Raw genomic sequence first — 57671 nt, forward strand, 5'->3', positions numbered from 1 at the left:
CCCGGACGAAGACCTGCTCGCGGACGGAGAGGACGCCGGCCCGGGTGATCCGGGCGAAGATCGGCGTGTAGACCACGCCGATGGCGACCATGGCGGTGAGCAGGCCGGGGCCCAGCACCGCCACGATGGCCACCGCGAGCAGCAGCACCGGGAACGCGAACAGCACGTCCATGCAGCGCATCAGCACGCTGTCCAGCCAGCCCCGGTAGTAGCCGGCGAACAACCCGAGCGTCACGCCGGCCACCAGCGCGATGCCGACGCTCACCGCGCCGACCTCGAGCGAGACGCGGGCCGCGACCAGCACCCGGCTGAGCACGTCCCGGCCCAACTCGTCGGTGCCGAACAGGTGCGATCCGCTCGGTGGTCGCAGCATCTGGTCCACGTCGACGTCGTTGACGCCGGCCGGGGCCAGCCACGGGCCGGCGACGCCCACCACGACCAGCAGCAGCAGGACGACCGTGCCGCCGACGGCGAGCGGGTCGCGGCGCAGCGCGTCCAGGACCCGGCGTCCGGTGCTCTCGGATGCGCCGCTCACTTGACCGTGATCCTCGGGTCGAGGCGGGCGTAGAGGATGTCCACCAACAGGTTGACGAGCAGGAACAGCGCGGCGACGAGCAGCACGGCCCCCTGCAGGACCGGATAGTCCCGGGACTGCACCGCGTCGAAGGTGAGCCGGCCGATGCCGGGCCAGGCGAACAGCACCTCGATCACGATCACGCCGCCGAGCAGGCTCGCCAGTTGCACCGCGACCACGGTGACGACCGGGATCAGCGCGTTGCGCAGCACGTGGCGCAGGATCACCACCCGGTTGCGCAGCCCCTTCGCCTCGGCGGTGCGCACGTAGTCGGCGGAGAGCACCTCCAGCACCGACGAGCGGATGAACCGGGTCAGGATCGACGCGGTGACCAGGCCGACGGTGACCGCCGGCAGGGCCACGTGCGAGGCCCACCGGCCCGGGTCCTCGGTGAGCGCCACGTAACCCGACGGCGGTAGCCAGCCCAGCACGCCGGCGAAGAGGATGATCCCCATGATGCCCATCCAGAAGTCGGGCACCGAGACACCGAACTGGCTGAACACGCGGGCCGCGTGGTCGACCGCCGAGCCGCTGCGCACCGCCGCCACGATGCCCAGCGGGAACGCGACGAGCAGGGCGAACACCACCGCGGTGACGGCGAGCGACAGCGTCGCCGGCAGCCGTTCCAGCACGATCCGGCTGACCGGCTGGCCGGTGCGGAAGCTGACCCCGAGGTCACCGGTGAGCGCGTGACCGAGATAGCTGACGTACTGCACCGGCAGCGGCTGGTCCAGGCCGGCGCGGGAGCGCAGCGCCTCGTACGTCTGCGGGTCGAAGCGGGTGCCGAGCGCCACCCGGACGGGGTCGCCCGGCACCAGCTGCAGCAGCAGGAAGACCACCAGGGTCACCCCGAGCAGCACGACGGCGGACTGTAGGAGCCGCCGCAGGACGAAGCGGGTCATCTCACTTGCCGAGGGCGACCGTGCGGAACCGGATCGCCCGGTCGCTGCGGACGTCGTAGCCGGAGACCTTCTTCGACCACGCCTGCACCACGTCCGGGTTGTAGAGGTAGAGGTAGCTGGCGTCGTCGACGATCTGCTTCGCCGCCTGGTCGTACGCCTGCTTGCGGGCGTCCTGGTCGGTCTCGGTGCGGGCCTGGTCCAGCAGCTTGTCCACGGCCGGATTGCTGTATTTGTGGAAGTTGAACGCGCCGCCGGTGTGGTGCTGGGCGTAGTAGAACTCGTCCGGGTCGACGTTGCCCAGCCAGCCCAGCATGAACCCGTCGAAGTTGCCCTTGGCCTGCTCGTCGAGCCACTGGGCGAAGTCCAGCGTCCGGATCTTCACGGTGATCCCGACGTCCTTGAGCTGCGCGGCGATGACCTGGGCGGCGGTGACCGTCTCCGGGTACTCGCTCGTGACCATCAGGTCCATGGTGAGGTTGCTGACGCCGGCCTGGCCGAGCATCTGCTTCGCCTTGCCCGGGTCGTGCGAGTAGGGCGCGTAGTCGTAGAAGAACGCGCTGTTCTTCGGGATGGCGGTCTGGTTGACCGTGGCGAGGCCGAACTTGGCCGCCTTGGTGATCGCCTCGCGGTCCAGGGCGTAGCCGATCGCGCGCCGGACCTCGGGGTTGTCGAACGGCTTGCGGGCCTCGTTGAGCGCCACGTACCAGTAGTCGGTGGAGGGCGCCGACTCGACCACCGGGTCGTCCCCGTCCTGCAACGACTTCACCTGCTGCGGCGGCAGGTTGTCGGTCCACTGGACCTGACCGCTGCGCAGGTTCTGCAACGCCACCGTGGGGTCCTTGACGAAGGTGAAGGTGACCCCGTCCAGCTTCGGCTTGTCTCCCCAGTAGGCGTCGTTGCGGACCAGCTTGATGCTGTCGCCGGAGGTGTAGCTCGCCACCTTGAACGGGCCACTGCCGACCGGGGCGGTCTTCGCCTTGCCGGACTCGACGTTCTCCTTCTCGACGATCGCCACGCCCTTGAACCCGCCGAGGTTGGCCAGCAGGTTCGGCGTGGGCGCCTTCAGCGTCACCACGACGGTCGCCGGGTCGGGCCCGGTCACCGACTTGACGGTGTCGAACTTGTAGGCGTTGTTGAGCTTCTCCTTGATGATCCGCTCATAGGAGTAGACGACGTCCTCCGAGGTCAGCGGCGAGCCGTCGGAGAACGTGACGCCGTCGCGGAGGGTGAACGTCCAGGTCAGCTGGTCCTCGCTGGTGGTCCACTTGGTGGCCAGCGCGGGCACCATCTTCAGGTCGGCGTCCGGCTCGACCAGGGTGTCGTAGACGTTCTCCAGAACCTGGAAGCTGTAGTAGGCCGAGGTCTTGTGCGGGTCGAGCTGGTCCGGTTCGCCGCCGATCGCGGCGTTGAGGACACCCCCGGCGCCGCCGGAGTTCCCCCCGTCGTCGCCGACGTCGACGCTCTCACCGCCGGTGCATCCGGACAGGACGCCGACCGCGAGGGTGAGCACGGCGCCGATCACGCCGATCTTGTTCCTGGACATTGGCCCCCCTGCCGCTTTCCGAACAAAAGAAAGTTTCGGCGAGTCTTCTCGCCGGGCGGGATGATGTCAAACGAATCGAGCCAAACTGACTGGTCCACGCGCGGTTGCCGGCCGGGATTGAACGGTGGTTCAATCCACCTTCCGCCACCGTGCGCCGGGAGTGTCACCGTGACCACACACGAGGTCGTCAACCAGGTCCCACCGCTCGTCTGGTACGACACCGCCGACGACCCGGCGCTGCTCGACGGGCTGGCCCGCGAGGGCGCCGACTGGGCCGCCGCCGGGCTGCACGACCTCGGCCGGCTGGCCGGCGACGAGCCGGCCGCCGAACACGGCCGGCTGGCCAACGAGCACCCGCCGGTGCTGCGCACCCACGACCGGTACGGCCACCGCGTCGACGAGGTGGAGTTCCACCCGTCCTGGCACGAGCTGATGCGCACCGCGGTCGGGCACGGCCTGCACGCGGCGCCGTGGGCCGACGACCGGCCGGGCGCGCACGTGGCCCGGGCCGCCGGCTTCTACGTGTGGCGGCCCGACGCCGGGCACGGCTGCCCGATCTCGATGACGTACGCGGCGATCCCGGCGCTGCGGCACAGCCCCGAGCTGGCGGCCCGCTACGAGCCGTTGCTCACCAGCACCGAGTACGACTTCGGGCTGCGCCCGCCGCTCGGTAAGCGCGGCCTGCTCGCCGGCATGTCGATGACCGAGAAACAGGGCGGCTCGGACGTCCGCGCCAACACCACCACCGCCCGACCCCAGCCGGACGGCAGCTACCGGCTGGTCGGGCACAAGTGGTTCACCTCGGCGCCGATGTGCGACCTGTTCCTCACCCTCGCCCAGGCGCCGGACGGGCTCACCTGCTTCCTGGTCCCCCGCGTGCTGCCCGACGGCAGCCGCAACCCGATGCGGCTGATGCGGCTGAAGGACAAGCTCGGCAACCGCTCCAACGCCTCCGCCGAGATCGAGTACGACCACGCGGTGGCGTGGCGGGTCGGCGACGAGGGTCGGGGCGTACGCACCATCATCGACATGGTCAACCTGACCCGGCTGGACTGCGTGATCGGCGCGGCGGCCGGGATGCGCCAGGGCGTCACCACGGCCGTGCACCACGCCACGCACCGGCGGGCGTTCGGCCGCTATCTGGCCGACCAGCCGCTGATGCGCAACGTCCTGGCCGACCTGACGGTGGAGTCGGAGGCCGCCACCGTGCTGATGATGCGGCTGGCCGGCGCGACGGACCGGTCGGTGCGGGGCGACGCCGGTGAGACCGCGTTCAAACGCCTGGCGCTCGCGGTCGGGAAGTACTGGGTGTGCAAACGGTGGCCGGGGCACGCCGCCGAGGCGCTGGAGTGCCTGGGCGGCAACGGCTACGTCGAGGAGTCCGGCATGCCGCGGCTGTTCCGCGAGTCGCCGCTGAACTCGATCTGGGAGGGCTCCGGCAACGTCGCCGCGCTGGACGTGCTGCGCGCGCTCACCCGCGAGCCGCAGGTGCTGGCCGCGTACGAGACGGAGGTGGCGGCGACGGCCGGCGCGGACGCGCGCCTGGACGCCGCGGTCCGCCGGGTGCGTGACGAGCTGTCCGACCGGACCGATCTGGAGTCACGGGCCCGCCGGGTGGTCGAACGGCTGGCGCTGGTGCTCCAGGGCGCGCTGCTGGTGCGCCACGGCCACCCGGCGGTCGCGGACGCGTTCTGCGCGTCCCGCCTGGACGGCGACCACGGCCAGGCGTACGGGACGCTGCCCGGCGGGCTCGACCTCGCCGGGATCATCGACCGGGCCACCCCGAAGGTCGGCTGAGGCGTGCGGCTCGTCTCGACGCACATCCACCCGGTGAAGTCGCTGGCCGGCGTCGACGTGGACCGGGCCACGGTCGAGCCGTGGGGGCTGCGCCACGACCGGCGCTGGATGCTGCTGCAACCCGACGGCGGGGTGCTGACCGCCCGCGCCGCGCCCCGCATGCTCGGCCTGACCGCCGTGCCCGGACCCGGTTCGGTCACGCTCACCGACTCCGGCGGCGCGTCGCTCACCGTCGCCGAGCCGGTGCACGGGCCGCCGGCCGCCACCTCCCTGTCCCGGCTGGACACGGTGCGGCTCGCGGCCGGCGAGGCGCACGACTGGCTCTCCGAGCGGCTGGACCGCCAGGTGCGGCTGGGCTGGCTGGACGACCCGCGCCGCCGGCCGGTCTCCACCGCGCACGGCGGCCGTCCCGGTGACCCGCTCAACCTCTCCGACGCGGGTCCGCTGCTCGTCGCCACGCTGCCGTCGCTGCGCCGGCTGCGCGACTGGATCGTCGAGGGCGCGCTGGAGCGGGGCGAGCCGGCGCCCGATCCGCTGCCGATGGCACGGTTCCGCCCCACGGTGGTGCTCGACGGGCCGGTCGAGCCGTTCGCCGAGGACGGCTGGACGCGGCTGCGGATCGGCACGGTCGACTTCCGGGTCGCCGACCGCTGCGACCGCTGCGAGCTGACGCTGATCGACCCGGTGACGTTCACCCGCGGCAAGGAGCCGATCCGGACGCTGGCGCGGCACCGCCGGCAGGACGGCAAGGTGTGGTTCGGCGTGTGGCTGATCCCGGTGACCACCGGCGAGATCCGGGTCGGCGACCCGGTCGTCGCCGGCTGACCCCCGGCTCAGCTCGGGCGCGACCGCCACTCGTCGGCCAGGACGGCGAAGACGAGCTGGTCGGCCCACCCGCCCCGGAACCGGTAGCTGCGCACGTGCCGGGCCTCCCGCCGCATGCCGAGCCGGGTGGCCAGGCGGGCGGACGGCTCGTTGCCGGCGTGGCACCGGGCCACCACCCGGTGCAGCCCGAACACGCCGAAACCCCAGTCGAGCAGCGCCCCGGCCGCCTCGGTGGCCAGGCCACGGCCGCCGTGGTCGGGGTGGAAGACCCAGCCGAGCTCGGCGGTGCGGTCCGCCGCGCTGCGCCAGACCAGCTCCACCGCCCCGACCACCCGGCCCCCGGCGACCGCGCCCAGGGTCAGGCAGTCACCCTCCGCGCGCAGCGCGTCCTCGCCGGCCATCGCGGCCACCGACGCGAGGGACCGCGCCCGGGTACGCGGCTCCGCGTCGCGCATCCAGCGGACCACGTCCGGGCGGCGCTGCCAGGCGTGCACGTCGTCGAGGTCATCCACGGTGACCGGGCGCAGCAGCAGCCGCGGGGTGTTCAGCGGGTACGTCGGGTGGGCCATCGGGCGATGGTAGGCAGAAGCCTAGGGTGGCCCCATGCGTGTTTCCGCCGACGACGGCAATCCGCTCGCCCGGCTCACGCTCGACCAGCTCCGGCAGCGCACAAGCGTCAAGTGGCGGCTGCACCCGCCGGACGTGCTGCCGCTGTGGGTGGCGGAGCAGGACGTGCCGCTGGCCCCGCCGGTGGCCGACGCGCTGCGCCGCGCGATCGACCTGGGCGACACCGGCTACGCGTACGGGACGGCGTTCGCGGAGGCGCTCGCCGGGTTCGCCGCGCAACGCTGGGGCTGGGCCGACTTCCCGGTCGGGCGCAGCGCGCTTGTGGCCGACGTGATGACGGGCGTGGTCGAGGTGTTGCGTCTGGTCACCGGGCGGGGTGACGCGGTGGTGGTCTGTCCCCCCGTCTATCCGCCGTTCTACGCGTTCGTCACGCACGCCGACCGGCGGGTGGTCGAGGCTCCGCTCGGGCCGGACCTGCGGCTGGACCTCACCGCGCTGGACGAGTCGTTCCGCCGGGCGCGGGCCCTCGGCGACCGGCCGGCGTTCCTGCTCTGCAACCCGCACAACCCGACCGGGGTGGTGCATCGCGCCGACGAGCTGGCGGCCGTCGCCGAGCTGGCCGCGCGGCACGGCGTGCGGGTGCTCTCCGACGAGATCCACGCGCCGCTGGCGCTTGCCGGCGCGCGGTTCACCCCGTACCTCATGGTTCCCGGCGCGGAGGACGCGTTCGCCCTGCTCTCGGCGTCGAAGGCGTGGAACCTCGCCGGCCTCAAGGCGGCGGTGGCGGTCGCCGGCCCGGCCGCCGCCGCCGACCTGGCCCGAATGCCGGAGGAGGTCAGCCACGGCCCCAGCCACCTCGGCGTGCTCGCGCACACCGCCGCGTTCCGCGCCGGCGGGCCCTGGCTGGACCTGCTGCTCGACGGCCTCGACGCCAACCGCGCGTTGCTCGGGACGTTGCTCGCCGAGCATCTGCCCGAGGTCACCTGGCACCGGCCCGAGGGCACGTTCCTCGCCTGGCTGGACTGCACCCGCCTCGGCGTGCCCACCGAGTCGCCGGGTGACGGGCCGGGGGTGGCAAGCGACCTGGCCGGCCCGGCGCGGATGTTCCTCGACGAGGCCCGGGTGGCGCTCAGCTCCGGGCACGTCTTCGGCGCCGGCGGCGCCGGCTTCGTGCGCCTCAACTTCGCCACCTCACCCGCCGTGCTGACCGAGGCGGTGACCCGGATGGGCCGGGCGGTGGGGCCGGCCGCCGCCTGACCGGCCCCCGCCGGGTTCAGCCGGCGCTCCGCCGGTCGAGCGTCTCGCGCAGGATCTCCGCGTGCCCGGTGTGCTGCCGGGTTTCGGCGATGACGTGCATCAGCACCTCGCGCACGCTCAGCACGGTGCCCGGCTCCTGCCAGGGCACGTCCGGCACCGGCTGCGTCGCGGACAGGTCGTCGACGGCGGCGATGATCTCCTCGGTGCGGGCGGCCACCCGGGCGTACCGGTCGAGGATGGCCGGCAGCGTGTCCTCGGGCAGCATCTGGAACGTCCGCTCCCGGTCGATCGCCCACGTCGGCAACTCGCGGGCCGTGCCGGCCATGAAGTCCGCCCAGGTCACGCCGTCAGGCAGGGTGAAGGCCATCACGTCCGGCCCTTCGGTGACGAACCGCAGCCAGTCCTCCTCGCCGGACGCGACGTGCTTGAGCACGCCGCCCAGGCAGAGCGCGCTGACGGTGGGACGCTCGCCGGCCTGCGCGTCGGTCAGGCCGCGCACGGTGGCGGTGAGCGCGGCGCGGGCGGCGGCGAGCGCGCGGAGCAGGTCGGCCCGCTCGGCGTCGAGCGCGGCAGGGGTCGTGGTCGGGACGGTCATGGTCATCGGTTCCTTCCGGTCCTGATCGGGTACGGGTCCCACCGTCCCAGCCGTAGCGGACAGGTTGTGTCCGCTACTGCCGGCAGAATGCGGACCATGTCGACGACCTCCGCCCGGCTGCTCTCCCTGCTGTCCCTGCTCCAGGCCCGCCGCGACTGGCCGGGGGCGGTGCTTGCCGAACGGCTCGGGGTCAGCCCGCGCACCGTGCGCCGGGACGTCGACCGGCTGCGCGAGCTGGGCTACCCCATCGCCGGCGCCAAGGGGCCGGACGGCGGCTACCGGCTGGGCGCCGGCTCGGCCCTGCCGCCGTTGCTCTTCGACGACGAGCAGGCCGTCGCGCTCACCGTGGCGTTGCAGACCGCCGCGACCACGGTCACCGGCATCGAGGAGGCCGCCGCGCGGGCGCTGACCACGGTCCGGCAGGTGATGCCGGCGCGGCTGCGCCACCGCGTCGACGCCCTGCGGGTCGTCGCCGTGGAGCGCGCCGGCGCGCCGGCGAAGCCCCGGGTCGAGCCGGCCCTGCTGATGACGCTCAGCGCCGCCGTGCACGCCCGGGAGGTGCTGCGCTTCGACTACCCGCCCGCGCCGACGGCCGACCCGACCGACGGCGCGCCGCTCCCCCGGCGGGTGCAGCCGCACCACCTGGTCACCTGGGGCGGGCGCTGGTACCTGGTCGCCTGGGACCTGGACCGCGACGACTGGCGCACGTTCCGCGTCGACCGGCTCCGTCCGCGTACTCCCACCGGCCCCCGGTTCACGCCCCGGGAGCTGCCCGGCGGGGACGTGGCCGCGTTCGTCGCCGGGCGGTTCCGTGGCGCCGGCGGCCCCGGCGACTGGCCGTGCCAGGGCGAGGTGATCCTCGACCTGCCCGCCCGGACGGTCTCCACGTGGACCCGCGACGGCCTGGTCGAGGAGATCGGCCCGGACCGTTGCCGGCTGGTGCTGGGCGCCTGGTCCTGGCCGGGCCTGGCGGCCGTGCTGGGCCGCTACGACGCCGACATCGAGGTGGTCGGGCCACCGGAGCTGCGGGCCGCCTTCGCCCACCTGGCCCGGCGTTACGCCGCCGCCGCGCGCCGCCCGGACGGCGGATAGGGCCGGTCAGTCGGCCGTCGACCGTTCGGCGACCACCACGGAGATGCCGTCGAGGACCCGCTGGAGACCGAACTCGAACGCGTGGTCCGGCCCGTACGCCGCGCCGTGGGCCATGCCGGCGGCGGTGCCGACCCGGGCGGCGAGCGGGAACGTGCCGGCGGTCATGAACTTCTCCAACCAGGGCGCGTGCGTCTGCCACCACTGGTCGTCAGTCATCCCGGTCTCGCGCTCCAGCTCGACCACGTCGAGGGCGGCGCGGGCCGCGCTCTTGGCGTGCCCGAGCACGAGGGTCAGCACGGCGTCCATCTCCACGTCGTCGAGCCCGATGTCGGCGACCGCCCGCAGCTCGTGATCGTATTTGGCCAGCACGTTGGGGCCGAGGACCGGCCGGGTGGTCTCGGCGCGCAGCAGCCACGGGTGGGCGCGGTAGAGCGCCAGATTGTCCCGGGCGATGCGCTCCAGCCGGCCACGCCAGCCGCCCGGCACGTCGGTCGGGCGGGGCAGGTCGCCGAGGACGGCGTCGACCATGACGTCGAGCAGCTCGGCCTTGCCCGGCACGTAGGTGTAGACGGACATGGTGCCGACGCCGAGCGCGTCGCTGACCCGGCGCATGGTGAGCGCGTCGATGCCCTCGGCGTCGGCGATCTCGACGGCCGTCCGCACGATCCGGTCGACGCTGAGGCCGGGCCCGGCGCCGCGGCTGGTCGGCTCCCGCGTACGCCAGAGAAGGGCCAGGCTGCGGGCGGGGTCGGCCTTGCGCCTGCGGTCGGTCGACATGGTGCCGTCATCCTACCGACCGCGGAATCCGCACGCGGCCGACGGGACAGGCGCAAAAAGAATGGCGGGATCTCCCGCCACTACCAACATATAGCGCACCCCCGGTCTTGCGGCAAGCCCCCGGTGACGGCGCAGAATTGCCGGCCGAAGCCCATTTCCCCGCACCTGAGAAAGCCGTGAAGAGCGGAGGCCCTCGCGTGCCCGCAGATCGGAGCCCACGCCCGTGAACCCGTCCACCACAAGCGTCTTCGATCTTCCCGACCGCCTCTCGGCGAAGGCCGATCCAGCCCTGGTCGCCGACGACGAACGGCACTTCGCGACCATCGCGGACAGCCTGCGCCGGTCGGTCGCGGAGCTGTCCGACCGGCTCGGCACCGCACGCCGGGCCGCCGGCGGCAAGGGCCGGCAGGCCGTCGACCGGGACCAGGAGATCCGCCGGCTGACCGCGCGCCTGCGTACCCTGCGCCGCTACGGCCTGGACCTGTGCCTGGGCCGGATGGTCGGCGCGGACGGCGCCGAACCGGTGTACGTGGGACGGCTGGGCCTCACCGACGGCGCGGGCGGGCGGCTGCTGCTGGACTGGCGCTCCCCCGCCGCCGAACCGTTCTTCGGCGCCACCCACGCCGACCCGATGGGGCTGGCCAGCCGCCGCCGCTACCGCTGGACCCTGGGCCGGATCACCGACTACTGGGACGAGGTGTTCACCGCCGACGGGCTCACCGGGCACGCCGCCCTCGACGACCAGTCCGCGTTCATCGCCAGCCTGGGCGACACCCGGTCGGCGCGGATGCGCGACGTGCTCGGCACCATCCAGGCCGATCAGGACGCCATCATCCGGGCCGGTTCCCGGGGTGCGCTCGTCGTCGACGGCGGGCCGGGCACCGGCAAGACCGTCGTCGCGTTGCACCGCACCGCGTACCTGCTGCACGCCGACCCACGGCTGGGCGAACGGCGCGGCGGGGTGCTCGTCGTCGGGCCGCACCAGCCGTACCTGAGCTACGTCTCGGACGTGCTGCCCAGCCTCGGCGAGGAGGACGTGCAGATCTGCACGCTGCGTGACCTGGTGCCCGAGGGCGCGGCGGCGGGCGCCGAGACGGACCCGGAGGTGGCCCGGCTGAAGTCGTCCGCGCGGCTGGTCGACGCGGTCGAGGAGGCGGTGCGGTTCTACGAGGAGCCGCCCACGACGTCGTTGACGGTCGTCGTCGAGGACGCCGAGCTGCGGTTGACCGCCGGCGACTGGGCGGAGGCGTTCGCGGCGGCCGGGCCCGGCGCGCCACACAACGAAGCCCGCGACGACGTGTGGGAGGAGCTGGTCACGATCCTGCTGGAGCGGTACGACGGCGACACGCCGGAGCAGGCGGTCCGCCGGTCGCTTGCCGGCAACCGCGAGCTGGTCACCGCGTTCGGCCGGGCGTGGCCGCTGCTCGACCCGGCCGACGTCGTCGCGGACCTGTGGTCGGTGCCGGCCTACCTGCGCCGGTGCGCTCCCGACCTGAGCGTGGACGAGATCCGTACGCTGCGGCGGGCCGACGCCCGGGCCTGGACGGTGGCCGACCTGCCGCTGCTGGACGCGGCGCGGCGGCGGGTCGGTGACCCGGAGGCGTCCCGGCGGCGGCGCCGCAACGACGCGGCCCTCCACGCGCAGCGGGAGCGGATGGACACGGTCGTCGACGCGCTGATCGCCTCGCACGCCTACGACGACGGCGAGGGGCTGATGACCATGCTGGCCGGCGCGGACATGCGGACCAGCCTGGTCGACGACAGCGTGCTGGCCGTCGCCGACCCGGACCTGTTGGCCGGGCCGTTCGCGCACGTGGTGGTGGACGAGGCGCAGGAGCTGACCGACGCCGAGTGGCAGATGCTGCTGGCGCGCTGCCCGTCGCGCAGCTTCACCGTGGTCGGCGACCGGGCCCAGGCCCGGCACGGGTTCACCGAGTCGTGGCGGGAACGGCTGGAACGGGTCGGTCTCGACCGGATCGAGCTGGCCTCACTCACCGTCAACTACCGCACCCCGGCACAGGTGATGGCGGAGGCCGAACCGGTCATCCGGGCGGTGCTGCCGGACGCCAACGTGCCGACGTCCGTCCGTACCGGCGACGTGCCGGTGCGGCACGGCGCCCGCGCGGACCTGCACGCGGTGGTGGCGGCGTGGCTCGCCGCCCACGCCGAGGGGATCGCCTGCGTGATCGGCGACCCGGAGTTCCCGGCGTCGGACCGGGTCCGGTCGCTGACCCCGGAGCTGGCCAAGGGCCTGGAGTTCGACCTGGTCGTGCTGGTCGCCCCGGAGGCGTTCGGCGACGGGATCTCCGGGGCGGTGGACCGCTACGTGGCGATGACCCGGGCCACCCGCGAACTGGTCGTCCTCGCCGGCGGGGGCGGCGGGACCGCCCCCGCCGGTCGCGCTACCGGGTGAGCAGTTCCCGCAGCGCCTTGCTGATCTCGGCCGGCGCCTCCTCGGCCATGAAGTGCCCGGCCGTGGTGGTGCGGTGGTCCAGGTCCGGCGCCCAGGCCCGCCACACCGCCGCCGCGTCGTAGCCGAGCGCCGCGCCCCAGTCCTGCTGGACCACCGTGACCGGCATGGTCAGCCGCCGGCCCGCGTCCCGGTCCGCCCGGTCGTGCGCCACGTCGATCCCGGCCGAGGCGCGGTAGTCGGCGACGATCGAGTCGACCGCCTCCCGGGAGGCCCGCAGGTACTCGGCCCGCACGTCCGCCGGAACAGCCGCCGGGTCGCTGGTCCAGGCGTCGAGGAAGTGACCGAAGAAGTCGTCCGCGCTCGCCGAGATCATCCGCTCCGGCAGGCCGGGTGGCTGCGCCATCAGGTAGAGGTGGAACGCCACCGACGCGGACACGCCGTGCAGCACGTCCCACATGTCGAGGGTGGGCAGCACGTCCAGCGACGCCAGGTGGGTGACCGCGTCCGGGTGGTCGAGGCCGGCGCGGACCGCCACCAGGGCGCCCCGGTCGTGCCCGGCCAGCGCGAACCGGTCGTGCCCGAGCGCCCGAGCCAGGGCCACCACGTCCGCGGCCATGGTCCGCTTCGCGTACGTCTGATCGGTGTGCGCGGGCGGCTTGTCGCTGGCGCCGTATCCGCGCAGGTCCGGGCAGATCACGGTGTGGTCGGCGGCCAGATCGGCGGCGACGTGCCGCCACATCAGGTGGGTCTGCGGAAAGCCGTGCAGCAGCATGATCGGGCGGCCCGCGCCGCCCACCGCCACGTTCAGCGCCACACCGTCGGCGACGGTGACACGCTTGTGGTCGAATCCGGTGATGCCTGTGGTCATCTCGGTGCCTCTCTTCTCCGTCGTACCGGCCAAGCGTGGCGGCGTCGGATGAGCAACCGATGAGCGCGGTACGGTGACCCGGTCGAGGAGGGGTCGGTGCCTGTCAGCTTCGGGGTGCTCGGGCCGGTCACGGCCTGGGACGGCGCCGGCGCGCCGGTCGACCTGAAGGGCCCCCGGCACCGCGCGGTGCTGGCCCGGCTGATCGTGGCCCGGGGCCGGGTGGTGCCCGTCGGCCACCTCGTCGAGGACCTGTGGGACGACCCGCCGCCGGGCGCGGTCGGTGCGGTCCGCACGTTCGTCGCGGCGCTGCGCCGCCGGCTGGAACCGCACCGCCCGCCCCGCGAGCCGGCGCGGCTGCTGATCACCGACGGACCGGGGTACGCGCTGCGCGCCGCCCCGGACACCGTCGACGCCTGGCGGTTCGCCGAGGCAGTCACCGGCGCCGCCGACGCACTCCCCGGGTCGACGCTGCACCGGCTCGACGCGGCGCTGGGCCTGTGGCGCGGGCCCGCGTACGCCGACTTCGACAGGCCGTGGGCGCGCGCCGACCGCCACCGACTCGACCAGTTGCGGCTGACCGCGGTGGAACGGCGGGCCGAGGCGCTGCTGGCGCTCGGGCGGGCCGCCGACGCCGTACCCGATCTGGACGCCCACGTCGCGGACCACCCGTGGCGGGAGGACGGCTGGCGGCTGCTGGCGCTGGCGCTCTACCGGGCCGGGCGGCAGGCCGACGCGCTCGCCGTGCTGCGCCGGGCCCGCGAGCTGCTGCGCGACCAGCTCGGCCTGGACCCCGGCCCGCGACTGCGTGGGCTGGAGGCCGACCTGAGACGCCATGCCGACGCGGAGCCGACCGGCCCGGCCCGGGTGTGGGCGGACGCCGCGGCGGCGTACGAGCGCAGCGTGGTGCCCGGCTCGCGGGCCCGGCTGGAATCCACCGTCGGCCTGCTGCGCAGCCTCGCGGTGACCGGGCCGGGCGGCCTGGAGGCGGCCCGGGACCAGCGGGTCGCGGCCATCGACGCGGCCGAGCAACTCGGCGACCCGGACCTCACCGCGCGGGTGATCGGCGGGTACGACGTGCCGGCGATCTGGACCCGCGCGGACGACCCGGAGCAGGCGGCCCGGGTGGTGGCCGCGGCGGAACGGGCCCTGGCCGGCCTGGGTCCGGACGGGCCGGACGCGACCCGGGCCCGGCTGCTCGCCACCGTCGCGGTCGAGTCACGCGGCCTGCCGTCGACGCGCGGTCCGGAGGCGGCCCGGCAGGCCGAGGCGATCGCCCGACGCCTGGCCGACCCGGCGTTGCTGGCCCAGGCGCTCAACGGCGTGTTCATGCAGACGTTCCACCGGGCCGGGCTGGCCGCCGAACGGGACGCGGTCGGCGCGGAACTGGTCGCGCTGGCCGCCCGGCACGGCCTCGCCCCGGTGGAGATCCTCGGGCACCTGATCCGGGTGCAGGCGCGCGGCGCGCTCGCCGACTTCGGCACGGCCGACACGCACGCCGACGCCGCCGACCGGCTCGCCGCGCGCCACGAGTCCCCGCTCACCGGTGTCTTCACCACCTGGTACCGGGCCATGCGCACGGCGGCGACCGGCGCGCCCCACCCGGAGGCGGAGGCCGCCTACCGGTCGGCGGCGACCCGGCTGGCCGGCTGCGGCATGCCCGGCGTGGAACGCGGCCTGCTCCCGCTGGCGCTGCTGTGCCTGCGGGTGTGGCACGACCGGCCGGCCGACTTTCCCGACGACACCGACTGGGGACCGTACGCGCCGTGGGCCCGCCCGCTGACCCTGCTCGCCGCCGGTCGCCGCGCCGACGCGACCGCCGCGCTGCGCCGCACCCCCGCACCGCCGCGCGACCTGCTTCAGGAGGCGCTGTGGACGCTCACCGGCCACGCGGCGGTGGCGCTCGGCGACCGGGACGCGATCCGGCGGGCCCGGGCGGCCCTCGCCCCGGCGGCGCACGAGCTGGTCGGCGCCGGCAGCGGCATGCTCACCGCCGGCCCGGTCGCGACGCACCTGGACCGGTTCGACGCCGCCCTCGGTCCCGACTGACCGACGGTCGCCGCCGCCCCGGGGCGGCGCGACCGGGAAGCGGGGCTAGGGTGCGGCGATGGACGAGCTGAGGGACCTGTTCCGGCGGGCCGCCGACCACGCGGCCGACTACCGGCGGTCGCTGCCGGAACGGCCGGTCGGGGTGCCGGTCGACCAGGCCGCGCTGCACCGGGCGTTCGCCGTCGGGCTGCCGGCCGCCCCCACGCCGCCCGAGCAGGTGCTCGCGGAGCTGGTCGCCGCCGCCGGGCCGGGACTGGTCGCCACCGCCGGGCCGCGCTACTTCGGTTTCGTGGTCGGCGGCGCGTCCCCGGCGGCCACCGCCGCCGACATGCTCGCCGCCGGCTGGGACCAGATCGCGTTCAACGCCGTCACCGCGCCGGCCGCCATCGCCGCCGAGACTGCCGCCGGCACCTGGCTCAAGGAGCTGCTGGGCATCCCGGCGTCGGCGTCGGTCGGTTTCGTCACCGGCGGCCAGGCCGCCAACACCGCCGGCCTCGCCGCGGCCCGGCACCAGGTGCTCGCCGACGCCGGCTGGGACGTGGAACGACGCGGCCTGACCGGCGCGCCACCGGTGCGGGTGCTCGCCGGCGCGGAACGGCACGCCACCGTCGACCGGTCGTTGCGCCTGCTCGGGCTCGGCACCGACGCGCTGCGGGAGGTGCCCGCCGGCCCGCAGGGCGCCGTCGACCCGGCCGCGCTGGCGGCGGCGCTGCGGCACGCCGGCCCCGGCCCGACGATCGTCTGCCTCCAGGCCGGCAACGTGAACACCGGCGCCTGCGACGAGCTGCGCGCCGCGTGCGACCTGGTCCACCGGCACGGCGGCTGGGCGCACGTGGACGGCGCGTTCGGGCTGTGGGCCGCCGCCAGCCCGACCACCCGGCACCTGGTGGACGGCATCGAGGCCGCCGACTCGTGGGCCTGCGACGGCCACAAGTGGCTCAACCTGCCGTACGACACCGCGTTCGCGTTCTGCGCCCGGCCCGACGTGCACGCGGCGGCCATGTCGTACTCGGCCGCGTACCTCGTGGGCTCCGGTGGCGTGCCGGCGGGCGCGGACCTGACCGCGGAGTCCTCGCGCCGCGCCCGTGGCTTCGCGGCCTGGGCCGGCCTGCGGGAGCTGGGCCGCGACGGCGTCGCCGCGCTTGTCGAGCGGTGCTGCGCGCTGGCCCGCCGGTTCGCCGCCGGGCTGACCGCGGCCGGATTCGAGGTGGTCAACGACGTCGTCCTCAACCAGGTGCTTGTCGGCTTCGGCGACGACGCGCGCACCGACCGGACGGTGGCCGCGGTGCAGGCCGACGGGACGTGCTGGGTGGGCGGTACGACGTGGCGGGGCCGGCGACTGATGCGGATCTCGGTGTCGAACGCCACCACCACGGAGGCGGACGTCGACAGGTCGGTGGCGGCCATCACCCGGCTGGCGTCGGCCGCCTCCTGACCGGGCACCACGGAGCGCGACCGGTTGGTATCGTCGCCGTCACCGATGTCCCCTGGGGAGGGTGGCCATGTGGGCGGACGAGGCCGCGCTGGACGCGGCGGGGCGCCGACTCGACGAGTGGGAGTCCGGCCTGGCCGACCGCGCCGCACGGGCGCAGGCCCTGTCCGCCCGGGCGCAGACGCTGACCGGCGCCGCCCGCAGTGACGACGGCCTGGTCGAGGTGACAGTCGACGCGTCCGGGTTGCTCGCCGACCTGCGGCTCGACGAACGCACCCGGCAGCACTCCGCCGCCCACACCGCCCGGCAGGTCGTGGCCACCACCCGCGCCGCCCGCGTCGACCTGCTGCGCCGGCTCACCGAGGCGACCACCGAGACCCTCGGCGTGGACGACCCCGCCGGGCTGGCGATCGTCGACTCCCACCGGCGACGGCTCGACCCCGACCAGGGCTCGCCGGATGAGCGCCGGTGAGATCCTCCGGGTCGACCCGGACGACCTGACCGCCCACGCCGCCCACCTCGACCGCTGCGCCGACAGCATCGACACCGCCGGTCGGGCCGGTCAGCATGTCCGGCTCGGCGCCGATGCGTACGGGCAGCTCTGCGCGGTGATGCCGGTCCTGCTGGGCGATCTCCAGCGCGCCATGGTCGACGGCGTCGCCGCCGCGGGCACCTCGGTGCGCGACACCGCCGGCAAGGTGCGCGGCAGCGCCGAGCGCTACCGCTCCTCCGACGCCCAGGCCGCACACCTGCTCGACCAGGTGCGCAACCGGCGATGACCACCAACCCGCTCGTCGCCGGCGCGGCGGACACCAGGCCCAGCGCCTGGGCGGGCATCTGGATCTGCGAGGACATCGAACTCATCGCCCAGGGCGTCCGCGCCGGCAGTTGGATCGACGGCAGCCTCGGCGTGGTCAGCGCCGGCCTGGACGCGCTCGCCCTCGTCTCCGACCCGGCCAGCGCGCTGCTGCAATACGGCATCGCCTGGCTGATCGAACACGTCAAACCGCTCAGCGAGGCCCTGGACTGGCTCGCCGGCGACCCCGCCGAGATCACCGCGCACGCGCAGACCTGGCGCAACGTCGCCGTCTCGCTGCGCGAGGACGCCGCCGACCTGGCCCACGCGGTACGCACCGAGGCCGCCGGCTGGACCGGCGCCGCCGGCACCGGCTACCGGCGTTGGGCCAGCGAACAGCAGCAGGCCGTCACCGGGCTCGCCCAGGGCGCCGAGGCCATGGCCGCGATCACCGAGGGCGCCGCCGGCCTGGTCGCCGCCGTCCGGCTGCTGGTCCGCGACGCCGTCGCCGCGTGCGTCTCCCGCCTGATCGTGTACGCGGCGGAACTCGTCGCCAGCGCCGGGCTCGCGACGCCGCTGGTCGTGGAACAGGTCACCACCACGGTGGCGTCGTGGGGCGCGCGGATCGCGCGGTTGTTGCGGGGATTGCTGGCGAGCCTGCGGCGGCTCATGCCGGAGGTGCGACGGCTCGGCGACCTGATCGAGAAGCTGAAGCAGGCGCTGAGCCGGCTGCTCCACGACTCTCCCGAATCTCGTCCGCCGCACGACGCGGAACCGCCTCAGGCACCTCGTGATCCCGCTACCCCCGACTTTACCGACCCCGAGATCGACTCACAGAAGATTGCGGGGTACGCCATGAACCCCGAGCATCCCGTGGGCAAGAACAAGTACCGGGTCATAAACGCCGCCACCGGGCTCGGTCCGGAGGACGCCGCGACCGTTGAGCAGCAGATCCGCGCCGGTGTCCAGCACGGTTCACCGATCCCTGGCAAGGCCGATCAGTACGGCCATCGCTGGTCAGTCGACGTGCCGCTGACCGGTCCATCGGGAACTATCCTGGTACGGACCGCCTGGATTCTCGAAGCTGGTGCGCCCACACCACGTCTGGTCACCATCTCCTTTCCCCCTAAGTGAGGCTGGCTGTGGAGTTGTACGACCTGGTCCGACTCAGGGAAGCGCTCCCGGAGGAAAACCTGCCGGCCGGCATGCTCGGCACCATCGTGCATGTGTTCCACCAACCACAGCTTGCTTACGAGGTGGAATTCGCCGATCAGGACGGTCGCACCCTGAGCAGCGTGGCGCTCACGCCGGAAAAAATTCTCCCCGTATCGGCGAGTGACGCCGGCCGTCAGCCCTCGGGGCCGGGCTACGAGTAGCGCTGCCCGGGGGCGGCTGCCGGACGGGTCACGGCGTGGGCGGAATGGAGACTCCGTTGGCGTCGAGTAAGGAGCCGTCCATCGCGCGGTCCGTCTCGACGGCGGTCAGCGACACGGTCACGTCGCCGTCCGGGGTCGGGAAGCGGGTGAAGTGCAGCAGGACGAAGCCCAGTCGTTTGTTTCCCCGCACGGCGTTGTCGAGCGGCCTGGTGTTCACCCCTTCGACGAGCCACTGGTAGACCGGCTGCGCGTCCTCCTCCTGCCATCCCTTCAACGCGGCGTGGTGGACGGCCAGGGTCAACTTCTCGGCCAGGTAGGCGGGATCGCAGACGCTGATGATCGTCAGTTCGAGTTTGTCGAACCGGTGTCCCGCCCCGAAGTGCCACAGCGCCCGCACCTTGCGAACGCCGGGGGTCAGCGGCCGTCCGACGAACATCCACTGGTACGCGTCCAGGTGGGGCGCGTGGTCCCTGAGCCACCTCTTCCGGTCCCGCTCCGCCACGACCCAGGGCCGGGGGATCTCGCTGAACTCGTCGGTCCAGACGATCTCCGGGATCTCCCACGCATCAAGCCAGGACCTGACGCGTTCCCGGTTGGCCAGGAACGTCGCCGGTGACTCGTCTCTGGACGTCATTGTTCACTCCCGTGGTCCCAGTCGAGGCCCCAGACCCGGACGTTGCCCTGGTGGTCCCCGGTGACGATGGTGCGGAACGAGGCGTCGGCGCGGATCGCGTTCACCCGGACGGGGTGGCCGCGCAGCGACCGGATCCCGCGCCCGACGCGGAGGTCCCAGACGTCGACGGTCTCGTCGCCGCCGGCTCCCGTCACGGCGAACCGCCCGTCGGGCGACACCGCCATCTCCTCGATCCCGTGCAGGGGATGCTCCGCGCCGGCCCGCCCGTCGTACACCAGCTCGCCGGTTTCGGCGTTCCACACCACGAAGCCCGTCATTCCGGCGATGGCGGCGAGTCGGCGCGAGTCGGCGAACGCCAGGTCCGCCGACGAGCTGTGTTTGACGCCGTCGAGACGGTAGAGCGGACGCCTGCGGCCCGGCCGCCACGCGGTGAGGCGGCCCATCTCGGCCAGCAACAGCACGCCGGAGGCGAAGCGGATCTCCGTGTGCCGGTCGACCTGCGCGAAGGTTCGCAGCGGCTTCCCCGTGTCGATCGACCGGACCTCCACGCTGGTCGCGTCGCCGTCCCGCAGGTGCACGGCGATCGAATGGGACTTCTCGTCGGCCGTGACACCCGCGATGAGCCCGTGCCCGGTGCGGATCGTCGCGACGCGGGCCGCGGCGTCGAGTGACCACACCGTCGCCAGCCCGTACCCGAATCCGACCGTGACCAGGTCGCCGGAGACGTCGAGCGTCGTCTTCCCCTCGTCGTGGGGCTGGGCGCCGGCGACCTTGAACCGCGGCTCGGCCGTCACGGTGTCGTGGCACGCGACCGACCCGTCCGAATAGCCGATGATCAGGTCGCGTCCGCCCCGGGCGAAACGCAGGCTGGTGGCGGGGTTCCGCTTCTCGACCACGGAACCCACCTTCTGGAGCGTCTCCAGGTCGACGATCTCCACCTGGTCGATGTCGGTAGGAAAGGCGAACAGCCGCCCGGAGTCGCTGACGTCGAAGGCCCCGTGGGTGAGCATCACGTCGGACAGTTCCTGCTCCAACCAGATGCCGTGCAGGCCGGTGCGCTCCAGGTCCCGGCCCGCTGCCCGGGCGGCCCGGCGTAGTCGTGGATGGCGTTCGAAACCGGGAATCGCCCTGGCCTCGCGGATGGTCTCGGTGGCGCGCTGCCCCTCACCGGCCGCGATCATCCCGTCGATGCGCGCCATGACCTGGTCGAAGGCCCGTTCCTCGTGCGCGAGGGCGCCGACCGGGCGGGGCGGCGCGTACGACCAAGGGGCGAGATGTCCGGGCAGCGGCATGGGGAGGCGCGACAGCGAGGTCCGGTCGCGGAAACCGTCCCGCTCGGCGACCACGGCGTACCCGCAGTCGCCGCTGAACGTCGTCACCTCGCGATGGGAGCCGCGGTTCCAGTCCTTGGGGAAGGTGCGGACGCAGCGGCGGATGGCCAGTTCGAGGACCTGGAGGTCACCGCTGCCCGGGTCGAGCAGGGCCCAACCGGCCCGGCCGGAGACGCCGAGCACGTCGCAGCCGAGAAGCCAGGGGACCTCCCACCGTCGCGGCTCGTCCCACACCCGCATGTCCACGGTCATCATCGACCGGACGCCGAGCCGCAGGACGATCGACCCGTCCGTCGCCAGGGCGGTCCTCCGCTCCGGGTTCAACCCGTCGGGCGGCAGGTGCAAACCCCGCATCCTGGTACGACGCAGGGGCCACCACTGCTCCACCCGGTCATCCGCGTCGGGATGCCCCAGCGAGGCGGAGACGCACACCTCCGCCTCCGGGGCGAGAATCACCCGCGTGACACGCCCCTCGTGGGGCCGGATGTCGACGACGGGCTCCCACCCGCCGGCGCGGAAGACCAGGACGCGGCCGTCTGCCGTACCCACCGCTGCGGAGCCGCCGTCGGGGCTGAGCGCCACGGCCGTTCCCCCGTCCAGCCGGCCTTCGAGTTCGGCGGACCCGTCGGTGAGGCGCCACCGCTCGACCACCGAGTCCTGGTAGCAGACGAGCACCCGCGCCCCGGCGTGGTCGATCGCGACGTCGACGGGCGTCCGGCCGGAATCGGCGAGTTCGGTGACCACGCGCCCCGCGATGGCGTCCCAGATCCGCACCCTGCCCGACGTCTCGGCCACCACCACGTGCGTCGCGTCGGCGTCGCTGGCCATCGCCGCGACCTCGCCGGTGAACTGCCCGAACACCTCGAGCGTGCCCCGGGGCGCCAACCGGGCGCAGCGGTCGCGCGCGGTCGCGATCTCGGGTGCGCCCGGATGCTTCCGGTCCGCCTCGGCCAGGTGCCGCGCCGCGAGGACGCCGTCGCCGCGTTCCAGGTGGACCATCGCGGCCAGGTAGTCCGCCTCCCAGGAGTCGCCGGTGGCGCGCAGCTCCGACAGCAGGGTCTCGTCGGTGACGAGGCCGTCGGCCCACCTGAGGAGCCCGTGGTTGTAGACCACGTGGACGTTGTGCGGGTCGATCGCCCTCGCCTGCTCGAACAGCTCGACCGCCCGGCTCTGCTCGCCGAGGTCCCACAGCGACAACGCCTTGTTCGACAAGCCGTCGGCCTTCAACGCCGGCGGGACCCGGTCGGAACGCGGGTAGGTGCCGCCCGCGCAGTCCGCGTACAGGCCGGCGAGGACGGCCTCCGCCTCGGCGGTGTCGCTGATCCGCGACCGGGGATCGCGCGCGAGGCAACCGGCCAGCAGGTCGCGCAGCGCCTGCGGGAGATCGGCGCGCAGCGCCGCGAGCGCGTCCGCGCCCTCGTGGCCCCACTCCCAGAGCCGACGCCCGTGCAACACCTCGATCACCGTCAACGCCCACGACCACATGTCGCTGGCCCGACCGATCCGGCCGTCCGGGTCGACCTGCTCGGGAGAGCAGTACTGCGGCGTGAACCCGCCGAGGGTCGCGTAGGCGGTCCCGGCGTCACCGGGCGCAGGCTCCGAGGCGTACGCCTTCGCCTTGGCGGTGCCGAAGTCGGTCACCCGCGCCGTCTCGCCGTCGTACATGATGTTGGAGGGTTTGATGTCCTGATGGACCAGGCCCGCGGCGTGGGCGTGCCCGATGCCGCGCAGCGTCTGGATCGCGACGTCGAGGGCCGCCCGGAGGTCGCGGCAGCGACCCTCCCGCACCGCCGCGGTCAGGTCACCGCCCGCGATCCATTCCGCGAAGACCACCGGGTACGCGCCGACGCGCCGCACGTACGCGCACCCGACCACGTTCGGGTGCGGGCCGAGATCGGTCCAGGACTGCGCCTCCTGGGCGAGCAGGTCGAGGATCCCGGGCGACGCGGCCAGGTCGGGGCGTGGCGTCTTCACGGCCAGGTCGACATTCCAGGTGAGATGGTGGGCGCGGTACACGAAACCCATCCCGCCGGTCTCGACCACCTCGTCGATGCGGTACGTGTCGAGGACGGTCTCCCCCGGCCGCCACCGGATGACCTCCCCCGCGTCCACGCCGAGGCCCTAGTCGGCGAGCGCCACGTAGATCGGGCTGCCCAGCAGCGCGCCGCCCGGTCCGGGCCTCTCGGTCAGCCGCTTGGCGATGAACTCGACCCACTGCGCCGGCCCCGGAAGCCCCGCCCCGATCTGCGACAACGCCTCGTGGAAGCGCTCGTCGTCGAACTCGCCCGGATCCGGTCGCAGCTCCTGAAGCTTGCGGAACAGGTACGGCGGGACCGACCCGACCGGCTCGGCGGCACCGCCACCGACCACGTGCGACGCCGACCCGCCCAGGACAATGGCCTGGCCGTCGAGTGTCCCCGCGAAGACCACGATGCCGGCGGTCGGGAAGACCTGCCAGCGCATCCTCATGCCGGCCTGGAAGTAGGGGCGGGAGTCGCCGGCGGCGCCGATCTGGTCGGCGTCCTGCAGGTGCCGGACCACCTTCGCCAGCTTGTCGAGGTCGTGGCGCTCCGGCCGGACCGCCTTGCGGCTGTAGCGGACGAACTTCAGATCCACGGCGACTTCGGTCTCGTGCTGCGCGTCGGAGGTGAGCTGGGCCGCGAGGAGGCCGAGCTTCAGGTGCGACAGGTAGAGGTAGTACGTGAGGGTCAAGGCGCGCTCCGGTGACAGGGAGATGGCCGGATCCAGCCTACGTGGGGCGTGCCCGCGTCGTTGGCCCCCGCATGTCTGGTCCGGGTCAGGCGCTTCTCCCGCTCGCGCCACCGCGCGATGCAGGCCGCCGTCCTGACGGTCAGGACGCGAGCAGGTCCAGGAGGGTTCCGAAGATGAGAAAGGTGAACGCCGTCCATCTCAGCGCGACGAGCAGCTGCGGCTTGCCCAAATCCCGCCCGACGGCCCGCTGCAGACCGCCCAGGACCCGGTGCGACAGTGCCGACAGCACCAGACGCACCCGCCACGACCAGGAGAGAGGCACGAGCAGAGCGCCGGGAACCAGAAGTCTCACATCCTCGGTCGCTACGCCGGCGGCGACGACGGCAAGGCCGATGAGCGAACCGATGAGCGCGCCATAGCCGCCGATCTCCACCACTTTTGCGTCCTCGATGAGACGCCGTTGATGCGGGGGAAGTTGCGCCGCCACCAACTCGTCGATCCTGCGCCCGACGTAATCCTGCAGTTTTCCGCATGTGGAGCGGTCCGGGTCCGTGCACGTGTGCTCGCGTAGCACCTGGCCCACCACCTGCCGGTGGTAGTCACGGTATTCATCCAGGGTCAACCCGAGACCTCGAGGCACGCGATCCGGCGGCGCGGTGACCAGGAGTATCCGCACCACCGCCGAGGCTGGGCCCGTCATGAAACTGCGGTTGGCAAGGAACTGGCACGCCACCGCCTCGCGCAGGCGGATGATCCGGCGAAACGCACGGCGTTCCTCGGAGCGACGGAAGAACAGCTTTGAGTCGTCTTGCAAGGCCGCACCCCGCCGCTGGAACCAGGCGGGGCCGAGCAGGTCGATCACGACGGCTCCACCGGCGACGAGCTGGATCATCTTGCCCATTCGCCCCCAGATGAGCATGCTGTGGCCCCAGACCACGACGTCGGTGGTCGGTTTCCCGTCCAGCCACAGTCGCAGCACATCTACGATTTCGCTCACGCGGGTCCTCGACCGACGCCCGACACTCCTCCATTGTGGCAGGCCCGGCGAAGCCCGCAGGGTTGCGGCTCCGAGGTGATCCGCGAGAACTCATCAATCAGTTGGACGGCTACGCGTTTCTGTACGATTGAGGAGCAAACTGCGTCATCGCCGATCGGTCCCCGTCAGCTGGAACTCGTAACGGTCCGCCTCGCGGGCGACCGCGCGGACGAGCCTCTGGAAGGCTTGCGCGGTCAGTCCGGCCTTGGGCGTCCAGCCGTGGGCGACCATCCGGCCTTCGCCGTCGACTCGGAATCCCACCATTCGGCTGTGCCGGTTCTTCTCCCACGCCTCGCGATAAAGGCGGTGCCACTGGCCGACGACATCGGCGCCGGCGACCACGGCGGTGAGGAGGTATCCGTCCGGACTCTCTTGTATGCGTACGGAATGCGACCGGCCGCTGGCGAACGAGACGTTCACGTGCTGCCGCTTCGCCCGCATGTCATCGACCGAACACAGCCGATGCCAGTCATCGCGAATGCCGAACATCCCGCTCCAACTCCGTCCTGAACTCCTTGAGCAGGCGATCGCGTTCGGGAAGGTGCTCCCGTTCGAGCCCATCGGCGAGCGTCGCGACCCGCCGGATCAGCGCCGCGACCCGGGGCGGGTCGTGCTCCGGCGTGGTGAGTAGGACATCTTCCTCGACTGTGACGTCGTAGCTCCCGCCGCGGGACTCTACCGTGCCGAGCCGCGCCGGGATTCCGGCCGACCAACTCGCCAAGTCGTCCCACTGGTCCGAACTGTTGATCCGCCCGATGGGGCTCACACAGTGAACGAGCAGGTATGGGCCCTCCCGTTCGAGTTGCAGGCTGAAGGGCTGTTGCCGCCCGCTGTCGAAGACGACCGTGCCGAGTAGTGTGCCCCGTCCTGGTTGGCTCCGCTCCCACTCGATCGCGAGGCCGGGTAGAGCCGCGCGTACCAGCGAGTTGAAGCGGTCGAGCTGCTGCCTGGCGATCGTCCCGTCCACGGCCAACGGCCGGTCCGGTCCGGTCAAGTGCTCTGGACGCACCGGGAAGGACGTTTGGAGCGGCCCGGCCGGCAGCGGGGGGACGCCCTCGTCGATGAGCGTTTCCCGGCTGACGTCGAGGTGGCCGTCGCCGGCCGCCGGCAGCGTCAGGCCTTCGTGCATGAGTCGGAGGAAATCGTTCATCCTGCGCAGTACGCGACGAACCTGCAGGCGTTCGACTGTGTCGGTGAGGTGGGGGTAGTACACCTGCAGTAGGTCGTCACCGGTCGCCGAGCCGGTCAGGTTCGTCAGCCGGCGCTCGCTCTCGGATCGCACCCGGTCGACCCGTCCAATCCGCTGCTCGATGGCCGACGGGGTCCACGCGAGCCCGTAGTGGTAGACACGGGAGCAGAAGGTGTGCAGATCCTCGCCTTCCTGTAGGAGGTCGGTGCAGATCAACACGAGCGGATATCCGGGGAGTCGGAACTGCTGCACGTGCCGGTTGTTGACCCGCCCGGACATCCCGGCGACGGGTTCCTGCGCAGTGAAGAGCCGGCTGACGAGGCTGCGCGCCTCCCGCAGATCGCCACGCCGCGCATCGGGAAGATTGATGTCGAGCACCAGGTCGTGGTGCTCGGCCAAAGCCTTGAACTCGTCCACCGCCGACCAGTCCCGATCTCCGGTCGGAACCACTGCCTGTCGTTCGAGTTCGTCGAGGTAAGCGCCGATCAGGCCATCGGCCTCGATCGTGGCCGCCGGATCCAGGGTAGGCAGGTGATCGCTGACGACGGCGTACAGATCGAGGAAGGGGTGCCCGAGACGGGCGGCGGCCGAAAGGATCTGTGCCCGGAGGTACTGTTCTCGGAACGATTCACCGAGGTTAGCCGGCGAGGGTTCCGGCCAGATCAGATTGCGCAACTCGGGCCGCTGCCGAAGCTCGGTGAAGAATGTGAGGGTCTCCAGAAGCATCGGATCGGCGTCGGCCGAGACGGCGCTCCGCTTCTCGGGGCGATACAGTTCGCGCCAGAGCAGCTCGGCACGTTCGCGGTACGGCCCCTCGTGATGAGCGAGTAGTTCGAGCGCGGCGGCCTGAACGGCGTCGTACCGAGCGCCGCGGGTCGACTGCTTCGCCTCGGTCAGATAGTGACGTGAGTGCTCGCGGACGAGCCGGTCGACCTTGTCGCGCTCCTTGCCGAGCGCGGCCGCCAACGAGTCTCCGACCTTTCCGGGGCGTGTGCCCAGAAGCGCCATCACGTGGTTGTCGTCGAAGAACGTGCCCAGCGGGCCGGCCTGGTTACGGAACCTCGCCTGGATGGTCGCACCGCTGACGATGCCGGCGGGGCCGGTGCCGCGGAAGAACCACGCGAAGAAGGTCTCCGGCCCGCCGGCGTCGTCGTCCTCCCGAACCTGGTCGGCCGTCACGGCGGCGACCGACTCGCGCAGCGCCCGCTGCCGGCGGAACTCGTTGGCGGCGCCGTCGAACGCGGCCCGGTGCCGCTCGTTCAGCCGGCTCCGCAACCTGTCGACGAGCCAGTCGCTGTATTCGTCGTCCAGCTTGCGCTTGAGTTCGGAGACGGACGCCACGCGGCGGACGAAGACGAGCCCTTTGCGGCCATCGCGCCAAGAGGTGTCGAGCGCACGGACCACGGCGTCCATCTTCGGGTGCGGCAGTTCGCGACCGAACCGCCTGAAGTGGTCGCGGGCCAGGTCGTCAAGCATCGGTACGTCGATGCCCTGCCGCTCGACCGCTTCCGCGGCCTGCTCCGCGTCGTCGAAGTTCGCCTCCACTGTCTCGTCGGCGATGTCGTCGGAATCCTCGGTCGCAGCCACCTTCTTCGGCGCGCTGGTTTCGAGGAACGACTCGAACGACGCGAGCATCCCGACCTGGAAGCGGGTGCCGAACCGTTCATCGTCGAGCAGCTCGCTCACCTTCTTCTGAATCAGCGCTACAGTCAGCCGCTGCCGGTCGTCCGTGATCCGGATCGGTTCATCGTGCTCGGCAACTCCCCCTCCACGCCACTCCCGTCGGTAGAGGTTCTTGGTCAACCGCTGCCCGGAGACCTCCAGCGATGTCACCCGGCGGATCAGGAACTGTCCCGCAATATCCCGCCTCTGTTGCTCACCGGCGTCCGGGTCCCGTAGCAGCCGGAAGGGTTCGGCGAATCCGAAGACATCTAGCTGGTTCCACAGTTGCCGGTAGTCGTCATCCACTGGCGTCGCGGAGAGCAGCAGCACCTTGCCCGCGCGCCGGCCGTATTTCCTCCGCAGTCCCGGATCGAGGTCGTCCCGATCCCGGCCGAGCACGGTGGCGAGAACTCGGTTTCGGGACGACGACTGCGGGCCCCAGCCGTGCTTGAGGTTGTGCGCCTCGTCGACGATCACGAGATCGAAGTGCGGCAGCGCGGCGTTGACTGCCTGCGCGAACCGGTCTTTGATGACGTCCGCGTTGGCGCGCAGGTCGACCAGTTCCTCGGGAAGCCATGGCACCTGCTCACGCAGCCGGTCGCGCAGGTTGCGTCGCTGCTGCGCATCCCGTCGCATCGGGAGGCTGAAACTGGGGAGGCGGACGAAGAAGTCGCGGTCGGGGCCGACAGCGGTCTCCTCGAGTAATTGGATCAGGTCGCGGCAGTGTACGAGCGGACGCGCCGGCAGCCCACCCGGCATCCGTACCCGCAGGTCGTCGAGGCGCACGTTGTTCTTGACGAAGACACCCTGCTCCCGCCGCCATTTCTGCTGAATGTTCTGCCGTGGCGTGATGACGAGCACCCGCAGGTCCGGTGTGAAGTGGCGCAGCAGCGCGACGACGCCGAGGGCGACGTAGGTCTTGCCCATGCCGACCTCGTCGGCGAGGTACGCGACGTGATGGCGCTGCAGGATGTTGTGCAGGGCGACCGCCCCGTGGAGCTGGTCCCTCGCCCGCTGCGGGTTGCGGATCACCCGGTCGAAGTCCAGCAACTGCGCGGCGGTGTCGACACTGATCCTCATGCTGGCACCGCCTCCGTCTTGAGGAAGCGGGGTTCGTACCAGTCGAGGAACTCGGCCATCTCGGCGTCGTTCCGCGCTACAAGTTGGTTCCGTAGGACTGCTCGCACGGCGAGCGCCTGTTCCAGCCGAAAGACCCCGCTCGGATCCGACTCCCAGAACGCCGGGAAGCCGTCGAGTACGTCGTCGGCGAGCTGTTGCGCGCAGAGCACCATGAGGTACCGCTCCAACGGGTCTCCCGCGGAGTCGTCCGCCACCTGCTCGACGAGGACGGGCAGGGAATCGTACTTGGCACCGAACATCCGGAACCGAGCCTCCTCGACGCGGCCCTCGTCGAGGGCCTTGCGCACCGCGCGACGCAGCGACGCGAACCCGTGGAAGATCCCGGCGAATCGATCGAAAATCGTGTCGACGGGCTTGACCGGAACGGACTCCACGGCCAGATCCGCCCCGCTGCCGGGCAGCTTGCCGCCATGCTGGGCAAGGTAGGCGTTCCGCTGCTCGGCCGTGAGCATCGACCAGTAACGCAGGATGTCGGCCGGCGTCAGGTCAAGCAGGATCGATGGCCGGTGCGCCATGCCGGTCTCGTGGATCAGAACGATTCCGCGCTGATCGCCGACGACGGCGGTGAGGAAGCTGGTCTCGCGGAGTCGCTCGCGCAGAATCGCCGCGTCGTCGGCGGCGAGGGCTGTCCAGATGGCGGGCTCCAGGCGGCCGATCTCGAAGAGGTGTACGCCCCGGTCGTACACCTCGATTCGCGGGCTGTCGCCGGCACCGTCCCAGAGAACCTCGGCCTGGCCGGACGCCCAGTCGAACCGCGCCAGCAGCGGCACGTAGCCCTGATCGACGGCGTCGTCCTCGCCGACCGGTTGTGCGAACGGTGGCGGCTCCTCGATTTTCTCCAGCCAGAACCTCGGGCGCCGATCGGTGGTCACCTCCGACAGCATCCCGGTCTCGACGTTGCCACCGCCCGAGTGCGCCGGGTTGGTCAGGTTGAACGACCCCACGAGGGTGACTTCCCAGTCCTCGGCGAAGAAGCGGTACACCTTCGCATGCACGGTCCGGCTTGTCGCTCCCGCCGCCTGCTTGCCGCCGCGCGCGAGGACCGCCCTGGGTAGCCGTCCCCACTCCCCGCCTCGCTCGCGTACCCAGTCGTATAGCTCTGGACGGCACCGCGCCACACCGCCCTCCTCGGGAAGCAGCACGCGCCACTTGCTCGGCTGAAAGCGGTCGATCAGGCTCTTCAGCGGCGCCGAGGCGTCCGCGTCGTCGAGGTACGGGGACAGGACTTCCAGATTCACGCCATACAGCCGCTGGCCGGCGATCTCGTCGAGTTGATCGACGAGGGCCATCGCTCCGCGCCGACCGTTGTAGAGGAAGTGGGGGTGCAGCCGATGGTTCGCCGAGCGGTGCACGATCGGTTGTACGGTGCGAAGTAGACCGCGAATGTCGTCCAGGGCGATGTGGGACTCGAAATTCCTGGCCATCCTTCGCACATGTTCGAGGAACCGCTGGATCTCCGGGGCAGTGCGCGACCGGCCGTGCTCGCCGATCTCCTCCAGGTGGGCGCATTCGACGTTCTCCCACCAGCCCGCCTGCGTCAGGTTCGCCGACCCGGTGAGCACCACCAGCGACCGCTCCTGGGTCGACGGATCGCGCACGAGAATGATCGCGTTCTTCGGATGGAAGTAGCCGGTGCGGGGTCGGACCGGGATTCGGCGTACGTCCAGGCAGGCTGTTCCGTCCCCCGTCACGATCGCACCGGGGTCGTAGTAGACGGCGGCCCGGCCGGCGAGCGGTCGCAGCGCCTCCTCGAGCTGGACGCGCCGGATCTGCGGGTCCTGGTGCAGTTGAACGTCGAAGAGAGCCGGCAGGATCTCGCGCTCGAAGAAGCCGGGGTCGAAGCGGAAGGTGCAGAACACCGCGGCCAGCACCTCGCGACCCTTGATCTGCTCACGAAGTGCCTCGGTGAGCACCGCCCGGGGAATGCCCTCGCTCACGCCGCACCCTTCCCGATTGCCCTCAGTATGGACACCAGAGACGGGATGAAGTACGGGTATCGCCACAGCTCCCGGACCTCGTCACCGGTGGGCAGATCGGCCGGCTCATCCCGGAACCGCACCCGCAGGTGGTCCTGGTCGGTCACCTCCAGCCAGGCGAGCGCCGCACCACGCTCCTGCATCGCCGTGGCGTTACGCTCGGCCAAGGCCCTGATGAGCTCCGGGAATTCACCGTGGGCGAGCGCCTTGGCGATGCGTGGCCACTCCTGGCCGGGCAGAGCGGACGCCGCAAGCGGATCAATCGATTCAAGGCGGTCCCCCCAGGACGATCGGAGGTCGGCCACGACGTGGTCGAGGCCAGCACCATCCCGTCCGAGCAGGTAGCCGAAGAGTATGGAGGCCGGCGCGAGCACGGATTCGCAGGCGATGATCCGGCGCACCAGGTCGGCGATGTCACTCCAGCCGCGCGACTCTGCGTCGTCGGCGATTGATGTCAGGTACGGCCGTGAGGGGCGGATCGAGTTGGGGGATCTGGTTTCGAGCAGGACGGCGAGTCTCGCCTGCCGCCCCTTGGTGAGATCACCCGGTCCTCCCTCGACGAGGTGGTGACGGTAGAACTCGATCTCCCGCTGCGACATTTCCGGCGTGAAAATGCTGGCCACCGCCCCACACTTTGTGCTTTCGCCCAGGTCGAACACAACCCGCTCCCGCCGCAGTTCTCGTACGAGAGAGCGAACATCTCGGCCCCACCCGGATTCCAATCGCGGCAGGTAGACATCGTCGACGAAGGCGCTCGTCTCAGGGGTGAGCCGCACGGGGCTTCCCGGCGTGACGAGCCCGGACACCCGGGCCGGCGCGGTGTAGTTGCCGAGCAATCCGTCCGTTCGCTGGTTGCTCAGGATCTGGTGCTCCGGCTGGGCAGACAGATACACCTTGCCGCCGTTGCTGCCGGCCTTCGCTGCTCGCGCGGCGATCCGCTGCCGCCCGAAGAAACCCCGATGGTCGTGCACGACGTGCCGCACGTACGCCGCCATCTGCTCCCAGATCAGGAAGGCGGTCGTGGTGTTGCCCAATTCGTCTGGAGACGCGAGTTCGGCCAGGCGCAGCCCAACGAGCAAGGTGGTGAAGTCCGTCAGCGAGTCCGTGACCGTGGTGAGATTGCCGATGAGCGGGCGTCCCGCGGCTGACCAGACCGCCTGCGCACCGAGCCCGTCGCGGGATCCCTTGATGCGTGCACGCGGATCGAGGTCAGTCAGGAAGAGCACCACGGGCGCAATCCTTCTCAACTGGATTTCGACCGCCAATCGTCCATACCGGCACAGATTTCGGGCGTTCCATCCTCGCCTGGTGCCATCATTAGGTTGTCATCGGTAAATCAGCGCGTCGAACGATGACGTGGTGGACGATATGTCGGCCCGCTGGTGCTCAGTAGGTTGGGCGGATGTTGACGGCGGGGATCGACCTTGCGGCGGAGGACGCCAACACGGCGATGGCCTGGATCCGGTGGACTGCGACCGGAGCCGTACTGGAGGAGCTGACAATCGGGGCGGGCGACGACCAACTCCTGCGGGCCGCTTCGGCGACGGACAAGGTCGGGATCGACTGTCCGCTGGGCTGGCCCGAGCCGTTCGTGGAGTTCGTCATCGCCCACCATCGCGGAGATCTCATCGCCCCTACCGACCTGGTCGGGCGCGACTGGCGCAGACGCTTGGCTTGGCGTCAGACCGACGCGGTGACCCACAGGGTGACCGGTCGCCCGCCACTGAGCGTGGCCGCGGACCGCATCGCACACACGGCGATGCGATGTGCCGCCCTGCTGGCGCGGCTCGCCGCGGGCGGGCAACCCGTGGACCGCAGCGGCGGCGGAACAGTTGTCGAGGTCTACCCGGCGGCGTCACTCAAGAAGTGGGGATTGCCCAACCGGGGATACAAGGGACGACAGAACGGAAGCGCGCTGAACGACTTGATGGACCGGCTGATGGATGCTGCGCCGTGGCTGCAACTCGCCGACTTTGAGGCAGCGTGCCGGAGTAGCGATCACGCAGTCGACGCGGTCGTGGCCGCACTGACCGCTCGTGCGGCTGCCACCGGCCAAGCCACCCGCCCCGGCTCCGCCGACCTGGCCGCCGCCTCCACCGAGGGCTGGATCGCCGTACCGACCACGCCACTTGCCAGCCTCATCAAGGCAAGCGCGTGACGCCGATGCCGCCTGACCAGGGAAGCGGCCTCCTGCACGTTCGATCGAGGCGGTGAGTGCGACCCTACCGGCTACCGGATCCGTCGGACTGGACCGCATAGGGTCACCGACTGTGAGCTGTCCATCATCTGACAGTCATTCGCAATCGCTTGGCTTCGGCGAGTTCCAATATCCACACTGATGTATGGCCCGCTCGGACGGTACGCCAGACGTAAGCCCAAGCCGCCGCCCGTCGCCCCGGCCGCAGGTACGCGCGCCCGACGGCTTCCCTCCGACACTGCAGCCCCTGCTGGCGCGAATCGCCGACCGGCGCGCCGCCCGCAGCGAGGCGACCCTGCAGGCCGACATCCGCCAGCTGCTGCTGACCGGCGATTTCGGGCTCTCCGACTCCCACCTCGACGACGTCGACCTCGAGGCCCCGGCCGGCGGTGGCCGGCGCATCGACATCGAGGTCGGATACACCATCATCGAGGTCAAGCGACGGCTGCAGGCCGGCCGCTCCCTGCTGGAGGCTGAGCGCCAACTCGACGGCTACGTGCGATCGCGGAGCATGGAGAGCGGCCAGCGGTACGTCGGCATCCTCACCGACGGCGCCACCTGGCAGGCGTACCAGTTGGCCGGCGACGCGCTGGCCCTCATCGACACCCACGCGGTCGCTGCCACCCGCCCCGACGGTCTGGCCCTCTTCTACTGGCTGGAGGGCGTGCTGGCGACGAGCCGGCGGGTCCGCCCGGCTCCCGCCGAGGTGGCTCGCCGCCTGGGCGCGCAAAGCACCTCCCACAAGCTGGATCGTGCCGCGCTCGCCGCCCTCTACGCCGAGCACGAGCACCTGCCGACCGTGGAGTTGAAGCGGAAGCTGTGGGCTGAGCTGCTGGACAGCGCCCTGGGCACCCAGTTCGTCGACGACCCGGACCTGTTCGTCGAGCACACCCTGCTGATGAACAGCGCATACATCATCGCGCACCTGGTTGTCGGCATCGACGCCCTGGAGTTGCAGCCGCAGGATCTCATCACTGGGCAACGGTTCGACCAGGCCCGCATCCTGGGCGTGGTCGAGCACGACTTCTTCGGCTGGACCACCGAGGTGCCCGGCGGTCGCGAGTTCATCCAGGGGCTCACCCGGCGACTGGCGCGATTCGACTGGTTGCGGGCCGACCACGACATCCTCAAGGTGCTGTACGAGTCGATGATCGGGCCGGAGACGCGCAAGCGGATGGGCGAGTACTACACACCCGACTGGCTCGCCGAGCACCTCGTCGATACCGTCGTCACCGATCCGCTGCGGCAACGTGTGCTGGATCCCTCCTGCGGCTCCGGCACCTTCCTCTTCCACGCGGTCCGCCGGTATCTCGCCGCCGCCGAGGCGGCGGACCTGCCGCTGGATGCCGCACTGACGCAGCTCACGCATCAGGTGATCGGCGTCGACCTGCACCCGGTCGCCGTGGCGCTCGCCCGCGTGACCTATCTGCTCGCCATCGGCCACCGGCGGCTGACCGACCAGCGGGGTGCCATCACCATTCCGGTCTATCTCGGCGACAGCATGCAGTGGCGGGAGCGCCTCGATCTGTTCACGGAGGAGCACGTACGAATCAGTGCGGGCTACAACGCGAACGACGCCGAGGAGTGGCTCCGGTTTCCGAACAAGCTGCTCAACGAGCCGAGCCGCTTCGACCAGATCGTCTCCGGACTCGCCGGCATCGCGGCCAAGCCGCGGGACCCGGACAACCCGCCGTCGCTGGCGGCCTTCTTCCATCACCTCAAGATCGAGCCGGACGACCAGCCCATGATCCGTGGCACCTTCGAGGCGATGTGCCGGCTGCACGACGAGGGCCGCGACCACATCTGGAGCTACTACCTGCGCAACCTGGCCCGGCCGGTCTGGCTGGCCATGAGGAACAACCGGGTGGATGTTCTCATCGGCAACCCACCGTGGCTCTCGTACCGTCACATGCCGGCCGGCATGCAGGTGATGTTCAAGAAGCTCTGCGGTGATCGCGGGCTGTGGCGTGGGAGTCAGTTCGCGACGCAGCAGGACCTCTCCGCACTCTTCGTCGCCCGAACCATCCAGCAGTATCTTCGCGTCGGTGGCGCGTTCGCCTTCGTCCTGCCCAACGCCGTGCTGGACCGCGAGCACTTCGAGGCCTTCCGCAACGGGCGGTACACGGACGAGGCCGAGCCGACAGATGTTGCCTTCACCGGTTCCTGGGACCTGCGCCGCCTGCGTCCCCACCCATTCCCGCGCGGAGCCAGTGTCGTCTTCGGCAACAAGGCGGCCACGGGCAGCCCGCGCGGCCTTCCCTCGGTCACCGAGCTGTGGACGGGACACCTCGGCAACGACGCCAGGAGCTGGGCACAGGCCGCGCCGTCCATTCACCGGGAACCTGCCCCGCTGGGAAGGTCGCCCATCGCCGAGTCACCGTACAAACCACATGTGCACAACGGCGCGACGATCTTTCCCAAGATTCTGTTCTTCGTCGAGACAGATTCCGGTGGGCGACTGGGTCTCGGCGTGGGCCGTCACGCCGTTCGCTCGGCCCGCAGCATCATGGAGAATCCCCCGTGGAAGGATCTGCCCGCTCTCGAAGGCGTCGTCGAGAGCGAGTTCATCCGGCCGGTGCTGCTCGGCGAGACGCTGCTGCCGTACCGGATCTTGCCGGCAAAGCAGGCGGTGCTGCCGCTCGACGGTGCCACGCTGATGACCGGGCCGGACTCTCGACTCGACTACTACTTCGGTCTGGCCGAATGGTGGCGGACGGCGGAAGCCACCTGGGAAGCGCATCGCAGCAGCCCACGTCTCACCCTGGGTGAGCAACTCGACTTCCGACGCAAGCTGACCTCGCAGCTCCCCGCACCGCCCCTTCGGTTGGCCTACGCGGCCTCCGGGATGCACGTCGCCGCTGCCATCGTCGACGACCCGGCCGCGATCATCGAGCACGCGCTCTACTACTGCGCGATCGACAGCCGGGCGGAGGGTCACTATCTCGGCGCGATCCTGAACAGCCCGGCTCTCACCACGCTCGCCCGCCCCCTGATGTCCTACAGCAAGGACGAACGGCACATCGACAAACACGTCTGGAAACTACCCATTCCCCGGTACGACGACGCGGACCGGACACACCGACGGCTCGCCGAACTCGGCCAGGACCAGTGTCAGTTCGTGGCTGGACTGGACCTTGAGGAGGGGCGGTACTTCGTGACCCTGCGTCGGCGGGTCCGAGCCGCACTCGCCGGCCATCCGACCACCGCGGAGATCGAAGCCGCGGTCATGGAGATGCTCGCCTGATGGACGCTCCCGATGGGTCGAAGCAACGACCGCGTGGGAGAGGATTCTGCGGCGGCACGCCGGTGTCGGGTACCGCGATGAGCCTCGGCATCTGATAACGCTCACCTGAGCACAACCATCGACCGCGCACATCTGGAGGACCGATGCCGGCCATCGAGGCGATCACGATTTGCAGCAGCTCCAAGTTCTACGACACCGCTCAGCGTGCGGAGGCGTCGTTCCGCGCCCTGGGCTTGACCGTCTACACCCCGCGCTACGACTTCAGCGAGCAGCACGTGCAGGTCGACGAGCCGGACAAGATCCGGCTCACCCGGGACTTCCTCGCGAAGATCGCGAAGTCGGATGCGATCTTCGTCGTGGCCACCGGTGGGTACGCGGGCGTAAGCGTGTGCATCGAGGTCGGCTACGCCGTGGGGCAGGGCAAGACGGTGTTGTTCTCCGAGCAGCCGACGGAGTTCGCCCTCCGAGCACTGGTCGACGCGGTGGTCCCCGTCAGGGACATCAGCTCCGAAGTGCACTCGGTGATCAGCGCTCCGGCGCAGGGCAGGTCCCGGTAACCCGGCGCACGCCGACGTTGCCCCCTCAGCTATCCGGCCGCAGGGCGGCGACCCGGGCCAGCATCGGCCGGAACGGGCCGTCCTCGCCGTCCGGGCCGATCTCGACGCCTTCGAGCCACACCCACTCGCCGTCGTACCACTCGCTCAGGTCCGGCCGGACCCGCACGACCCGCAGCCGCAACGGAGCCCTCGGCGTAGCGGCAGTCGGTGTCGGCGACCTGGACCACATCCCCGGCGGCGACGGACACGCGCGGGACGACCGGCACGGGGGCCACCGCCGCCGGCACCGACGCGCGGTGGGGCTAGGGTCGATGGCGCAACCAGACACGGCTCGGTAAGGGTGGCGGGCATGCCAAGGACCGTGCAGATCCGCGTTTACACCGTGCGGGCTGGGCTGTTGGACGAGTGGGTGGACAAGTGGCAGCGCCTGGTCGTGCCGTTGCGCCGTGATCTGGGCTTCGAGATCCACGGCTCATGGAAGGACCATGGGCGCAGCCAGCACATCTGGGTGATCTCCTACGACGGGCCCGAGTCGTTCGAGGAGGCGAACGCCGCCTACTGGGCCTCGGAGCGCCGCAAGACGCTCGGCCTGGACCCGGGCGACTACCTGGTGGGTGAGGAGACCCGCGAGGTCGAGCAGACGCTATGAGCCCGGATCGGCCGGTAGCAGGTGGGCCCGCCGCTCGTCCTCGCTGAGCGCACGGAACACCCGCAAACGTGCCGCTGCCGTCAACTCGTCCACGTCGACGGAGTCCGCCCAGACGCGGGCGGTGCCGTCAGCCGAGCCGGTGGCGACCTGTCGCCCGTCCGGCAGCCATACCATGCTGGTCACGCCATCGCGGTGCACGCCGATCACCTCGCCCTGCTCGTCGTCGGGGCTCCAGAGCCGCACGGTCCGGTCGTCGGAACCGGAGGCGAGGCGCTGGCCGCCGGGTGCCCACGCAACCACACGCACCCGCTTCTCGTGGCCGGTCAGCACCCTCGGCCGATCGGCGCCGGTGAGATCCCACACCCGGAGGGTCCAGTCGGCTGAGCAGGAGGCGAGCCGGCGTTCGTCCGGCGCCCAACTGAGCCCGTCCACGTAGTTCTGGTGGCCGGCGTGGACCGAGGAGTCACCCGGCTGCTCGATGTCCCAGACCCGGACGGTGCGGTCGTCGGAACCTGAGGCGAGGTAGCGACCACTCGGCGACCAGGCCAGCGCGCCCACCCAGTCCGCGTGTCCGCGCAGGACGCCGGCGGCGCTGCGCGTAGGGACGTCCCACAACCGTATCGAGTTGTCCTTGCAGCCGGCCGCCAGCCGGGAGCCGTCCGGTGACCAGGCGAGCGACTCCGCTTCCTCGCCGAAGCGCACGTCCCCGTCCGCACCGACCAAGTGGACCGAGCCATCTCGCAGTGCCACAGCCAGCACGTCAGCCGCCGGTGAACAGGTGAGCGCCACGACCGGCTCGGGCCATGTCGTCACGGCGGCCGTTCCGTCCGGCTGCCACCGCCGTACGCTGCCGTCGGCGCCGCCGGTCACGATCTTCGCGGTCCGATCCAGCGCGAGAGCGGTGACGGGCCCCTCGTGCCCGGTGAGCAGCTGGCTTTCGGCCCCGCGTGGCTGCACCGCCCAGACCCGGGCGGTGCCGTCACCGGAGCCGCTGACCACCCGTCGTCCAGATGGGGACATCGCGACGGACCAGGCGACCTGGGTGTGTCCGCGCAGCTCGGCGACCTCACGCAACCGCTGGACGTTCCAGGCGCGGATGCTGCCGTCGCCGCTGGCGAACACCAGCGTGCGACCGTCCGGGGACCAGGCGACCGACCACACCGGTGCCCCGTGACCGCCGATCACGTGCCGAGTCTCGCCGGTCGCCACGTCCCAGATGCGGACGGTCTGGTCGCCGGACCCGGTGACGATTCGCCGGCCGTCCGGTGACCAGGCGACGGCCTCGACGAAGTCACCGTGCCCGGTCAGCCTCCGCTCGGGACGACCAGCGGCCAGGTCCCAGACGATGACGGACCGGTCGTGCGAAGCCGAGGCCAGCGTTCGGGAATCGGGGGCGAAGCGCAGGCCCCACACGTCGCCCTCGTGGCCGACCAGGTGTCTGGTGAGCTGCCAGGCCGAGGTGTCCCACACCCGCACGGTTCGATCCCGGCTTGATCCGGCAAGGCAGCGGCCATCTGGTGACCAGGCGACGCCGCGTGCCACGTCGCCGCAGGGCAGCACTGCGACCGTCGTACCCGTCGTGGCCTCCCACACCCGGATGGTGCCGTCCCGGGAGGCGGTGGCGAGCCGGGTGGCGTCGGGGGACCAGTCGACAGCCTCCACCATCCCGGTGTGCCCGCGCAGCGCCCGGACGACCGTGCCGGTGTCGGCGTGCCAGATCCGTGCGGTGCCGTCCCGGGAGCCCGTCGCCAACTGCGCGCCGTCGGGTGACCAGGCAACGCCACGCACGGCGTCGGTGTGACCGGCGAGCACCGCCTCGGCGTGGCTGAACGCCAGCGACGCCATCAACGCCTGTCGGGCGACCGGTGTGGGCGGACATTCGCGCAGGGCCGCTGATGTCAGCAGCACCGCCAGCTCCGGATATCGGTCCACGTTGCCGAGCGCGAACTGGCCGATCGCTTCGGAGACCCGGTGCAGGAACGCGATGTCCCGGCTGCGGGACGCGGTCACCAGGGCACGGGCGGCGGGGCTGTCCTGGCCGGCCGACTCCATCGCCTCCAGCCACTGCCCGGCCAGTTGAAGCCGTTCTCCGGTGAGCAGGTAGTCGGCGTTGCGCCCGGCGTGCGCCCAGTCCGCCGCCCACCGTTCCAGTTCCGTGCGCCGCCGGAGCTGCTCCGAACGCGCCTCCACCTGCTGTCGCAGCGGTGCCCACCGGCGGAACAACGCCTCGTGGGCCACCTGCGCGTACGGTTCACCGTCGAGCACATCGGTGGTGAGCAGCCTCGCGTCGGTGAAGGCGACGATCACCCGCCGCTGGTCAGCGGAGAACTCACGCAACGGCACCCGACGCCTTGTCGGTTCGATGCCCTCCATCGCCACCAGACGAAGCAGGGTGGCCAGAACCTCGTCGGTGCTGCTGTCGCCGCGCAAATCTGCCATCACACTGTCTGCCTGGCGGCCCAGCGCCCCCGCGACGCCGCCGACCGCCCGGTATGCCTGGCGGGTGGCCGTCCGGCCCGACCCGGCTGCCCGGTGCAGCTCCTGAAGCAGGTACGCCAGCAGCGGCAACGCGTCCGGCGTGGCCGCGTCGGCGATGATCTCCTCGACGAGGCCGTCCTCGAAGCGCATACCGGCGAGCTGTGCGGGCTGCTCCACCACCGCGACGAGGTCCGCCGGCCGCATGGTGCCCAGCGTCACCGGATTTGCGAACAGGTCCGGACGTGGACCCGCGAGCAGACCGGCGAGGAACTCGACGCGGAGCGTCGCGACAACCCAGAGCCGCCGATCGGTGTCGAGCGCGGTCGCGACCTGCGCCAGGAACGTGGTCTGCTCCGCGGCGCTCGACAGCGTGACCAGTTCCTCAAGCTGGTCGAGAATCAGCAGGACGCGCCCGTGCCGATGACCCGTTCGGGTCCGCCAGGCCGCCAGGCTACGGGCGAGACTGTCCGGACGGGACCGCACGTCCCGCAGCGCACGGGCACGGTCGCCAGCGCCCAACGTGACTGCCAGATCAGCGAGCCCGGCAAGGGGTTCGCCCCCTGGTGTCACCGCCGGCAACACCTGCCACCGTCCGCGTCGCAATAGGGGAACGACGCCCGCGTGGACCAGCGACGACTTGCCGCTGCCGGACGCGCCGGTGACACAGATGAATCGATCGGCCCCGTCCAGGCCCAGCTCGTGCAGCCGTCGCACCAGCTCGGTGGCCTGCTCGTCCCGCCCGAAGAACACCGACGCGTCCTGCTCGGTGAAGGCGGAAAGCCCAGGGTAAGGGCTCCGATCCGACTGCCACACGGGCCGGGTGCTGCGGGGCGCCTCCCACCACAGCACCAGGCCGTTGCCCACGATCAGCACCACCAGCAGGACGATCAGCGCAGGCCCGGCGACCTGACGGATTCCGGCGTTCAACGGCGAGGTGTCGGCGTTGGCGAAGAAGTTCGCCGCGATCTCCAGCAGGACTGCGACGATCAGAAGTGACAGTTGCAGGACGACAGGTGGACGTCGACTCGGCCGCACCGATCCTCCCAGCGATGATCCCCGATGGGATCACGTTAGCTGGTTGGCGCTCGCGTCGATGGCCCACTGAAACACCTGGCGACACCCGGACACCGCTCACCGGCTCTCAGCCGGGGTCCAGCTCCTCGCCCGTCTTGACGATCAGCCGACGCGATTCCTCCTCGCTCAGGGCCAGCGCGTCCAGCCCCGACCAGGCCCGCTCGTACGCGGCCCACTCCGCGGGCCGGTCGAGGTAGAGCGCCCCGGTCAACGACTCGCGGTAGACCACCGGCGGGTCGGGGTCGACGCGCAGCCCCGGCGGGAAGTCCAGCAGCACGAACGGGCCGGCGAGCGCCCCTGCGTGCGCGCCCGCGGCGAGCGGCAGCACCCGGATCGACACGTGTGGCAGCCGGCCCGCGTCGGCCAGGTGCCGGAGTTGCCCGGCCATGGTCGCGGCGCCGCCCACCTGCCGCAGCAGCACCGCCTCGCAGAGCATCACCTCGATCCGGGGCGGTCGGGGCAGACGCCGCCGGAGCAGGTCCTGCCGGCGCAGCCGCGCATCGAGCAACCGTTCCCGATCCCCCTCCGTCGTGCCGAGGCGGGACCGGCAGGTCGCGGCAGCGTACCCCCGGGTCTGCAACAGCACGGGGACCAGCGCCCCGGCGTGCTCGCGCAGCCGGCACGCGGCGGACTCCAGGCCGCCGTAGAGGTCGAACCAGTCGGGTACGGGATCGCCGTACGCGTGCCACCAACCCCTCCCCCGCGTCTCGCCGGCCAGGGCGACGAGCGCTGCGGTCAGCTCGCGCCGTGCGCCGTACAGCTCGCACATCGCCCGCACGTCAATCCCGCGCACCACGCCGATGCCGCTCTCGATCCGCCACACCTTCTGCCGGCTGCACTCCAACGCCGCCGCCGCGCCCTCGAGCGTCATCCGCGCCTCGGTGCGCAGCTCCCGCAACACCCGCCCGAGCGCCCGGCGCGGCACCGACGACCCCGCCAGCTCAACCATCCGCGCCCCTCCCCCGGCCGTAGCGGTCCGCGCGCTGGTTGCGCACCACGCACGCCGCCCGCCGCCCGGCCCGCTGGTAGACCTCCGCGCCGTCGCACCGCGAGGTCACGAGCACATCGGGTACGCGGACAGCGGCGCTCTGCTGCTGCCGACGCCCCGGCACGTCACCGTCGGGTATGACCGGTTCGGCCGCGTCGACGGCGATCTGTCCCGACCGCTGGAACCACTTCCACCACCTACCCACGCCATCCCTCCCCTGCTGAACGTCTTGATGCACCCTACCGCACCTGTAAAGCCTGTAAGTACAGGATGGGGACGCTTGAGACTCCCCGTCATCTGGCTGCTTTGCTCACCGCATGCCCTACGCCCAGCCACTATGGCGCCAGATCAGAGATGATCTCCGCGCGAAGATCAGGGCTGGGATCTATCCACCGGGCAGCAAGCTCCCGTCAACGCGACTCCTCGCAGAGGAGTACGACACGAGCCACATGACGGTCCGGCGAGCACTGGACTCGATGATCGAGCTGGACGAACTCGTGGGCCGGACAGGTATCGGCGTCTTCGTGAGCGACATGCCGGGACGCAACAGCTAATCCTTCATCTGCACGCAGCCGGCCGCCCCTCCTGACTCTGGGCGGTCGGCAGACCACCTACGATCCTCGTACCCTCAAACCCCGCCGTTCCTCGCGACCCTGCGCCGAATCTCCTTGAGGGTGACCGTCTCGCCAGTAAGGGCGTCCTCGGCCGACCAGAAGTCGAGCCCGTCGGTGGCCTTGCGTGAAGGGGTGATGCCCGAACCGTGCAGCCGAATCTTCACCGCCTCCCCTGCGGCTGACGGCGAGGAGAAGGCTTGCCCGTGGTAGCGAATGCTCCCATCGGGCAACAGTTCGGCAAGGTGCTGCTCGCCCCAGTATTTCGCATACAGGCGCGATCCCGGGCGGAGACGTCCTGCGTTGATCATGTCTGTGGTCCTGATTGCCCGCTCCTCCTTCGACACCGGCCCCTTGGCGGGGCGGCGTGGCCTGGACAGGGCCGATGCCGAGGGGAGCCCTTCGCTGAGCGCTGGTTCGGCAATCGTCTCGGGCCGATCCGCAGGGGCCATCGTTGGCTCTGACGTGACCGAGTCCGCAGGCGAACCTGCGTTTGACGACGGGAAGTCGAAAACAGCTCGCACTCTCACCAGGCTCGACCTGATCTCTTCTCGGTTCAGCTTTGCCAGACGCCGTGCAAGTAGCGCCACCATCTCGGGTGCCGGCTCCCCTCCCCCGAACAGTTCACGCAACTCTGCGTGTACCTGCCGGTCGACGAAGTAGCCTTTCCACAACTCTTCGATGCGGTTGTCCCGCATGTTCTCCTTGCTCAACAGGGACAGCAACTCGACAGCGCCCTCGAAGTCTTCCTCGATCCGCACGGCGCGGAAAAGCTTGTGCTCGACAGGCACAGGCGCATGGGCGTTGTAGACGCGCCACTCCGCACCGTTCGTCAGAGCGACCCACTCCACTCCAGCTACCGTGGCGTAGCTGATGGTCTGGTTCGCCCAGCGCGGGTCGTCGAGGTTCTCACCGAGCCCCTTGGCTTCAATGAACAGGCGCGGCGTACGCAACATGAGGAGGGCGTAGTCAACCGGATTGTCCGCGCCGCGCCGGCGGTACTCCCGATGCACCTCGTCCAGGTCGAAAAGGTCCCAGCCCAGCGCACCGATGACCGGCTCGATGAGTCCGGCTTTGGTGTTCTGCTCGCCGATGCGCTGGTGCTGACGCCGGAACCGCGCCAAGCGCTCGACACACTGCTTGACCGCGTCTTCCAATTCGAACATGCTTCTCATCCTTCATGCGGAGTGCCTCGTCCGGATGCTATGTCGGTCGACCCGGAAACTTGGTCTCCCAGCCGGTCCAGGTGGTTCAGCAACGCCTCGACCTCGGCGGTCGGGGCGGATCTTGTGCCGTGCAGCTTCCTGACGTCGCGCAACAGTTCCTTCAGTTCGCGCCGGGCCTCCGGCACGTCACCCAAACCGGCGGCGAGCATGGCGATCTGCTGCCGCAGGGGGAACAGTTCCGGCGAGTCCGCCCGCGTCGCCTGCTGTTCCTCGGCGAGGAGCGCGCGTAGCTCTCGCAACGCCTCGGTCGCCTCACCCAGCTCCGCCTGGCAGCTTGCCGCCTGCTGCCGGCACTGCCAGATCAGTTCCTGGTCGGGGACCGGACGTTCAGCGAGATCGACGACGAGCCTTTGGAACTCGGGGAGCGCCTGCCGGAACGCGCCGGCGAGGACGTACAGGTTCGCCAGGTTGAGCCGCAGCTCCAGAATTCGAGGCTGCTTGGACCCGTGTCCTCTGCCGACCGGCCGCAAGGCCGATTCAAGCAGGTCGGCGGCCTGGGTAAACCGCTCTTCCTCGGCGAGCGCCCAGACGCGGTCCTCCACCTCGGCGAGCTGGGCCAGCGACAGCGGCTCGACGATCTCTGCCGCGACTCGCGGCCGAGCGATGTCGACGCGGGTCGGCGGCAGCGGTGACCGGGGTGGCAACGGTCCGAACGGATAGCGGTACGGCATGGTCGGGTCGACCCGCTGCCCGTCCGCCACCGTCAGGGCGACGTCGGCTGCCGCTTCGGTGGCGACCGCGCCGAACGGCGCGAGCAGTTCGTACACCTCGACGGCCGACTCCGGCCGGTGCTGCGGATCCTTGGCCAGCAGCCGGACGAGGAGTTGCACAAGCACGTCCGGCACACCCGCGCGGTGGTCGGTGACCGAAGGAATCGGGTCGTTCATGTGCCGGTGCAGCATGCCGAGCGGGTTGTCGGCCCGGTAGGGCGGCTGGCCGGTGAGCAGCTCGAACAACACGCAGCCGAGCGCGTAGAGGTCGGCGCGTGGGCCGACGACGCTGTTGAGTGCCTGCTCCGGAGCCATGTACGTCGGCGTGCCGAGCGTGTGCCCCGTGGCGGTCAGCCGGGGGACGTCCGGCCCGAGCAGGGCGGCCACGCCGAAGTCGAGGACCTTGACGGCGCCGGTGGGGGTGACCATCACGTTCTGCGGCTTCAGGTCGCGGTGCACCAGCGACGCGGCGTGCGCCACCGCCAGCACCGAACAGATCTGCGTACCGATCGCGGCGGCCCAGGGCACCGCGAGCCAGCCGCGCTCGGCGATCAGGTCCGACAGGAGTACGCCCGGCACGAGCTGCATGACGATGTAGAGGTCGTCGCCGTGGTGACCGACGTCGTGCACGCTCGGCACGCCGGGGTGGTCGAGCCGCGCGGTCACCCGGGCCTCGCGGACGAACCGGTCGATCGCGGTGTCCCGGTCGCCTTCCGCCACGGCGAGCTTGCGCAGGAACTTGATCGCGACCGGTCGGTCCAGTTTCTCGTCGAAGCCGGCCCACACCTCCCCCATGCCACCGTGCCCGACCGGATACGTCAGCTCATACCGATCGGCTACCCGCTCCTGGGCCTGCAATGCCTCTCCCCTCGGCGCCCCGTCAGCTACTTTCGGCAAGCCGCCGACTAATACCGCTCGCCGTAGACATCGGCCTGCTCCCGGTACGCCTCGCGGACGGCCTCGCCGACGCTCGGCTCGTGAGCCGCGTTCTCGGCGGCGACGGCCGCGAGTTCGAGAGCGTCACGGATGCGGGTCAGTTCCGCCTCGGTCTCGTCCCAGAGGCTTGATGCGCGTCGCCGCTGCTCGGTGAGCGCCTGGGAGACGCGGCTGCCCGCATCGCCGGCCGTGGCGGCCTGCTGCTGGCGGCGCACCTGGCCGCGCAACTGCTGCCGGCGGCTCAGCACGTCGCTCGCCGCCCACAGCACCTGCGCCAGGAGTTCGGCACCTTCCACGTTGTCGATGACGTTACTGACTTCGGGCAGGGCGCGGCCGGCGCGTTCCGCCAGCTCGACCAGGTCGAGGAAGTCCTCCCGCTCCTCGCCACCGGTCAGGGTGTGATGCAGGTCGGGGTAGGCGGCCTGGTCGGGCGCCTCCACCCGGGGCGGTGGCTTCTTCGACGTGATGCCGGCGGACCCGAGGGCCAGCAGAAGCCCCACGAGCAACAGTGTGACGATCAGAGGGGCGCCGGAGGCGCAGAGCCCGGCGGAGACGAGCAGCGCGATGGTGCAGAGCACGATCACGGCGGGCGTCTTCGACGGCTCCGGGCCGACAGGAGCCGCTCGCAGGTCGGTGATGCTGCCCCAATCGTGCCGGAGGGGCGAACTGGTCACCTTGAGCGGCGCGAGCGCGGTCATGACCCGCGACGGGTCCACGGCGACCCAGAGGTGGAAGGTGGGTTCGGACGGGGACAACCGTCCTCCTCTCGGTGGGTATTCAGTTAGGCGATGCCCTTGCGGCGGCGGATCATCTGGTACGCCTGCCGGCGCGCGAACTGGTTGAGCTGCGACCGCAGGCTCTCGTCGTCGAGGTAGCGCTGCATCAGCTTGCCGTTGTCGTCGTGCCGGGACAGGATCACGTCCTCGATCCGCCGGTCGCAGACGACACCGAAGTTGCTCTCGTCGTTGACGAGCGCGGCGGCTTCGAGGGTGCCGTCCTCGGCCAGCGCGACGATCTGCTGTTCGACCCAGACCTTGTCGGCCTCGCCGAGCCCGATGCCGAACCGGTCGTTGAACGCGTCGATCAGTTCCGAGAGCGCGACCTTCTCCGGGTCGTGCTGGGAGCCGACGCCGCCGCCGACGAAGCCGGGCAGCATCTGCTCCCCCTCGGGCGACAGCGAGGCGTCGTGTTCGCCGGTCTTGCTGACCCGCAGGTGGGTGAGCTGCACCTCGCCGATGTCGACGGACGGGTCCTGCCGGCGCGGCAGCCGGTTGAGCAGCGCCCGCCCGTACAGGTAGAGCCGTTCCAGGTCCTCGTCGTGGTAGGGCACGACCTGGCTGAGGAACGCGTACATCCGGGTGTAGTCGCGCAGCGCGGACCGGAAGCCGTCCGCGGCCTCCGGGTCGTCGGCGGCCAGGGCCTCGAAGCGCTGGACGGCTGGTTCGGTGAAGCGGTAGAGCGAGGCGTGGGCCCGCTGGAGGCCGGTCTCGGTGGTCGCCTTCCGCTCTGCGGCGAGCAGCGCTTCGGCGTACGCCTGCATCTCGGACCGGACCAGCACCGGGTAGCCGGTGACCGCGTTCTGCGCGGTGTAGAGCAGGTTCGGGTCGGTGGGGGTGGTGGCGGCGGTTTCGAAGTACGGCTTGAAGTGCGCGGCGATGTCCCCGGCCTCGTTGACGAAGTCGAGGACGAACACGTCACCCTGGTTCTTCAGCGGGTGGGTGCGGTTGAGCCGGGACAGGGTCTGCACCGCGGCGACGTTCTTGAGCAGCTTGTCGACGTACATCGTGGTGAGCAGCGGCTGGTCGAAGCCGGTCTGGTATTTCTCGGCGACGACCAGGATCTTGTATTCGGTGTGCTGCTTGGCCTTCGGTGTGCCGGCGTGCTTGTCGTCGGCGGCGGTGTAGGCGAACTTCTCGGGCAGTTCGCCCTCGCCGAAGCCGTTGGTCCGCGCCTCGGTGTGCTCGATGCCGTCGACCTCCAGGTCGCCGGAGAACGCGACCAGCGAGTCGCAGCCGGCGTAGCCCTGCATGTCGACGTACTTCTTAATGGCCGTGTGCAGGCGGACGGCGGCCTCGCGGGAGCCGGTGACCACCATGGCCTTGGCGCGACCGCCGAGGCGCGGCGCGGCGTGCCGGCGGAAGTGCTCGACGATGATCTCCGCCTTCTGGGCCTGCATGGTGGGGTGCAGGCTGGCGAAGCGGGCGAGTTGCGAGCCGGCCTTCTTCGGGTCGACCTCCGGGTCGTCGGGGTTGGCGTTGGCCAGTTTCCAGTACGACTTGTAGGTCAGGTAGTTGCGCAGCACGTCGAGGATGAACCCCTCCTCGATGGCCTGCCGCATCGAGTAGGTGTGGAACGGCTGCGCGTCCCCGGTCACCGGGTGCGGCGTGCCGAAGAGTTCGAGTGTCTTCGCCTTCGGGGTGGCGGTGAACGCGAAGTACGACAGCGTCTCGTGCCGCCCCCGGGCCAGCGCCGACGCGGTGAGCAGGTCACCCGACTCGTCGACGTCGTCGCTGCCGAGCTTGAGCAGAACCTTCTTCAACGCGGCGGCCGAGTCGCCCGACTGTGAGGAGTGCGCCTCGTCGACGACGACCGCGAACCGCTTGCCCTTGAGCCCCTGCACCTGGTTGAGCACGTAGGGGAACTTCTGCATGGTGGTGATGACGACCTTTGCCGTCTCACCCTGGAGCGCGGCGGCGAGCTGGGCCGAGTCCTTGTCGATGCGCTGCACCACGCCGGGCACGTGCTCGAACTGGAACACGGTGTCCTGCAACTGCCGGTCCAGCACCACCCGGTCGGTGATGATGATGACCTTGTCGAAGACCGGCTCGTTGGGGCGCAGCCCCTCCGTGGCGACATCGGGCGCAGTGTGCAGGCTCGACAGCCGGTGCGCCAGCCAGGCGATCGTGTTCGACTTACCCGACCCGGCCGAGTGCATCACCAGGTAGTTGTGGCCGGAACCGTGGTGGGCGGCGTGGTCGGTGAGCTGGGTGACCGCGTGCCACTGGTGGTAGCGCGGGAAAATCAGCGCCTTGGATTCCTTGTCGTAGTGCAGGAACCGCCGGACCAGGTCCATGAAGACGTCCGGGTGCCAGATCTGCTCCCACAGGTAGGAGCTGCGGTAGCCGGCGCCGGTGGCCGGCGGGTTGCCGGCGCCGCCGGACACGCCGGGCCCGTTCGACCCGGTGTTGAACGGCAGGAACCGGGTCTTCTCCCCCGCGAGCTTCGTCGTGACGAAGACCAGGTCGGGGTCAACGGCGAAATGCACGAGGGTACGCCGGGCGAAGAGCAGTTCCTTCGGGTCGCGCGTCTTGCGGTACTGCTCCTTCGCGTCTTCGACGGTCTGCCCGGTCAGCGGGTTCTTCAGCTCGGCAGTGGCGAGGGGGATGCCGTTGACGAAGAGGACCAGGTCGAGGGTGTTGTTGTTGCTTGTCGAGTAGGCGAGCTGGCGGGTGACGGTGAGGCGGTTGGCGCGATAGAGCTTCAGGGCGTCGTCGGTGATGGCGTGCGCGGGCTTGAAGTAGGCGAGCCGGATCGGCACGCCCTTGTCCCTGACGCCGCGACGGAGGACGTCGAGCGGGCCGCGCTCGTCGATCTGCTTGGCGAGGTACTGAGCGAACTGGCGTTGCGCCTCGTCCGGGTCGTTCCCGTGGTACGCCAGCAGCTTCGCCCACTGGTCGGGCTGCGTCGCCCCGATAAACGCAAGAAGTTCGGCCGTGTCGAGCCCGAGCTGTCGCTCGTAATTGCTAACCGCGCCGCTCGCCCACCTGAGACCAAGCAATCCCCGCTCGATAGCCGTTTCGAACGACCACTCCTGGTGCCCCCACTTCACGCTGAGACCTCTCGCCCTGTCACCGCATCGACCTGCCCAGTGACAGCAGCCGTTATAACAGCTAACTCCAGGTCCATGATTGAGCGGCGGCAAATTTCCAAATGCGATATCACACGGTCGCGAATCAACCTACACTCCGCCAACTCATCTTTGAGGGATGAAATCGCAGCAGATGATTCGGGAAAGTTCACCTCAAATCCGGCCAGGTCTCCCATGTTCAACGCCGGCTGCGCAGCAGCAACGCTTGTCGCGATAGCTGCTTGCTGACGAAACCAAGAAGAATCGAACCAAGCCGCTAAGAGGTCTGCGGGAATTTCCTTCGCGGGCTGGAGTCGAGCCAAGGCTCGACTGACGTTACAACCCCGAGCACCCTCAGGAACGATATCATATCGGCCGATAGTCGCACCGACGACTGTAAGCAATACATCACCAGCACTTAGGCGCGTCCTCGAATACTCTCCGGCCTGAGCATGTTCGATTCGCGGAAGCAAGTCAATGCGCTCTTCTATTGCACCAAGATCAGATACGCGAATTAGTGGCACTCCCTCAGCAGTAAAGCGAGGTACAAGCACTCCGTAGCATGGCGGTTTTGCCAGCAGGCGACCGAATCTCTGACGGATTTTGCCAGACTCCAGCCTGAAGCAGTTGTCGACCCTACTCCGATACCACTCCTCAATCAACTCGGCCTGCCGGAGCCTAATCGAGCCCAGTTCTCGCAGACGTGCAGTCTGGGCGTCGAGATAGTCGGCAATCCGGCGCTGTTCATGCGAGGAAATATCTATCACGGGAAAGGTTCGGACGAACTCGTCAGGAACGCGCTGGAGTCCCGCGACTCCCTGGAAAGCCGCAACGCCCTCTTGAAGAAACGCGGCGCTTCGACAAACATAGGATATGAAGCGGGGATCTACGCCTGCTCTTGGGCGCAGCACATGCAGTTCCGTACTCCCAGCTCCTGCCAGCGTGTCGATCTTGGCTACCGGAACGCGACCAGCCTGAAAAGTGGGAGTTACTTTGGGAAGCAGAACATCGCCACTACGAAACCTCGTGTATCCGGTCATCACTTCCCGCTTTGGCCTGCGGCGTTCAAAGTCGGACGCCACGCCGGCCCACACCGCCTCCAGCGGAACAAATGCCACCTCCGCGCCGGAGTCGATCAGGTCAAACTCTGGGGTCGGCGGATTGACGTAGGCGACTCGCCGCAGCCGTAAGGTTTTCATCTTAAAGCACCGAGCCAATCAGCGACTGAATTTGGTGGTTCAATTGCTGCAACTCTTCCCGGATTTCCTCCACCGAACGAGGCTGCAAATACTTGTAAAAGTAGCGCGGAAACGGCATCTCGTATCCAACCTTGGTTCTGGATTCGTCGATCCATGCGTCGGGAGCGTGCGGTAGCACCTCGCGCTTGAGGTAGTCGTGGATGTTCTCGTCCAGCGGCACGTTCTCGTTGTCGCGCAGGTCGGCGTCCGGCAGCGGGTTGCCCTTGCGGTCGGTCTGCATCTCCCCCTCGGGGTCGCTGACCGAGAACGCCTCCCAAACCGCCTTCTCCACCGCCGCCGGCAGCTTCCCCAGCCCGTTCAGCCTCATTGCGAACTCGGCCCGCGTCGCGGACGACGTGCCGACAAGTGATTTCGCCGCCGCCAGCAGGGACTCCCGCTCCGCGTACTTGAGGACCGCGCGAGCCTCCGCGAGCAGCGCCACCGTCTCCTCGGTGACCTCGAAGCGCAGCCGCAGTGGGCGCTCGACGGTGATCCGCTGGTAGCCGAAGTCGGTGGTCTTGAAGACCTTCACCTTGGCGTGCTGCGGGTGCTCCGGGTCGTCCGCGATGGTCAGCGCATCCACGTATGCCCGGGTCAGGTCCGTGATGTGCTCATCGGTGAGCATCTTGCGCTTGTCGCCGAGGCTCTTGCGCATCTTGGTCCAGAATTCGCGGCCGTCGAGCAGCACCACCTTGCGGGCCCGCGCCGGGTCCTTGCGGTTGGTGAGGATCCAGAAGTACGTGGAGATGCCGGTGTTGTAGAAGAGCTGGTCGGGCAGCGCGACGATGCCCTCCAGGAGGTCGTTCTCCAGGATCCAGCGGCGGATCTCCGACTCCCCCGAGCCGGCCGCGCCGGTGAACAGCGGCGAGCCGTTGAAGACGATGGCGAGGCGGCTACCGCCGTCCTCGGGGCGTTTCATTTTTGAAATCATGTGTTGGAGGAAGAGCAGCGAGCCGTCGTTGATCCGGGGCAGCCCGGCACCGAACCGGCCGGCGTGGCCGCGGGCCGCCTCGTCCTTGACGAACTTCTCGACCTTCTTCCACTCCACCCCGAACGGCGGGTTGGCGAGCATGTAGTCGAACCGCTCGCCCTCGTGGCCGTCCTGGTTGAACGAGTTCCCGAAGGTGATCTTCGTCGGGTCGCCGCCCTTGAGCATCATGTCCGAGCGGCAGATCGCGTACGTCTCGCCGTTGAGTTCCTGCCCGTACACCTCGACGGTGGCGTGCGGGTTGTGCGCCTGGATGTGCTCCTGCGCCTCGGTGAGCATGCCGCCGGTGCCGCAGGCCGGGTCGTAGACCTTGCGGACGATGCCGGGCGTGACCAGGTCGTCCTCGTCGGGGGCGAGCAGCAGGTTGACCATCAGCCGGATGACCTCGCGCGGGGTGAAGTGCTCACCGGCGGTCTCGTTGCTGATTTCCGAGAAGCGGCGGATGAGTTCCTCGAAGACGTAACCCATCTGGTGGTTGGTGACCACGTCCGGGTGCAGGTCGATGTCGGCGAACTTGGCGACCACCTGGTAGAGCAGCCCCGCCTCGGCGAGCCTGTTGATCTGGGCGTCAAAGCCGTACTTCTCCAGCACGTCGACCGCGCCGGGTGAGAAGGCGCCGATGTAGGCGCGCAGATTGAGCGCCACGTTGTCCTGGTCGCCGAGCAGCTTGCGGAACGACATCTCGCTCGTGTTGTAGAACGACAGCCCGGCGGCCCTCCGCAGCACCGGGTCAACGTTCTGCACGCCCGCGTCCTTGAGCTGCTGGTGCCGGGCGAGCACCGCGTCCTTGGTCGGTTCGAGCACGCAGTCCAACCGGCGGAGCACGGTCAACGGGAGAATCACCCGGCTGTACTCGGACTGCTTGTAATCGCCGCGGAGCAGGTCGGCCACCGACCAGATGAAGTTGGCCAACTCTTGGTGCTTGGTGCTCACCAGGTTCCTTTCGATTGCCTTAAGGCGAGCAGTATGCCTGCCGCCCTGCATCGTCGTACTCGCCCACTCGGCCGAGTTGATCAACCGACTGTCAGCGTGTTGTCGCTGGCAGAGGAAGCACGCCCGGCCACCGGCCCGCAGGCTTCCGCATGTGTCGTCGGAGCGCCGCGCCACCGTCGGATATCTGACGGGATGTCATCGCCGCTCCCCCTCGGGGCGGACCGCGCCGCGCGCCAACCCGTCAGCGGTGAGCTGCACCAGGTCAGCCCCGAGCGTCGCCGCCTGCCGCAACGCCGACTCGAACGCGTCCAGCCGCCGGAACGCCTCCCCGTACGCTCCCTGCGCCTCCCGCGACACCCGCCGCACCTGCGCCCGCCGCACGTCGAACCGCAGCGTCCCCGACAAACTCGACGCCTGCCGCTCATTCGTGGACGTCCGCAGTTGCCCGGCCAGGAACCACGGGTCCAACGCCGCCGGATCGGGCCGCAGCAGATAGAGGTTGCGTCCCAGCAACACCCCGTCGACGGTCACCACCCGCGCGGTGAGCTGCCGCGCGATCATCGGCACCACCACGTCCCCGACGGCAAGCGGAATCTCCTGCCCGAGCCGCCCGTCGTCGCGTCCCGACGCCTCCGCCCCGCCGAGCACGTCCGGCACGGTCAGTACCGGCCGCCCGTCGCCGGCCGGCTCACCACCGTCACCAGCCGCGCCCCGGATCGGCCCGAGGAGCTGCAACGCGCCGGCCCTGGCCAGCTCGCCGACGGTGAGGAACTCCCCGTCGGCCCCGTCGGGCGCGGGCGTGACCTGCGGCATCAGCGCCGGCAGGTCCGCCACGACGGCGGCGAGGCGCTCGCGCGTGCGTACCAACTGCTCTCCGCTCGCCTCGCCCACGACGGCGGGTTGGCGGCGGGCGGGGGTGAGGTCGACCTCCTCGTCGAGCAGCTCGATCACCGGCACCGCGCGGGCGTAGCCGGGTTCCTCGACGTCCGCGCCCGCGGTGAAGGCCCGCCAGGTGTCCAGGACACGGGTGAGGTCGGTGGCGTCCACGAGCAGCGTCCGCGCCGGTGGCGGCGCGTCGGCGGGCGGGCGTCGCAGCACCCACAGATGCAGGGGTACGCCGTGCGGTGCCGCCGCCCCCGGTGGCAGCGCGACGACGGCGCGCAGCGCGCCGCGGCGCAGCAGTTCGGCGCGGATCCGGCGGCCGGCGCGGCGGCCGGCGACGGTGGGGGGCATCAGGAGTACGGCGTGGCCGCCGGGGCGTAGGTGCGCGAGGGCGTGTTGGACCCAGGCCAGTTCCGGTTCGGTACGCGGGGTGGTGCCGACGATCCAGCGGGGGTCGTGGCCGAGTTCGTCGTCGCCCCAGTTGCTGGCGCCGAACGGCGGGTGGCAGACGACGGCGTCGAACGTGCGGCCGGGGTGGGCGTCGGCGCGCAGCGAGTCGCCGGTGCTCACCTCCCCCGGCACGTCGCGTAGGGCCAGCCACAGTTCGGCGAGCCGGGCGAGGTCGGGGTCGAGTTCCTGCCCGTACGCGGAGGTGCAGCCGGCGCGGACGGCGGCGCGCAACGTGGCGCCGGAGCCGGCGGCGGGGTCGAAGACGGAGCCGCCGCCGACGCCGGCGAGCCCGGCCATCAGGTCGGCGAGGTCGTCGGGGGTGGCGAAGGGGCGGCCGGGTCCGGGGGCGGAGAAGCGTTGCCACAGCGCGTCGAAGGCGCCCTGCGGGCCGAGTTCACCGGCAAGCGCGTCCACGTCGGGCAGCAGCGGGGTGAGGTTAAGGCGGGGGCCCCGCTTAACGCTTTCGGTATAGGCGGGGCCCCCGCTTAACAACCGTTGCCGGGCGAGCAGCCGGGCACCGACGGCGGCGAGGCCGGCGGCCGGGGAGGCGCTGGTGGCGGCGAGGTGTCGCCAGAGCCGGTCGGCGGTGGCGACTTCGGGGAGCTTGCCCTGGGCGTGCAGCCACCGCTCGACCTGCCCGAGGTCGAACTCGGGGCTGGTGGCGCTGCCGCCGACCGGCGCGGGGAAGTCGTCGTGCCGTTTGCGCCAGTTGCTGACGGCGGCGCGGCCGACCCCGGCGAGCCGGGCGATCTCCGCAGCGGTGACGGTCGGTGTCTCCTGCACGGTCGGAGTGTGTCACACCCGTCAAGCATCATGTCCGTTGACAGCGTTCACAGATGATGCTCTCATTGACGCCGCCACGTTCACAGCAGGAGGAAAACGATGCGCAAGACCACGATGCTCGCTCTGATCGCCGGTGCCCTCGTCACGCTGGGCTGCGGCGCCGGCTCCACCGACGACGCCACCGGCAGCAGCAAGGCCGGCGCGGGCACCGGTGCCGGTGCCGCCAAGGGCGACGACAAGCCGGAGACCGCGACCATCGGCAAGCCGGCCCGCGACGGCAAGTTCGAGTTCACCGTGAAGTCGGCCAGGTGCGGCGTCGCCAAGGTCGGATCGTCGATGCTGGGCGCCAAGGCGCAGGGCCAGTTCTGCCTGGTCACCGTCAACGTGAAGAACATCGGCAAGGAGTCGCAGATGTTCGACGGCAGCAGCCAGAAGGCGTACGCCGCCAACGGCACCGAGTACTCCGCCGACGGCACGGCCGCGCTCTACGCCAACCAGGACGCCGAGACGTTCCTCAACGACATCAACCCCGGCAATCAGGTCACCGGCGTGGTCGTCTTCGACATCCCGAAGAACGTCAAGCTCGCCCGGCTCGAGCTGCACGACTCGCCGTTCTCCGGCGGCGTCACCGTCTCCCTCACCTGAGCCTCCGCCCGCGCGGGGCGGGCCACGCCGTCCGCCCCGCACACCTCCCCGTTGACCTCAGCCGCTCCGAGACGTCAGGAGGCACCCGTGCGACCCGACGAGTTCCGCCAGGCCCTGAGCCTGCTCCCCGCCACCCTGCACGATCGCGTCCGCCCGCTGCGCCGCTACGTCTTCCGCACCAACTGCCCGCAGTGCCAGCGCATCGGCGACGCGGTCACGCTGGCGCTCACCGCGGCCCACTACGACCAGCTCACCTCCGCCGGTCAGCTCCTCGACAACGCCACCCGGCTGGCCGCGGAGCACGGGCCCGCCTGCCGGCCGCAACCGGACCAGGAACGGGGACGCGGCCAGGTCGAGGGCTGGGCGGCGACGTCCGCGCCGGTCGTCGCCGCGACCGACGCCAGCTGGAAGGGCCGTGCCGGCGGCATCGGGTACGTGGCGAGCGACGGCCGGTACGGCCTCCGCAGCCGGGGCACGGGTCGCCTCGACCCGACCGGTGTGTCCCGGGTGCTTGTCAACGAGCTGCGGGCGGTGGACTTCCTGCTCACCGCGTACCCGGAACCGCCGGCCGGGATGACGGTGCTGGTGGACAGTCTCGCCGCGCTGCGCTGGCTGCGTCGCTGGCAGGACGGTGAGGTGGTGGCCATGCCGGCCGGTTACAGCGTGCGGCAGCGCCGGTGGGCCGACCGGCCGACGCTTGTGCGCCTCGCCGACCGGGTGAGCCACCGGCCGGACCTGGCTTTCCGCCACGTCAAGGGCCACAGCGGGCACGCGCTGAACGAGGCCGCGGACGGCCTGTCGCACATGGCCCGCCGCCGGGTCGAGGAGACCTTCGACGTACGGCCCCGGGCGCGGGCGCTGGCCGAGGCGTTCCTGCGGGACTGGCACGCCAGCCTCACCCGCTGACCTCCGGGCCGAGGACCCGCGCCACCTCCCCACGGACGGCCGCGGACGCGGCCGGCGCCCATGCGGCGAACAACCCCCGCAGGTACGCCACATGCCGGTCGGACACGCGGGGCAAGTGGTCGAGCACGTCCAACTCGTTGACGATGCTCAGGTCGATCAGCGGGGTCAACTGGTCGCCCCGGACCGTCGTCGTCTCCCCGGTGAAGCGGTCGTGGACCGTCCCGGTGGTCGCGAGCCGCGGCCAGGAGCGCTTCCGGTCGCACGCGCCGTAGAGGTAGACGAGGGCTTCGGCGTCGGCCCCGACGAGGTCGCGCAACGCGTCCCGGTCGGTGCGGTCGAGCAACGCCACGTCGAAACCGTCGGTGCCGTACACGGCGTGCGCCAGGCCGGCCGTCCGCACGGCGGGTTCCTGCCCCAGCTCGGCGAGGCGGTCCCGCACGCGGCACAGGTGGGCGTACAGGGTGCCGCCGGGATGCTCGATCGTCTCGGCTCCCCGGTCGCGCAGCCACGCCCGCACATCGACGTCGGTGCTCATGGATTCGACCCTACGCGGGGCGGACGGCACCAGGTCTGCGCCGTTCGTCACAACGCTTGCCGCGCGTCCGGGCCGGATAGTTGGCTTGCGGCATGGCGCGCATCGCGTACGACGACACCGACGCGGAAGCCTTCGCGGCGACCCGCCACCTCAGCGACGACGGGCTCACCGCCTGGCGGGACGCCGTCACCCGGCACCTCGCCCCACGGCCGGGTCTGCGGCTGCTCGACCTGGGCGCCGGCACCGGGAGCTGGGCGCGACGCTTCACCGCCTGGTTCCCCGGGCTGGAGGTCGTCGCCGTGGAACCGTCGGCGGCGATGCGGGCCCGCTGCGTGGTCCGTCCGGTGCTGGCCGGGGACGCGGCGCACCTCCCGCTCGACGACGCCAGCGTGGACGCCGCGTGGCTCTCCACGGTCATCCACCACGTGCCCGACCTGGCCGCCGCGGCCCGGGAGCTGCGGCGGGTGGTGCGGCCGGGCGGGCCGGTGCTCATCCGGTCAGCGTTCGCCGGCCGGCACGAGGCGATCACGCTGTTCCGCTTCTTCCCGGAGGCAGTGCGGGTGCTCGACACCTACCCGAGCGTCGCCGAGGTCGAGGCGGTCTTCGCCGACGCCGGTTTCGCCTCCGCGTCCGTCGAGCCGGTCCCGCAGGTCACCGCGGCGTCGCTGCGGGAGGCGGCGGGCACGCTGCGCCGGGAGGCGCACACCCCGCTCCAGTTGATCACCGACGAGGAGTACGCCGCGGGCGTGGTGCGCCTGCGCGAGGCCGCGCGGGTGGACACCGGCCCGATGATCGACGCGCTGGACCTGCTGGTGGCGCGTTGATCCGCAGCGCCACCCGCCACCCCAGGTGATCCGCAGCGCCGCCACCCCAGGCGATCCGCAGCGCCGCCGCCACCCCGGGCGATCCGCCGTGGCGCCGCCCGCCACCCCAGTGTGATCCGCAGCGCCGCCCGCTACCCCAGGTGATCAGCCGTGGCGCAGGCGCAGCCGCGGCGTACGCGCCCACCACCGGCTGCTTCCCGATGCCTGAAAACGTGACGGCACGGGTGACTCAGCGCGCCCGCGTGTGGTCCGGCGTCGCCTGAGTCATTCACGCCATCAAGTTTGTAGGACAGGAATCGGCACCCTCGGCCCCTGCCGTCCTCAGGACCGGGGCCACCGGCGGACCGAGTCGCGGCCGGGTCGCCGGCTACCGGCCGTCGGCCAGGTGCAGCGGCAGGACCTTCGCGGCGCTGACCGCCAGCTCCCGATC

47 protein-coding genes (2 of these 47 cut by a window edge) are annotated in these 57671 nt (G+C 70.9%); 19 read left to right on the forward strand and 28 right to left on the reverse strand.

The genetic code is table 11. The features are described 5' to 3' along the window. The 3 genes in view from O7602_RS14090 to O7602_RS14100 are tightly spaced (at most 1 nt apart) and all read right to left on the reverse strand, a layout consistent with a single transcriptional unit that may run on beyond the window. A protein-coding gene (locus O7602_RS14090; RefSeq protein ID WP_281589487.1) for an ABC transporter permease crosses the window boundary here: on the reverse strand, positions 1–535 show its 5' portion. 350 nt of this gene lie to the left of the window's left edge; 535 of the gene's 885 nt are visible here — the first part of the coding sequence; the start codon lies at positions 533–535; its stop codon lies off the left edge, out of view. Next, on the reverse strand, positions 532–1476 hold the full coding sequence (locus tag O7602_RS14095) for an ABC transporter permease (protein WP_281589489.1): 945 nt from the start codon (positions 1474–1476) through the stop codon (positions 532–534). The genes O7602_RS14090 and O7602_RS14095 overlap by 4 nt, the downstream gene beginning before the upstream one ends. 1 nt (position 1477) lies before the next feature. Next, the gene (locus O7602_RS14100) at positions 1478–3019 is read right to left on the reverse strand and encodes an ABC transporter substrate-binding protein (protein WP_281589491.1); all 1542 of its coding nucleotides are present in this window, start codon (positions 3017–3019) and stop codon (positions 1478–1480) included. Positions 3020–3187: 168 nt separating this feature from the next. Between O7602_RS14100 and O7602_RS14105 the strand changes: the two genes are divergently transcribed. Further along, a complete protein-coding gene (locus tag O7602_RS14105) occupies positions 3188–4816 on the forward strand; it encodes an acyl-CoA dehydrogenase family protein (RefSeq protein ID WP_281589493.1) in 1629 nt (542 codons plus the stop codon). A gap of 3 nt (positions 4817–4819) precedes the next feature. After that, entirely contained in the window at positions 4820–5641 is an 822-nt protein-coding gene (locus tag O7602_RS14110; RefSeq protein ID WP_281589495.1) for an MOSC N-terminal beta barrel domain-containing protein, read from the forward strand. An 8-nt stretch (positions 5642–5649) separates the two neighbouring features. Here the strand turns inward: O7602_RS14110 and O7602_RS14115 are convergent, their stop codons facing one another. Continuing rightward, positions 5650–6210 (reverse strand): GNAT family protein, encoded by a 561-nt coding sequence (locus O7602_RS14115; RefSeq protein WP_281589497.1) that lies wholly within the window; start codon positions 6208–6210, stop codon positions 5650–5652. A 34-nt stretch (positions 6211–6244) separates the two neighbouring features. Between O7602_RS14115 and O7602_RS14120 the strand changes: the two genes are divergently transcribed. Then, positions 6245–7465, forward strand: a complete 1221-nt coding sequence (locus O7602_RS14120; protein ID WP_281589499.1) for an aminotransferase class I/II-fold pyridoxal phosphate-dependent enzyme — start codon at positions 6245–6247, stop codon at positions 7463–7465. Between the two features lie 16 nt (positions 7466–7481). Here the strand turns inward: O7602_RS14120 and O7602_RS14125 are convergent, their stop codons facing one another. After that, entirely contained in the window at positions 7482–8066 is a 585-nt protein-coding gene (locus tag O7602_RS14125; protein WP_281589501.1) for a DinB family protein, read from the reverse strand. A gap of 90 nt (positions 8067–8156) precedes the next feature. On the opposite strand from O7602_RS14125, the gene O7602_RS14130 reads away from it, so the two are divergent. Continuing rightward, complete coding sequence (locus O7602_RS14130; protein WP_348651321.1) at positions 8157–9152, forward strand: WYL domain-containing protein; 996 nt, start codon at positions 8157–8159, stop codon at positions 9150–9152. Between the two features lie 6 nt (positions 9153–9158). Here the strand turns inward: O7602_RS14130 and O7602_RS14135 are convergent, their stop codons facing one another. Further along, positions 9159–9929 (reverse strand): TetR/AcrR family transcriptional regulator, encoded by a 771-nt coding sequence (locus O7602_RS14135; protein ID WP_281589504.1) that lies wholly within the window; start codon positions 9927–9929, stop codon positions 9159–9161. Positions 9930–10152: 223 nt separating this feature from the next. On the opposite strand from O7602_RS14135, the gene helR reads away from it, so the two are divergent. Further along, on the forward strand, positions 10153–12342 hold the full coding sequence (gene helR, locus O7602_RS14140; protein ID WP_281589506.1) for an RNA polymerase recycling motor ATPase HelR: 2190 nt from the start codon (positions 10153–10155) through the stop codon (positions 12340–12342). Here the strand turns inward: helR and O7602_RS14145 are convergent. Next, complete coding sequence (locus O7602_RS14145; RefSeq protein WP_281589508.1) at positions 12332–13210, reverse strand: alpha/beta hydrolase; 879 nt, start codon at positions 13208–13210, stop codon at positions 12332–12334. The genes helR and O7602_RS14145 overlap by 11 nt on opposite strands. Positions 13211–13306: 96 nt before the next feature. On the opposite strand from O7602_RS14145, the gene O7602_RS14150 reads away from it, so the two are divergent. The 6 genes from O7602_RS14150 (at position 13307) to O7602_RS14175 (ending at position 18860) form a co-directional block, all read left to right on the forward strand. Continuing rightward, positions 13307–15256: a BTAD domain-containing putative transcriptional regulator gene (locus O7602_RS14150; protein WP_281589510.1), complete on the forward strand. Its 1950-nt coding sequence runs from the start codon at positions 13307–13309 to the stop codon at positions 15254–15256. A gap of 58 nt (positions 15257–15314) precedes the next feature. Beyond that, positions 15315–16691: a pyridoxal-dependent decarboxylase gene (locus O7602_RS14155; protein WP_281589512.1), complete on the forward strand. Its 1377-nt coding sequence runs from the start codon at positions 15315–15317 to the stop codon at positions 16689–16691. A gap of 67 nt (positions 16692–16758) precedes the next feature. Further along, positions 16759–17160: a YbaB/EbfC family nucleoid-associated protein gene (locus O7602_RS14160; protein ID WP_281589514.1), complete on the forward strand. Its 402-nt coding sequence runs from the start codon at positions 16759–16761 to the stop codon at positions 17158–17160. Then, entirely contained in the window at positions 17147–17467 is a 321-nt protein-coding gene (locus tag O7602_RS14165; RefSeq protein WP_281589516.1) for a type VII secretion target, read from the forward strand. Before O7602_RS14160 ends, O7602_RS14165 begins: the two co-directional genes overlap by 14 nt. After that, positions 17464–18618: a WXG100 family type VII secretion target gene (locus tag O7602_RS14170; protein ID WP_281589518.1), complete on the forward strand. Its 1155-nt coding sequence runs from the start codon at positions 17464–17466 to the stop codon at positions 18616–18618. Before O7602_RS14165 ends, O7602_RS14170 begins: the two co-directional genes overlap by 4 nt. An 8-nt stretch (positions 18619–18626) precedes the next feature. Further along, a complete protein-coding gene (locus tag O7602_RS14175; RefSeq protein WP_281589520.1) occupies positions 18627–18860 on the forward strand; it encodes a DUF4926 domain-containing protein in 234 nt (77 codons plus the stop codon). 28 nt (positions 18861–18888) lie between these two features. On the opposite strand, the gene O7602_RS14180 is transcribed toward O7602_RS14175, so the two are convergent. The 8 genes from O7602_RS14180 to O7602_RS14215 form a co-directional block, all read right to left on the reverse strand. Further along, positions 18889–19494: a hypothetical protein gene (locus O7602_RS14180; RefSeq protein ID WP_281589522.1), complete on the reverse strand. Its 606-nt coding sequence runs from the start codon at positions 19492–19494 to the stop codon at positions 18889–18891. After that, the gene (locus tag O7602_RS14185; RefSeq protein ID WP_281589524.1) at positions 19491–22937 is read right to left on the reverse strand and encodes a serine/threonine-protein kinase; all 3447 of its coding nucleotides are present in this window, start codon (positions 22935–22937) and stop codon (positions 19491–19493) included. Before O7602_RS14185 ends, O7602_RS14180 begins: the two co-directional genes overlap by 4 nt. A 9-nt stretch (positions 22938–22946) precedes the next feature. Beyond that, positions 22947–23537 carry an SAVMC3_10250 family protein gene (locus O7602_RS14190; protein WP_281589526.1) on the reverse strand — a complete coding sequence of 197 codons (591 nt, stop codon included), beginning with the start codon at positions 23535–23537 and terminating at the stop codon, positions 22947–22949. Positions 23538–23676: 139 nt separating this feature from the next. After that, a complete protein-coding gene (locus tag O7602_RS14195) occupies positions 23677–24534 on the reverse strand; it encodes a hypothetical protein (RefSeq protein ID WP_281589528.1) in 858 nt (285 codons plus the stop codon). A 144-nt stretch (positions 24535–24678) separates the two neighbouring features. After that, a complete protein-coding gene (locus O7602_RS14200) occupies positions 24679–25062 on the reverse strand; it encodes a hypothetical protein (RefSeq protein WP_281589529.1) in 384 nt (127 codons plus the stop codon). Continuing rightward, entirely contained in the window at positions 25043–28504 is a 3462-nt protein-coding gene (locus O7602_RS14205; protein WP_281589530.1) for a helicase-related protein, read from the reverse strand. The genes O7602_RS14200 and O7602_RS14205 overlap by 20 nt, the downstream gene beginning before the upstream one ends. Continuing rightward, positions 28501–30501: a hypothetical protein gene (locus O7602_RS14210; protein WP_281589531.1), complete on the reverse strand. Its 2001-nt coding sequence runs from the start codon at positions 30499–30501 to the stop codon at positions 28501–28503. Before O7602_RS14210 ends, O7602_RS14205 begins: the two co-directional genes overlap by 4 nt. After that, on the reverse strand, positions 30498–31769 hold the full coding sequence (locus O7602_RS14215) for a hypothetical protein (RefSeq protein ID WP_281589532.1): 1272 nt from the start codon (positions 31767–31769) through the stop codon (positions 30498–30500). The genes O7602_RS14210 and O7602_RS14215 overlap by 4 nt, the downstream gene beginning before the upstream one ends. Positions 31770–31942: 173 nt before the next feature. Here O7602_RS14215 and O7602_RS14220 point away from each other — a divergent pair, with 173 nt between their 5' ends. The 3 genes from O7602_RS14220 (at position 31943) to O7602_RS14230 (ending at position 36538) form a co-directional block, all read left to right on the forward strand. Further along, positions 31943–32698 (forward strand): DUF429 domain-containing protein, encoded by a 756-nt coding sequence (locus O7602_RS14220; protein ID WP_281589533.1) that lies wholly within the window; start codon positions 31943–31945, stop codon positions 32696–32698. A 184-nt stretch (positions 32699–32882) separates the two neighbouring features. Next, positions 32883–35981, forward strand: coding sequence for an N-6 DNA methylase (locus O7602_RS14225; protein ID WP_281589535.1), 3099 nt, complete (start codon positions 32883–32885; stop codon positions 35979–35981). A 143-nt stretch (positions 35982–36124) separates the two neighbouring features. After that, positions 36125–36538, forward strand: a complete 414-nt coding sequence (locus O7602_RS14230) for a hypothetical protein (RefSeq protein ID WP_281589537.1) — start codon at positions 36125–36127, stop codon at positions 36536–36538. A 25-nt stretch (positions 36539–36563) separates the two neighbouring features. On the opposite strand, the gene O7602_RS14235 is transcribed toward O7602_RS14230, so the two are convergent. Beyond that, the gene (locus O7602_RS14235) at positions 36564–36719 is read right to left on the reverse strand and encodes a hypothetical protein (protein WP_281589539.1); all 156 of its coding nucleotides are present in this window, start codon (positions 36717–36719) and stop codon (positions 36564–36566) included. A gap of 168 nt (positions 36720–36887) precedes the next feature. On the opposite strand from O7602_RS14235, the gene O7602_RS14240 reads away from it, so the two are divergent. Then, positions 36888–37187, forward strand: a complete 300-nt coding sequence (locus O7602_RS14240) for an NIPSNAP family protein (protein WP_281589541.1) — start codon at positions 36888–36890, stop codon at positions 37185–37187. On the opposite strand, the gene O7602_RS14245 is transcribed toward O7602_RS14240, so the two are convergent. The 3 genes from O7602_RS14245 to O7602_RS14255 form a co-directional block, all read right to left on the reverse strand. Next, on the reverse strand, positions 37182–40700 hold the full coding sequence (locus O7602_RS14245; protein WP_281589543.1) for a hypothetical protein: 3519 nt from the start codon (positions 40698–40700) through the stop codon (positions 37182–37184). The two genes, O7602_RS14240 and O7602_RS14245, sit on opposite strands and share 6 nt — an antisense overlap. A gap of 106 nt (positions 40701–40806) precedes the next feature. Next, complete coding sequence (locus O7602_RS14250) at positions 40807–41688, reverse strand: helix-turn-helix transcriptional regulator (protein WP_281589545.1); 882 nt, start codon at positions 41686–41688, stop codon at positions 40807–40809. Next, entirely contained in the window at positions 41681–41932 is a 252-nt protein-coding gene (locus O7602_RS14255) for a hypothetical protein (RefSeq protein ID WP_281589547.1), read from the reverse strand. The genes O7602_RS14250 and O7602_RS14255 overlap by 8 nt, the downstream gene beginning before the upstream one ends. Positions 41933–42044: 112 nt before the next feature. Between O7602_RS14255 and O7602_RS14260 the strand changes: the two genes are divergently transcribed. Next, the gene (locus tag O7602_RS14260; protein WP_281589549.1) at positions 42045–42281 is read left to right on the forward strand and encodes a GntR family transcriptional regulator; all 237 of its coding nucleotides are present in this window, start codon (positions 42045–42047) and stop codon (positions 42279–42281) included. Positions 42282–42355: 74 nt separating this feature from the next. On the opposite strand, the gene O7602_RS14265 is transcribed toward O7602_RS14260, so the two are convergent. The 7 genes from O7602_RS14265 to O7602_RS14295 form a co-directional block, all read right to left on the reverse strand. After that, a complete protein-coding gene (locus tag O7602_RS14265) occupies positions 42356–43504 on the reverse strand; it encodes a hypothetical protein (protein WP_281589551.1) in 1149 nt (382 codons plus the stop codon). 5 nt (positions 43505–43509) lie between these two features. Further along, positions 43510–45069 carry a serine/threonine-protein kinase gene (locus O7602_RS14270; RefSeq protein WP_281589553.1) on the reverse strand — a complete coding sequence of 520 codons (1560 nt, stop codon included), beginning with the start codon at positions 45067–45069 and terminating at the stop codon, positions 43510–43512. 110 nt (positions 45070–45179) lie between these two features. Continuing rightward, entirely contained in the window at positions 45180–45965 is a 786-nt protein-coding gene (locus O7602_RS14275) for a hypothetical protein (protein ID WP_281589555.1), read from the reverse strand. 26 nt (positions 45966–45991) lie between these two features. After that, complete coding sequence (locus O7602_RS14280) at positions 45992–48988, reverse strand: type I restriction endonuclease (protein WP_281589557.1); 2997 nt, start codon at positions 48986–48988, stop codon at positions 45992–45994. 47 nt (positions 48989–49035) lie between these two features. Continuing rightward, positions 49036–50256, reverse strand: coding sequence for a hypothetical protein (locus O7602_RS14285; RefSeq protein WP_281589559.1), 1221 nt, complete (start codon positions 50254–50256; stop codon positions 49036–49038). Between the two features lies 1 nt (position 50257). Continuing rightward, entirely contained in the window at positions 50258–52216 is a 1959-nt protein-coding gene (locus O7602_RS14290) for a class I SAM-dependent DNA methyltransferase (RefSeq protein ID WP_281589561.1), read from the reverse strand. A gap of 195 nt (positions 52217–52411) precedes the next feature. Next, positions 52412–54331 (reverse strand): N-6 DNA methylase, encoded by a 1920-nt coding sequence (locus O7602_RS14295; protein WP_281589563.1) that lies wholly within the window; start codon positions 54329–54331, stop codon positions 52412–52414. A 99-nt stretch (positions 54332–54430) separates the two neighbouring features. On the opposite strand from O7602_RS14295, the gene O7602_RS14300 reads away from it, so the two are divergent. Both O7602_RS14300 and O7602_RS14305 read left to right on the forward strand, forming a co-directional pair. Next, the gene (locus tag O7602_RS14300) at positions 54431–54976 is read left to right on the forward strand and encodes a DUF4352 domain-containing protein (protein WP_281589565.1); all 546 of its coding nucleotides are present in this window, start codon (positions 54431–54433) and stop codon (positions 54974–54976) included. An 87-nt stretch (positions 54977–55063) separates the two neighbouring features. Further along, a complete protein-coding gene (locus tag O7602_RS14305) occupies positions 55064–55882 on the forward strand; it encodes an RNase H family protein (RefSeq protein WP_281589567.1) in 819 nt (272 codons plus the stop codon). Here O7602_RS14305 and O7602_RS14310 read toward each other — a convergent pair. Further along, positions 55872–56417: a DUF6817 domain-containing protein gene (locus tag O7602_RS14310; RefSeq protein WP_281589569.1), complete on the reverse strand. Its 546-nt coding sequence runs from the start codon at positions 56415–56417 to the stop codon at positions 55872–55874. The two genes, O7602_RS14305 and O7602_RS14310, sit on opposite strands and share 11 nt — an antisense overlap. A 92-nt stretch (positions 56418–56509) precedes the next feature. Here O7602_RS14310 and O7602_RS14315 point away from each other — a divergent pair, with 92 nt between their 5' ends. Then, positions 56510–57241, forward strand: coding sequence for a methyltransferase domain-containing protein (locus O7602_RS14315; protein WP_281589571.1), 732 nt, complete (start codon positions 56510–56512; stop codon positions 57239–57241). A gap of 367 nt (positions 57242–57608) precedes the next feature. On the opposite strand, the gene O7602_RS14320 is transcribed toward O7602_RS14315, so the two are convergent. Further along, positions 57609–57671: the 3' end of an NUDIX hydrolase gene (locus O7602_RS14320; RefSeq protein WP_281589573.1), read on the reverse strand. Its footprint extends 351 nt past the window's final position; only the last 63 of its 414 coding nucleotides appear in the window; its start codon lies beyond the right edge, outside the window; its stop codon occupies positions 57609–57611.

The sequence above is a fragment of the Micromonospora sp. WMMD1128 genome (assembly GCF_027497235.1).
In the GTDB taxonomy this organism is placed as follows: domain Bacteria; phylum Actinomycetota; class Actinomycetes; order Mycobacteriales; family Micromonosporaceae; genus Micromonospora.

Excerpts from the sequence above, each read along its gene's own strand:
- O7602_RS14095 (WP_281589489.1), bottom strand. The coding sequence starts at position 1,476 with ATGACCCGCTTCGTCCTGCGGCGGCTCCTACAGTCCGCCGTCGTGCTG.
- O7602_RS14100 (WP_281589491.1), bottom strand. The coding sequence starts at position 3,019 with ATGTCCAGGAACAAGATCGGCGTGATCGGCGCCGTGCTCACCCTCGCG.
- O7602_RS14115 (WP_281589497.1), bottom strand. The coding sequence starts at position 6,210 with ATGGCCCACCCGACGTACCCGCTGAACACCCCGCGGCTGCTGCTGCGC.
- O7602_RS14120 (WP_281589499.1), top strand. The coding sequence starts at position 6,245 with ATGCGTGTTTCCGCCGACGACGGCAATCCGCTCGCCCGGCTCACGCTC.
- O7602_RS14125 (WP_281589501.1), bottom strand. The coding sequence starts at position 8,066 with ATGACCATGACCGTCCCGACCACGACCCCTGCCGCGCTCGACGCCGAG.
- O7602_RS14130 (WP_348651321.1), top strand. The coding sequence starts at position 8,157 with ATGTCGACGACCTCCGCCCGGCTGCTCTCCCTGCTGTCCCTGCTCCAG.
- O7602_RS14135 (WP_281589504.1), bottom strand. The coding sequence starts at position 9,929 with ATGTCGACCGACCGCAGGCGCAAGGCCGACCCCGCCCGCAGCCTGGCC.
- O7602_RS14145 (WP_281589508.1), bottom strand. The coding sequence starts at position 13,210 with ATGACCACAGGCATCACCGGATTCGACCACAAGCGTGTCACCGTCGCC.
- O7602_RS14155 (WP_281589512.1), top strand. The coding sequence starts at position 15,315 with ATGGACGAGCTGAGGGACCTGTTCCGGCGGGCCGCCGACCACGCGGCC.
- O7602_RS14160 (WP_281589514.1), top strand. The coding sequence starts at position 16,759 with ATGTGGGCGGACGAGGCCGCGCTGGACGCGGCGGGGCGCCGACTCGAC.
- O7602_RS14165 (WP_281589516.1), top strand. The coding sequence starts at position 17,147 with ATGAGCGCCGGTGAGATCCTCCGGGTCGACCCGGACGACCTGACCGCC.
- O7602_RS14170 (WP_281589518.1), top strand. The coding sequence starts at position 17,464 with ATGACCACCAACCCGCTCGTCGCCGGCGCGGCGGACACCAGGCCCAGC.
- O7602_RS14180 (WP_281589522.1), bottom strand. The coding sequence starts at position 19,494 with ATGACGTCCAGAGACGAGTCACCGGCGACGTTCCTGGCCAACCGGGAA.
- O7602_RS14200 (WP_281589529.1), bottom strand. The coding sequence starts at position 25,062 with ATGTTCGGCATTCGCGATGACTGGCATCGGCTGTGTTCGGTCGATGAC.
- O7602_RS14205 (WP_281589530.1), bottom strand. The coding sequence starts at position 28,504 with ATGAGGATCAGTGTCGACACCGCCGCGCAGTTGCTGGACTTCGACCGG.
- O7602_RS14220 (WP_281589533.1), top strand. The coding sequence starts at position 31,943 with ATGTTGACGGCGGGGATCGACCTTGCGGCGGAGGACGCCAACACGGCG.
- O7602_RS14225 (WP_281589535.1), top strand. The coding sequence starts at position 32,883 with ATGGCCCGCTCGGACGGTACGCCAGACGTAAGCCCAAGCCGCCGCCCG.
- O7602_RS14230 (WP_281589537.1), top strand. The coding sequence starts at position 36,125 with ATGCCGGCCATCGAGGCGATCACGATTTGCAGCAGCTCCAAGTTCTAC.
- O7602_RS14240 (WP_281589541.1), top strand. The coding sequence starts at position 36,888 with ATGCCAAGGACCGTGCAGATCCGCGTTTACACCGTGCGGGCTGGGCTG.
- O7602_RS14250 (WP_281589545.1), bottom strand. The coding sequence starts at position 41,688 with ATGGTTGAGCTGGCGGGGTCGTCGGTGCCGCGCCGGGCGCTCGGGCGG.
- O7602_RS14260 (WP_281589549.1), top strand. The coding sequence starts at position 42,045 with ATGCCCTACGCCCAGCCACTATGGCGCCAGATCAGAGATGATCTCCGC.
- O7602_RS14265 (WP_281589551.1), bottom strand. The coding sequence starts at position 43,504 with ATGTTCGAATTGGAAGACGCGGTCAAGCAGTGTGTCGAGCGCTTGGCG.
- O7602_RS14270 (WP_281589553.1), bottom strand. The coding sequence starts at position 45,069 with ATGGGGGAGGTGTGGGCCGGCTTCGACGAGAAACTGGACCGACCGGTC.
- O7602_RS14285 (WP_281589559.1), bottom strand. The coding sequence starts at position 50,256 with ATGAAAACCTTACGGCTGCGGCGAGTCGCCTACGTCAATCCGCCGACC.
- O7602_RS14300 (WP_281589565.1), top strand. The coding sequence starts at position 54,431 with ATGCGCAAGACCACGATGCTCGCTCTGATCGCCGGTGCCCTCGTCACG.
- O7602_RS14310 (WP_281589569.1), bottom strand. The coding sequence starts at position 56,417 with ATGAGCACCGACGTCGATGTGCGGGCGTGGCTGCGCGACCGGGGAGCC.
- O7602_RS14315 (WP_281589571.1), top strand. The coding sequence starts at position 56,510 with ATGGCGCGCATCGCGTACGACGACACCGACGCGGAAGCCTTCGCGGCG.